The organism is Oceanobacillus jeddahensis, from assembly GCF_000750635.1.
In the GTDB taxonomy this organism is placed as follows: Bacteria; Bacillota; Bacilli; order Bacillales; family Amphibacillaceae; genus Oceanobacillus; species Oceanobacillus jeddahense.
In genome coordinates, this window is the sequence record NZ_CCDM010000003.1 from 668,165 (window position 1) to 721,185 (window position 53,021).

Annotated in this window: 41 protein-coding genes, 1 tRNA gene and 1 riboswitch (1 of these 43 cut by a window edge); of the genes, 4 read left to right on the plus strand and 38 right to left on the minus strand. The window is 37.3% G+C overall.

What is annotated here, in order from left to right; translation table 11 throughout:
- Positions 1–591 carry the final stretch of an MATE family efflux transporter gene (locus BN986_RS16465; RefSeq protein WP_040982043.1) on the plus strand. 777 nt of this gene lie to the left of the window's left edge, so 591 of the gene's 1,368 nt are visible here — the last part of the coding sequence; its start codon lies off the left edge, out of view; its stop codon occupies positions 589–591.
- A gap of 51 nt (positions 592–642) precedes the next feature.
- On the opposite strand, the gene BN986_RS16470 is transcribed toward BN986_RS16465, so the two are convergent.
- From BN986_RS16470 to BN986_RS16505, 8 genes are all read right to left on the minus strand, one after another.
- Positions 643–1,830 carry a NupC/NupG family nucleoside CNT transporter gene (locus tag BN986_RS16470; RefSeq protein WP_040982044.1) on the minus strand — a complete coding sequence of 396 codons (1,188 nt, stop codon included), beginning with the start codon at positions 1,828–1,830 and terminating at the stop codon, positions 643–645.
- A gap of 835 nt (positions 1,831–2,665) precedes the next feature.
- On the minus strand, positions 2,666–3,955 hold the full coding sequence (gene odhB / locus BN986_RS16475) for a 2-oxoglutarate dehydrogenase complex dihydrolipoyllysine-residue succinyltransferase (protein ID WP_040982045.1): 1,290 nt from the start codon (positions 3,953–3,955) through the stop codon (positions 2,666–2,668).
- A 1-nt stretch (position 3,956) separates the two neighbouring features.
- Positions 3,957–6,827, minus strand: coding sequence for a 2-oxoglutarate dehydrogenase E1 component (locus BN986_RS16480; RefSeq protein WP_148417147.1), 2,871 nt, complete (start codon positions 6,825–6,827; stop codon positions 3,957–3,959).
- Between the two features lie 1,375 nt (positions 6,828–8,202).
- The gene (locus tag BN986_RS16485) at positions 8,203–8,676 is read right to left on the minus strand and encodes a tRNA (cytidine(34)-2'-O)-methyltransferase (protein WP_040982047.1); all 474 of its coding nucleotides are present in this window, start codon (positions 8,674–8,676) and stop codon (positions 8,203–8,205) included.
- Positions 8,677–8,798: 122 nt separating this feature from the next.
- On the minus strand, positions 8,799–9,653 hold the full coding sequence (locus BN986_RS16490; RefSeq protein WP_040982048.1) for an amidase domain-containing protein: 855 nt from the start codon (positions 9,651–9,653) through the stop codon (positions 8,799–8,801).
- A 279-nt stretch (positions 9,654–9,932) separates the two neighbouring features.
- Positions 9,933–11,069, minus strand: coding sequence for a tRNA epoxyqueuosine(34) reductase QueG (gene queG, locus BN986_RS16495; RefSeq protein ID WP_040982050.1), 1,137 nt, complete (start codon positions 11,067–11,069; stop codon positions 9,933–9,935).
- A gap of 72 nt (positions 11,070–11,141) precedes the next feature.
- Positions 11,142–12,839, minus strand: coding sequence for an ABC-ATPase domain-containing protein (locus BN986_RS16500; RefSeq protein ID WP_040982051.1), 1,698 nt, complete (start codon positions 12,837–12,839; stop codon positions 11,142–11,144).
- 215 nt (positions 12,840–13,054) lie between these two features.
- Positions 13,055–13,128 (minus strand) — tRNA-Gly (locus BN986_RS16505).
- Positions 13,129–14,061: 933 nt separating this feature from the next.
- On the opposite strand from BN986_RS16505, the gene dat reads away from it, so the two are divergent.
- Entirely contained in the window at positions 14,062–14,934 is an 873-nt protein-coding gene (gene dat / locus BN986_RS16510) for a D-amino-acid transaminase (RefSeq protein ID WP_040982053.1), read from the plus strand.
- A 721-nt stretch (positions 14,935–15,655) separates the two neighbouring features.
- Here the strand turns inward: dat and BN986_RS16515 are convergent.
- Positions 15,656–16,663 carry an STM3941 family protein gene (locus BN986_RS16515; RefSeq protein WP_316244932.1) on the minus strand — a complete coding sequence of 336 codons (1,008 nt, stop codon included), beginning with the start codon at positions 16,661–16,663 and terminating at the stop codon, positions 15,656–15,658.
- A 292-nt stretch (positions 16,664–16,955) separates the two neighbouring features.
- Between BN986_RS16515 and BN986_RS16520 the strand changes: the two genes are divergently transcribed.
- Positions 16,956–18,962, plus strand: coding sequence for a S9 family peptidase (locus BN986_RS16520; RefSeq protein WP_040982057.1), 2,007 nt, complete (start codon positions 16,956–16,958; stop codon positions 18,960–18,962).
- A gap of 290 nt (positions 18,963–19,252) precedes the next feature.
- On the opposite strand, the gene carB is transcribed toward BN986_RS16520, so the two are convergent.
- From carB to BN986_RS16640, 24 genes are all read right to left on the minus strand, one after another.
- Entirely contained in the window at positions 19,253–22,480 is a 3,228-nt protein-coding gene (gene carB / locus BN986_RS16525) for a carbamoyl-phosphate synthase (glutamine-hydrolyzing) large subunit (RefSeq protein WP_040982060.1), read from the minus strand.
- 3 nt (positions 22,481–22,483) lie between these two features.
- Complete coding sequence (locus BN986_RS16530; protein WP_040982061.1) at positions 22,484–23,677, minus strand: aspartate aminotransferase family protein; 1,194 nt, start codon at positions 23,675–23,677, stop codon at positions 22,484–22,486.
- The gene (argB, locus tag BN986_RS16535) at positions 23,670–24,467 is read right to left on the minus strand and encodes an acetylglutamate kinase (RefSeq protein ID WP_040982063.1); all 798 of its coding nucleotides are present in this window, start codon (positions 24,465–24,467) and stop codon (positions 23,670–23,672) included. The genes BN986_RS16530 and argB overlap by 8 nt, the downstream gene beginning before the upstream one ends.
- Positions 24,468–24,476: 9 nt before the next feature.
- A complete protein-coding gene (argJ, locus tag BN986_RS16540) occupies positions 24,477–25,697 on the minus strand; it encodes a bifunctional ornithine acetyltransferase/N-acetylglutamate synthase (RefSeq protein WP_040982064.1) in 1,221 nt (406 codons plus the stop codon).
- An 18-nt stretch (positions 25,698–25,715) separates the two neighbouring features.
- On the minus strand, positions 25,716–26,753 hold the full coding sequence (gene argC, locus BN986_RS16545) for an N-acetyl-gamma-glutamyl-phosphate reductase (RefSeq protein WP_040982066.1): 1,038 nt from the start codon (positions 26,751–26,753) through the stop codon (positions 25,716–25,718).
- A 295-nt stretch (positions 26,754–27,048) separates the two neighbouring features.
- Positions 27,049–27,357, minus strand: coding sequence for a GyrI-like domain-containing protein (locus BN986_RS26750; protein WP_244445019.1), 309 nt, complete (start codon positions 27,355–27,357; stop codon positions 27,049–27,051).
- Positions 27,338–28,333, minus strand: a complete 996-nt coding sequence (locus tag BN986_RS16555; RefSeq protein ID WP_052400841.1) for an alpha/beta hydrolase — start codon at positions 28,331–28,333, stop codon at positions 27,338–27,340. Before BN986_RS16555 ends, BN986_RS26750 begins: the two co-directional genes overlap by 20 nt.
- A gap of 151 nt (positions 28,334–28,484) precedes the next feature.
- Entirely contained in the window at positions 28,485–29,597 is a 1,113-nt protein-coding gene (locus BN986_RS16560; protein ID WP_040982070.1) for an ABC transporter permease, read from the minus strand.
- Positions 29,594–30,850 (minus strand): ABC transporter permease, encoded by a 1,257-nt coding sequence (locus BN986_RS16565; protein ID WP_040982072.1) that lies wholly within the window; start codon positions 30,848–30,850, stop codon positions 29,594–29,596. The genes BN986_RS16560 and BN986_RS16565 overlap by 4 nt, the downstream gene beginning before the upstream one ends.
- A 12-nt stretch (positions 30,851–30,862) precedes the next feature.
- A complete protein-coding gene (locus BN986_RS16570; protein WP_040982074.1) occupies positions 30,863–31,795 on the minus strand; it encodes an ABC transporter ATP-binding protein in 933 nt (310 codons plus the stop codon).
- A gap of 318 nt (positions 31,796–32,113) precedes the next feature.
- Entirely contained in the window at positions 32,114–32,932 is an 819-nt protein-coding gene (locus BN986_RS16575; protein WP_040982076.1) for a cytochrome c oxidase assembly protein, read from the minus strand.
- A gap of 935 nt (positions 32,933–33,867) precedes the next feature.
- Complete coding sequence (locus tag BN986_RS16580) at positions 33,868–34,506, minus strand: response regulator transcription factor (RefSeq protein ID WP_040982078.1); 639 nt, start codon at positions 34,504–34,506, stop codon at positions 33,868–33,870.
- A 28-nt stretch (positions 34,507–34,534) separates the two neighbouring features.
- Positions 34,535–35,608, minus strand: coding sequence for a sensor histidine kinase (locus BN986_RS16585; RefSeq protein WP_040982080.1), 1,074 nt, complete (start codon positions 35,606–35,608; stop codon positions 34,535–34,537).
- Between the two features lie 15 nt (positions 35,609–35,623).
- Positions 35,624–36,139, minus strand: a complete 516-nt coding sequence (locus BN986_RS16590; RefSeq protein ID WP_316244933.1) for a DNA-deoxyinosine glycosylase — start codon at positions 36,137–36,139, stop codon at positions 35,624–35,626.
- 26 nt (positions 36,140–36,165) lie between these two features.
- Positions 36,166–36,726 carry a maltose acetyltransferase domain-containing protein gene (locus BN986_RS16595; RefSeq protein WP_040982085.1) on the minus strand — a complete coding sequence of 187 codons (561 nt, stop codon included), beginning with the start codon at positions 36,724–36,726 and terminating at the stop codon, positions 36,166–36,168.
- Positions 36,726–37,124, minus strand: a complete 399-nt coding sequence (locus BN986_RS16600) for a hypothetical protein (protein ID WP_040982087.1) — start codon at positions 37,122–37,124, stop codon at positions 36,726–36,728. The genes BN986_RS16595 and BN986_RS16600 overlap by 1 nt, the downstream gene beginning before the upstream one ends.
- Before the next feature lie 121 nt (positions 37,125–37,245).
- Complete coding sequence (locus BN986_RS16605; RefSeq protein ID WP_040982089.1) at positions 37,246–38,427, minus strand: MFS transporter; 1,182 nt, start codon at positions 38,425–38,427, stop codon at positions 37,246–37,248.
- A 25-nt stretch (positions 38,428–38,452) separates the two neighbouring features.
- Positions 38,453–39,520 carry an Ldh family oxidoreductase gene (locus tag BN986_RS16610; protein ID WP_040982091.1) on the minus strand — a complete coding sequence of 356 codons (1,068 nt, stop codon included), beginning with the start codon at positions 39,518–39,520 and terminating at the stop codon, positions 38,453–38,455.
- Between the two features lie 57 nt (positions 39,521–39,577).
- Positions 39,578–40,432: a MurR/RpiR family transcriptional regulator gene (locus tag BN986_RS16615; RefSeq protein ID WP_040982093.1), complete on the minus strand. Its 855-nt coding sequence runs from the start codon at positions 40,430–40,432 to the stop codon at positions 39,578–39,580.
- Between the two features lie 152 nt (positions 40,433–40,584).
- On the minus strand, positions 40,585–42,051 hold the full coding sequence (locus BN986_RS16620; protein WP_040982095.1) for a tripartite tricarboxylate transporter permease: 1,467 nt from the start codon (positions 42,049–42,051) through the stop codon (positions 40,585–40,587).
- Between the two features lie 108 nt (positions 42,052–42,159).
- Positions 42,160–42,630, minus strand: a complete 471-nt coding sequence (locus BN986_RS16625; protein WP_040982097.1) for a tripartite tricarboxylate transporter TctB family protein — start codon at positions 42,628–42,630, stop codon at positions 42,160–42,162.
- Positions 42,631–43,247: 617 nt separating this feature from the next.
- Entirely contained in the window at positions 43,248–44,231 is a 984-nt protein-coding gene (locus tag BN986_RS16630) for a tripartite tricarboxylate transporter substrate binding protein (protein WP_040982099.1), read from the minus strand.
- Positions 44,232–44,246: 15 nt separating this feature from the next.
- Entirely contained in the window at positions 44,247–45,119 is an 873-nt protein-coding gene (locus BN986_RS16635) for a prephenate dehydrogenase/arogenate dehydrogenase family protein (protein WP_040982101.1), read from the minus strand.
- Between the two features lie 49 nt (positions 45,120–45,168).
- The gene (locus BN986_RS16640) at positions 45,169–45,846 is read right to left on the minus strand and encodes an RraA family protein (protein ID WP_040982103.1); all 678 of its coding nucleotides are present in this window, start codon (positions 45,844–45,846) and stop codon (positions 45,169–45,171) included.
- Positions 45,847–46,135: 289 nt separating this feature from the next.
- On the opposite strand from BN986_RS16640, the gene BN986_RS16645 reads away from it, so the two are divergent.
- The gene (locus BN986_RS16645; protein ID WP_040982106.1) at positions 46,136–47,404 is read left to right on the plus strand and encodes an aminotransferase class V-fold PLP-dependent enzyme; all 1,269 of its coding nucleotides are present in this window, start codon (positions 46,136–46,138) and stop codon (positions 47,402–47,404) included.
- Positions 47,405–47,622: 218 nt separating this feature from the next.
- Here BN986_RS16645 and BN986_RS16650 read toward each other — a convergent pair whose 3' ends face one another.
- From BN986_RS16650 to BN986_RS16670, 5 genes are all read right to left on the minus strand, one after another.
- Positions 47,623–48,927 (minus strand): nucleobase:cation symporter-2 family protein, encoded by a 1,305-nt coding sequence (locus tag BN986_RS16650; RefSeq protein ID WP_040982108.1) that lies wholly within the window; start codon positions 48,925–48,927, stop codon positions 47,623–47,625.
- A complete protein-coding gene (locus BN986_RS16655; protein ID WP_040982110.1) occupies positions 48,924–49,511 on the minus strand; it encodes a xanthine phosphoribosyltransferase in 588 nt (195 codons plus the stop codon). Before BN986_RS16655 ends, BN986_RS16650 begins: the two co-directional genes overlap by 4 nt.
- Positions 49,512–49,624: 113 nt before the next feature.
- A riboswitch (purine riboswitch) is annotated at positions 49,625–49,726 on the minus strand.
- 106 nt (positions 49,727–49,832) lie between these two features.
- Entirely contained in the window at positions 49,833–50,207 is a 375-nt protein-coding gene (locus BN986_RS16660) for a VOC family protein (protein WP_040982112.1), read from the minus strand.
- 421 nt (positions 50,208–50,628) lie between these two features.
- The gene (locus BN986_RS16665) at positions 50,629–51,378 is read right to left on the minus strand and encodes an SDR family NAD(P)-dependent oxidoreductase (RefSeq protein ID WP_040982114.1); all 750 of its coding nucleotides are present in this window, start codon (positions 51,376–51,378) and stop codon (positions 50,629–50,631) included.
- 742 nt (positions 51,379–52,120) lie between these two features.
- A partial coding sequence (locus tag BN986_RS16670; RefSeq protein ID WP_040982247.1) for an IS110 family RNA-guided transposase occupies positions 52,121–53,021 on the minus strand: 901 nt, incomplete at its 5' end.

Genomic DNA, 53,021 nt, shown 5'->3' on the forward strand with positions numbered 1-53,021 from the left:
TCTGCAGTTACTATCATGATGAGTGTTTATGATACTAATACCATTGCCGCTCATCAAGCAGCTATGAACTTTGCCGGACTATTATATATGCTTCCTTTAAGTGTCGGGATGGCCCTCACCATCGCTGTCGGATTTGAAATTGGAGCTAAACGTTTTCAAGATGCACGCACGTACACGTATCTGGGAATGACAGGCGGGATTATCATTGCCGTATTTACCGGCGTTATTTTATTTGTATTTGATGACGCAGTTGCAGGGTTATATCATAATAATTCAGAAGTCATTGCATTAACTAAACAATTTATTCTGTTTGCGATATTTTATCAGCTTGCAGATGCAATTGGCGCTCCTATCCAAGGGGCTTTAAGAGGTTATAAAGATGTGAATATTACCCTTCTTCTCGCGTTGATTTCTTACTGGCTTATCGGTCTCCCGGTTGGTTTTTTATTTGCAAACTATACAAGCTTTGATGCCTTTGGCTACTGGATTGGGATTATTGTCGGTTTAAGTGCAGGTGCCATTGCTCTGCTTTTCCGTTTACTATACATTCAACGTAAGGTAAAGCAAGATTATCAAATCAAGAACAGATAAGCTTAGATAAGAAAAAGCACCGTGGATCGTCCACGGTGCTTTAATATTGTTTTATAAGAATAGCCCAACTATTGTTGCCGATAGAATAGATACTAATATCGACCCGGCCAAAAGCTTCATTCCAAATTTAGAAACTAAAACGGCCTTCGCATTATCGATTCCCTTCACTGTACCAGCAATAATTCCGATAGAAGAGAAGTTGGCAAAGCTTGTTAAAAATACCGTTACGATACCTACTGTTTTTTCGGATAGTTGATTTAATAATGGTTGTAATTCAAGCATTGCTACAAATTCATTCGTTACTATTTTTGTACCCATAATTGATCCGGCTTGGACAACTTCACTAGACGAAATTCCCATTAATACGCCAAGAGGGGAAATAATGTAACCAAGAATTTCCTGCAGGGTAGTTCCGGCAAATACAGCTTGAATAATCCAGTTCACCAACTCTAATGACGCGATAAAAGCAATTAACATTGCAGCAACAATTAATGCTATTTTTCCGCCTTCCAAAGCACCATTTCCCATTGCTTCAAAAATGCTTTTATCCTGGGTGACATCCGAAATATCTACTTTGTCTTCTTCTTTTGGTACCTTTACAGGAGCAATGATGGAAGCGATCATCAAACAACTGAGCATATTCAAAGGTAAAGCTACCAAAACATATTCTGGCGGCAACATTTGAATATACGCCCCAACAATAGAAGCAGACACCGAACTCATCGCCGAAGCACAGACAATAAATAAACGGTTTTCATTTAAATGATGAAACTGCGAACGTATTGCAATTAATGCTTCAGATTGACCAAAAAAAACACTATTAACGCCATTAAATGATTCAATTCGAGGTAATCCAGTTATTTTGGATATAACAGCCCCAATATATTTAATAATAATTGGAAGAACTTTTAAATAAGTAAGAACGGAGAGAATTGTTGCAAAAAAGATAATTAAGAGAAGTACATTGAAGAAGAACACACCGTCCTCTTCCAACACAAATCCACCTAACACAAATCCAATACCTTCTTGTCCAAATTCAATTAACTTATTGAAAAGGTTAGAAATCCATTTAATAATATTTTCACCAATAGTTGTTGAAAACATAAACCATGTAATAAGTAATTGTATAACCAACATAATACCGATGGCATAGAAGTTAATTCTTTTCTTATCATTTGACATTAAAAATGCTAAGCCTAGTGTAATGATAATTGCCAAAATACCTAACAAAATATCCATAATACCGCCTCCTCCACAATATATCTGTAAACGCTTTATCATATAAAAAGTTCACAGGAAAACTTTGAGTTTAAATGCTAAATATACATTAGACAAACTCAGTAAAGATTGGACTATACTCACACAAGGACGTGGGGAATGTAGTCGAAGTTCCTTTAAATTCATCGTTTTTTCTTTCATCGACTAAGGTCAGTCACGTAGTTTGACTAACGTCGATACTAGGACGTCTTGTCCTTTATACTTTCCTGTCGCGCAAAAAAATACATTAAAATTCTTAAAAAATAAGCTAATTTACTGAAGAACTCCAATTCAATTACTATCATATTAGTAATTGAAAATAATTTCAATGCTTGGAAAAGAGAATTAATAATTAAAAAAATTTGAAATAAATAGTAATAATTAGGAAAAATACTCTATTTATGCCATATTAGAGGGGGATATATATAACATTTCCTAATGATACTAAAAAATGTACTTTCGACTTTTTCTGCACCTGTCTGTATTTGCAATCATTCATTTTCTTTATAATGTCCTAAGCTAAGAACCTGCATGAGTTGAATTGCTGGATATTCGAAGCTGGACATGGCTACGCTAAAAAATATTCGCCTGAATTTTATATTTATAGTGGAAAATAAACTTAGAATTTACTAAAGGAGGATTAAATGCTTATCTATTCTTAAAAGTGTCCTAAACTCAAGCATATAAGCTTTTGGAAAATATATTAGTTGAGATTAAGGATAGGTGCTACGATTACTCATTTACCGGTATTATTTTATAATATCCTAGACGTAAAAAAGTCTTGATACGAACAGTTCGTATCAAGACTTTTTTCCTTTTAACCTTCTAGTAATAAATCATATGGATCTTCAAGCATTTCTTTAATTCGAACCAGGAATTGAACTGCTTCTTTTCCATCAACAATTCGGTGATCATAGGATAATGCAATATACATCATCGGACGTACTTCAATGGAATCATCCGGCATAGCGATTGGACGCTTTATAATATTATGCATTCCTAAAATGCCAACCTGTGGCGCATTTAAAATTGGTGTAGACATCATGGACCCAAAAGTACCACCATTCGTAATTGTAAAGGAACCACCTTGCAAATCGTTTAAGGACAATTTATTATCACGTGCTTTTTTACCTAAGTCAAGGATATCTTGTTCGATTCCTGCAAAATCTTTATGATCTGCGTCGCGAACAACTGGAACAACAAGACCGTCATCTGTTGAAACGGCAATACCAATATCATAGAATTTCTTAATGACTAATTCATTTCCTTGAATTTCTGCATTAAGAAGCGGGAACTCTTTTAATGCGCCAACAACAGCCTTTGCAAAGAATGACATAAATCCTAGCTTCACACCATTTTTTTCTAAGAATTTATCCTTTCGCTGCTTACGAAGCTCCATAACTGCTGTCATATCAACTTCGTTAAATGTTGTTAACATTGCTGTATTATGTTGTACTTCTACAAGATTTTTAGCAATTGTTTGACGGCGGCGTGTCATTTTAATACGTTCTACCGGTTTATCAAACTCTGTTTTCTCTGATTTAGGTTCTTCTTTTTTCTCCGGTTTTGATGGTGCAGACTCTTTCTTTGGAGCCTTATTATGAGCTTCCACATCGTCTGGACGAACTCTTCCCAGAGGGTCCCGTGTCTGTACTTCGCTTAAGTCGATCCCTAATTCGCGGGCGCGTTTTCTTGCTGCAGGAGAAGCGATCACATCTCCATTATTTTGTTCAGATGCAGATTCTTGTTTACTTTCTTGAGAAGTTTCTTCTTTAGATTCTTCTTTTGGTGCTTGTTTAGGCGCTTCCTCTTCTTTTGCTTCCGATTTCTCTTGTTCACTTTCTTCTTTATCAGAAGATGCTCCAGCTTCCCCGTTCTCATCTAACTTACCGATTACGTCCCCGACAGAAACATCCTCACCTTCGCCACTTGTAATTTCAGCGATAACACCAGCAAATTCTGAGTTGACTTCCACATTAACTTTATCCGTCTCCAACTCTACAATGGCATCGCCTTTTTCTACTTTATCGCCTTCTTTTACAAGCCATTCTGCTATTGTTCCCTCTGTGATAGATTCCGCTAGTTCAGGTATTTTAATTTCTTGCACTTTATTTTCCTCCTTCAAATCCGTTCAATGCTTGGTCAATAATATATTGATGCGCTGTTTTATGCACAGTAGGTATGCCTCCAGCTGGTGCTGCACGCTTCGGTCTGCTGATAACGTGTAATTCTTGATCCTCTTCAAGAAGCTCTCTTAAGTAGTCATCTACAAAATCCCATGAACCCATATTTTTCGGTTCTTCTTGTACCCAAACTATTTCTTTTAAGTTAGGAAGTTTTTTGATTTCTTCTTGAATTGCTTTTTGCGGGAAAGGATAGATTTGCTCTACTCGTAAAGCCCGAATCCAATCACAGCTTTGTTCCGCTTCTTCCATTTCGCCTTCAATATCGATCATAATTTTTCCGCTACCTAATAAAAGACGGGTTGTTTTTTTAGGATCTGTATCAAAATAAGGTTGTTCACGTAGCGTTTTAAAACCGCCACTTGAAAACTCTTCGGCACTGGAAGCCATCTTAGGATCCCTGATAAGACTGCTTTTCGGTGTCATCAAAATCAATGGTCGTGCCTCTGGACGAGAACGCATTGCTGCCTGACGTCGAAGCAGATGGAATAACTGTGCAGAAGAAGTGACATTTGCGATAATCCAGTTATTCTCTGCAGCCATTTGCAGGTAACGTTCTAAACGTGCACTTGAATGTTCTGGCCCCTGTCCTTCATATCCATGTGGCAGCAGTAATACCATATTTGATTTTTCATCCCATTTTGCTCTTGCTGAAGCAATAAATTGATCAATAATCACCTGACCGGCATTGGCAAAATCGCCAAACTGTGCTTCCCAGATAACGAGCGTGCTTGGCGAGTAAACACTATAGCCATACTCAAAGCCTAAAACACCAGTTTCTGATAATGGGCTGTTACGAACATCAAAGGAAGCTTTCACATCAGATAATCCATGCATCGGACTATATTTTTCACCTGTCTCTACATCATGCAGAACAACATGGCGATGAGCAAAAGTTCCCCGCTCTGTATCCTGTCCTGTTAAACGGATCGGTGTGCCGTCTTTTAATATAGAGGCAAAGGCTAACGCTTCCCCTGTTCCCCAATCTGCTTTATTACCTTCTTCTAATGCATCTTCTCTGCGTTTTAAGATTCTTTCAGTTTTCTTAAAGCCTTTAAAACCTTCCGGGCGTTCCAGCAACTCTTTATTAATTTGCTTTAAAGTCTCTAAATCTACTGCTGTTTCAAATTGATCTAATCTATTAGATAACACTTCCGGCATTGATTTTGGCTGAGGGTCGCCAATTTCACTTTCTGTCATGCCTTTATAAATATCAGAAAGTTTTGTATCTACCTCATTTTTAATCTCGTCAAATTCACCGGATTCCAATAGATTTCTTTCCTCCATTGCACGTGCAAATAGCGTAGATACGGATGGATGATTATCGATTTCACTGTATAATTGCGGTTGTGTCGTTCTTGGCTCATCCATTTCATTATGGCCATAACGGCGATAACCTACTAAATCAATCAAAATATCTTTATGAAATTTTTTACGATATTCACAAGCAATTTTCACCGCAGAAATACAAGAAATCGGATCGTCTGCGCTGACACGGACAATTGGAATTTCAAAACCTTTTGCCAAATCACTTGCATAGCGCGTAGAGCGTCCATCCACGCGGTCTGTTGTATAGCCGAGCTGGTTATTGGCGATAAGATGTACTGTCCCGCCAGTTGTATACCCCGGCAAACCACTTAAATTAAGTGTTTCGGCAACAACTCCTTCTCCAATAAAAGCTGCATCTCCATGAATAATTAACGGCATTGCTTTATTCGTATCTCTCGCAGGATAACCGCTTACATCACGTTCATCTTGTGCTGCCCGGGCAAACCCTTCCACAACAGGGTTGACAAATTCAAGATGTGACGGATTGTGCGCTAATGTTATTTTTGTGTTCACTTTACTGCCGTGGATCACTTCTTTTTCTGCACCGAAATGGTATTTTACGTCTCCAGTCCAGCCATAGTTAATTGCTTTTGAACCTTCTGACGGCATCAATTCCTTATCTCTTGTATAATTAAACTCGGAAAAAATCTTATCATACGGCTTTTTCAATACATTTGCCAATACAGCTAAACGTCCGCGATGCGCCATTCCCATCATCACATGTTCAATGTTATCTTCATTTGCATATTTCACAAGGTAGTCGATCATTGGAACCATTGATTCTAAGCCTTCGATAGAAAAACGCTTTTGACCGACGAATGTTTTATGAAGAAATTTTTCAAAACCTTCTACTTCGTATAAACGCTTTAGAATATCCTTCCTGCCCTCTTGATCCGGATCAAACCTTGCATTACCTTCTTCAATCAAATCAAACAGCCAAGTACGTTCTTCATCATTATTTACATGATCGTATTCAAACGTAATGGTGCCTGTATAGTATTTTTTCAACAGGTTAATAACATCTAAACCTGTTTCAACGCCTTCTTTTTGACGTTCCCAGATCCAAGATGCCCGGATTTTTTTTAAATCATCTTCTGTTAACCCATAATGCTTTAAATCCAGCATTTTAGACGGGGCACTTTTATACCCGCCAACGGAATAAATATCCGCATCCGTATGACCGTAACGTCGAATAGCCTCAACAAATTTGATTGCTGAGGTTAATTTAGTCACATCAAAATTTTCTGATACATTTACATTAGAAGGTGCTTGTTCACTTGAAGAGACAAAAGCTGTTTCTCCCTTTAACCAAGCAGGTGCTCCATGTGTATCAAACAATGATTTAATAGAAGATTCAACTTGTTCTGGATCTTCTTTGTACAATTCATACTGTTGTTCTATATACCCCGCATTTTGTCCGTGAAACTGTCCCCAAAACTTTTCTGCAGACTCTTCATTTCCTGGCACGACTGATACCCCCATTGCATTACTAATCCGTTATGAAAACGGTTCAATTTTGTTATAATGATCCTATTTACTTTACATTAATTAATATACATGATTTTTAGTGCGGTTACAAGGAATCGGAACTGATTCCTTGGGAGAATTCGACATTTTTTATCAAAACGGAGAAGGCGGGTCCAAGGGGGAGTCTTTTCTTATTTTTCTGATAATAAAACAGGAGTTTTTTATTGATTTATTCATAATGATCTCTAAGAATTAAGTACTCAACTTTCACACATTAAAAAGAGACTTCATTTCCATAGAAACAAGGGTTGATCGTTCCTTCGATAAAAAGAAGGTGAAGTGTAAAGCACCGCTGCGGCGTATCGTTTTGCTTTCGACGTACAACGGTTTTTGATGGGGCGAGTAATCGCAGTCCCAACCCCAGGACGTTGCGACCTTAGCCTGCCTAGGGGCACGCTCTTCAGCTAGTAAGGTGTTCTATACGTGGAAAACAACTTACCAAATAGATGTCTGATCAGGTAGGACATATTTTTCATGCTGCATGGTAAAATGTTCCGCCAAGAATACTTTCTGTGCATAAAAGCTATTCCTGATGTTAATTATCCACGCTTTCATGATTGGTTGTCCAGGCAAAAACTACTATTTTCGACCAACTTATCAAAATGTTATTTCTTTCATTCGCTGTAGAACCCCATCAGAGCGGAATGGTTGACCGGAGCGGAACTATGCACAATCATCAATTCCAAAATGGCCGGATATTTAATCAAAAAGCAAGCATGGTAATGGAGAATATTTTCATCCTGAAATAGCAAGATATATATGCTTATTCTTAGACGCGAAAGTTAAATTAAATATAAGAATAGTTCACAATATCGGATTTTTCCGTTATAATAAGGACAAAACTTCATGCTGACAGACAATAATATTTCCTGTCAGATGTAAAATCAGATGCCTCATAATGGAAGCTGATTAATTGGGGCAAACTGAAGTCACCTGCCTGTTTCTAACCATCATAGGAATGAGCTGTGAATTCATCATGCCTTAAAATGTTTTCTAACGTACCAAAAATGGGTATCATTACTACATAGAAGGAGGAATCCGTTTATGAATTTAGCATTAATCATGGGAGTAACTGTTACTTTTCTTGTTTCTTGCTTCACGTCTGGCTACGCATCAAAACCAGGAGTTCCAAAAGAAGATCAACGTACTTGCTAACATGAAAGAAACTTTATCAAAGGTCGTAATTAAAAAGATGCCTCCTGTCCCGGAGACATCTTTTTTACAGTTTATAAAGGGAAATGCAATCATAGTTGCAGGTCTCAATCAACAAAGAGTAACATCTAAATGCTTCGTTTACCAGATTGAACATTCGTTATTAATGTAAATCAGGAAATCCCTGCTGTCTTAAGGCCTCGTAAATAATAATAGAAGCTGTATTCGACAGGTTTAACGAACGGACCTGGTCATTCATATGAACCCGTAAGCATTTGTCTGCTTTACCTTCCAGCAATTCACGGGGGATTCCCGTTGATTCTTTTCCAAATACAAAAAATTGGTCTGTATCCACAGGTGAAAAATCAAAATCGGTGTAATACTTCGTTCCAAAATTTTCAATATAATAAAAGCTTCCTTCTGGATAGGTTTGATACAATTCTTCCATAGAATCATATTCTCTTACATCAACATTTTCCCAATAATCCAGACCGGCACGCCGGACCATTTTGCTATCTGTTGAAAAACCAAGCGGATGGATAAGGTGTAAAGTTGTTCCAGTCGCTAAACATGTTCTTCCAATATTCCCCGTGTTTGCCGGGATTTCTGGTTCAAATAATACAACGTGTAAACTCACCGTTCATTCTCCTTCAATTTTAAATTCTAAAAGTCTAGTTCTGTCATTTCTATATCTATTAAAGTTTTGACAATCCCGATTTGTTGGGGAGGTTGAATTAAAAAACTTCACTTTATTATACACTAACTTATTTCAATGCGAAAAAACTTATATTTTATTTCTGGCGTCCAGGCAGTTGAGTCCTCATAGGACCAATAACGGTTACGGCTATTGTCTGTATGTGCATTAACGAGCGGCATATTTTCAGCATCCTTTCGAACCACAATAGTTGTATGATTCCATGCTCCGTCACCATTAAAATCATAGCAAATCACATCACCTGGATTTAATTCTTCCGGTGTTTCAACCTCTATTCCTCTTATACCACGTTCAGAGCCGCTTAAATACCACCTGAACGAATGGGCTACAGACCAGCTGAAACTCCATGAATCGTTTCCGTACCACCAGCCCCGTTCCCGAACTGGTTCTCCCCACATGGGGCCGCCTCCAGCCCGTAAACATTGGGAAATATAGTTCGTGCAATCATCTTCAAAGCGAAGATATTCCGGATTATAACTATTCCACCAACGTTCTGCATATTTTACTGCTTCCAGCCGATTATATTCTGTTTCACGATGATTATCCTTATTGTTTTCTTGTTTAAAAACAGGAATCAGATTGTTGCCACTTTCCACTGAAGGCTTTTCGATATATTGATGCCTATTTTCTTCGTTCGATTTTTTCACAAGCTGATAGGGGATGACCTGTTCTTCCGTATAAAAAAGATCCCCATGTTTCATTAAATATACAAAGTGTACCGCATATTTCATGCTTCTGATGGTGTCATAGGATTGTTTGCTTAAGACGAGGCCTCTCCCTTTTACCTTTACAATTTGCGCCTCTCTCCTCTTACAAAGCTCCTTCTTTTTATGCCACCAATCTTGATTTTCTTTAGTTCCTCTGAAAAAATGCTGCCAGTACGTTTGGATATCTCCCATAAAAAAATCGCCTCCTCGTCAAAGCTTATGCATAAAACGAAACTTCATTCAGCAGGAGTTTTTCTTTTCTCCTGCTGAATGATTAGTTGATTGATTCAGGGAGTTAGTGCCCGTTATCTCCCGCCTGAATAAATTTATTCTGCCTCTTTATTTGGAGGCGGGAATTTTACGGGCACTTCTCCGTGATAAAACGAAACTTCATTCCGCGTGAGTTTTATGGACGATATTCTGTGTAGAGGAGACAATTGAATGGCAAAAAATTGTATACATGCCTTTCTTTTAATTAGCAGTCATTGCAAACAGAGCATTTTCCATTTCATATTGCACTTGTTCATCATCTTCTTTTTCTAACGCATGAGATAGCGCTTCTTTCGCTACATCTGTTCCTATTTTCCCTAACGACCATGCAGCACTGCCACGGATAACTGGCCGGGGATCATTTTTCATAATAGCTATTAAATCTTCAACAGCAGTAACCTCTTTATAATGACCCAACGCTAAAATAACATTTCGTTGAATCGGTTTTTTCCCTCTCCAAGAACCTGACATATGTCCGAATTTTTCCTTAAACTCTCGATTAGATAAATGAAGCATTGGTTTGAGTCTCGGTTTAACTAACTCCGGTTCCGGCTCTAATTCTTTATGGAAATGAGAGTCTTTTCCTCGATTCCAAGGGCATACCTGCTGACATGTATCACATCCGTATAACCGATTTCCTATTTTCGTACGAAATTCTTCTGGTAAAAAATCTTTTGTCTGTGTTAAAAATGCGATACAGCGCTGTGCATTTAACTGTCCGCCCTGGACAATGGCTCCGGTAGGGCAAGCGTCTAAGCAAATCGTACAATCTCCGCAACCATCCTCTATCGGCGAATCAGGGATAAACGGAATATTGGTCAGCATTTCTCCTAAATAAACAAACGAACCATACTCCTTTGTAATTATGGAAGTGTTCTTGCCGCTGAACCCGACACCTGCACGTTCAGCCACAGCCCGGTCGCTTAATTCTCCTGTATCTACCATAGACTTAATAACGGCGTCGGGTACTCTTTTTTTTATATACTCCCCGAGTTTATCTAGTCGTTCCCGTAAAGCTACGTGATAATCTATGCCCCATGAGGCACGTGCAAAAATGCCGCGTCTATCTCCTTTTGTCCCTCTCGGTGTTTTCTCCATTCGTGAAGGATAAGCGACGGCAATGGAAATAATAGACTTAGATTCCGGAAGTAACCTTTGAGGTTCCGTCCTTTCCTCAATACTTCCTTTTTCAAAACCGGATTGATACTGCAGCTCTTGCTGACGCCGTAACCGTTCCTTCATCTCTGTAAAAATATCAGCCGTTGTAAAACCAATCTTATCGATACCGATTGTTTTCGCATAGGCTTGAATATCTTTTTGCAGCTCTTCTATTTTCATCCTGCCGCCTCCCTTCGATTCATTTTTATCATTGTGCATCCACTTCATTATTTCAGATAGAGATAACTGTATTTACTTCATTGAGAATTTTGCTTTACGCATTCGATTCAATACCGCAGCAATTTCATTTTTCCTTGGTCTCGCTAAATCCCCAGGGTGTTTCTCATTACTTTTAGTCAGTTTTTCCAGTCCCTGGTCCATTTTTTCATCAATATGCTGTATTAAAGCTTCAAACGAAGAAAAATTACTTCCTTCATTCCGATAAAGATACTGAATGATTTCCGCAATCATTCTTGTTTGAGAAGCATCTACCAGCTGCTCTGTATAAGCAAAGGTGATCGGTTCTTTTCCAAATAAAATTTGAAATTGCCCTTTTGCCTGGATTTTAAATCTTTTATCCGTCTGTTTAGGAAATGTAGAAGCTAACAGCTGTCGGTTTTGCAAGCTCGTAAAATCCGCCGGCTCTACATTACTATTTGCAATAGGATCTTCCTTTATAATTTCTTTTGCTCTTTGTGTTACATTTTTCGGCTTGTATTCCTTCATAAGAATAACGGTATCTGCCACAGCAAAATAATCTCCGGAACCACCCGTTACTAAAACAACTGATTTATCTGTTTCATCCACCAGCTGTCTGATTCGATGTATAAATGGGGTAATCGGCTCATTTTCAGGGTCAATCAGCTTTTGCATACGGCTGTCGCGGATCATAAAATTGGTGGCGCTGGTATCCTCATCAATCAGCAATGTTTCTGCTCCGACCTCTAAAGCTTCCATTACATTCGCTGCCTGTGAAGTACTTCCACTAGCGTTCATTGTTGAAAAAGACGTCGTATCTTTTCCATGAGGAAGATTAGAAATAAAAGGAGAAATATTTACAGATGATATTTCTCTGCCATCCTCTGCCCGAATTTTGACAGCACTCGGATCCGTACAAATAAATTCACGTCCATCTCCTTGGCAATGCGGATAAATGCCACGTTCTATCGCTTGAAGGAGTGTGCTTTTCCCATGATAACCACCGCCGGTAATGAGGGTGACACCTTGCTTAACTGCCATTCCTTTTACTATTTTGCCATGAGGAAGGGTTAATTCTACTTCATCTTCCGGCGGACTTTGAAAGGCAATTGCTCCTCCAGCAGGCAAATCACTCACGCCGCTTTTTCTTGGCAAAATAGAACCGTTGGCAATAAAACTTACCCAGTTATTTTCTTTCATTGCTTGCCATATCGCTTCTTGCTGATCAGCTAATTGGACTGCTTGCTGAATGTCTTTATCTAAAATTTTAAAAGTTGAATTCTCCAATAGATCTGGAATAGCTTGGTTAAATAATTTGATTGCTTCTTTTCCGTTAATGGAACGTCCATTAGCAGGTAAACCAACAGATAAGCAAACCGCTATCTCTTGTTTTGCAATGTTTACAGCTGTCCGTTCCAATATTTCCTGACCCGGTCCATCAAAAGCAATCATACCACTTTTTCCGGAACCATTTATGGACACTTTATTTTGCTTTACTGCTTTATCAACCGCTCGTGCAAAAGCATCTTCCACTGCAACACGGCGGGATTTAGTTTCCAACCACTCAGACGCTATATGACGTTCCTTTTCCGGAATCACTATCCTTATTTTTGAAGGACTGGCAAATGGATCTCCTTGTACATAGTCAATATGGAGTGTATAACGTGGATACGTATAGCTTCCTGCAATTTGCTTATAAGCTTTGTAACTTTTCCGATCGATTTGTAATAAGTTATTTTTAAGACGATTCATTATCGCCCCTCCATTCTGTTTGGATTCTTTTATAAACAGCGTACATGTTTAAAGGAAGATGAACAAATATTTAATAACGAAAACTTGGCATTCACGAATGCCTTAGTTGGCGTTGTAGCTATCTATCTCTAACAAATATAATATTTTATAAAGCACAAAATAAAAACGCAACGCTTCGTAGACTGAGTACGAAACACTGCGTTATCACATATGTATGGAGCGGGTGAAGGGAATCGAACCCTCGTCATCAGCTTGGAAGGCTGAGGTTTTACCATTAAACTACACCCGCATGATTTGTATTTGTTTTTCAACGACAAGATTTATTATAGCAACGTATTCGATAAAAATCAACAATAAATTTAATTTTTTTCATGAAACAGAAATCGAAAATTAATATTTAGTATCTCAACCTTCGTATATAAAAAAAGAAACTTCATTTCCATAGACACAAGAGTTGATCGTTCCTTCAATAAAAAGAATAGAAGGTGAAGTGTAAAGCACCGCTGTGGCGGACCCGTTTTGCTTTCCGACGTACAATGGTTTTGATGGGGCGAGTAATCGCAGTCCCAGCCCCAACTCCAGGACGTTGCGTTCTTAGTCTGCCTAGGGGCATGCTCTTCAGCTAACTTTTGCCAAGAAGAGCACTTGGCAAAAGGGCATCTTCAGACGGTGCTGATCCCACAGGAGTCAAAACGGTCCGCCTCCGCTAGTAAGGTGTTCTATACGCGGAAAACAACTCACCAAATAGATGTTTAATCAGATGGAACATATTTTTATGCTGTATGGTAAAATGTTCTGTCAAGTTTACATTCTGTGCATGGAAGCTATTCCTGATGTTAACTATCCAAGCTGTCATGATTGGTTGTCCAGGCGAAAACTGCTATTTTCGACCAACTTATCAAAATGTTATTTCTTTCATTCGCTGTAGAACCCCATCAGAGCGGAGCTATGCACAATCACCAATTCCAAAATGGCCGGATATATAACTAAATAACAAGATATATATGCTTATTCTTAGGTGCGAAAATTGAGTGAGTATGATTAGGCAGCTGGAATAATTTAAAACTCCAATTCATATACTTCTACGATGCCTCAAGTTTATCACGGAGAACCGTCCGTAAAACTCCCACTGAATGAAGTTTCATTTTATCTTGTTATCTATTTACAATCGTCTGGTTGCGTAATAAACTATTATTATGCTTCACGAGAGGAGAATTTAAAAATGTCAGTATATTCAACTATTCTTACCCAGTCAGAATTTGTTGATAAGGATAGTCTCAGTTACCCGTTTGAAGAAAGAGGATTGCAGTTTGGCGATGGCATTTATGAGGTCATTCGTATTTATAACGGAGGATACTATCTCTTGACAGAACATGTCGACCGCTTGTATCGTTCAGCCGAAGCCATTAAAATCAACATTCCTTATAATAAAGAGAAGATGATTGAATTACTACATCAATTAATTGAAAAAAATCAAATGAAAAATGACGGTAAGGTGTATATGCAGATCACGCGAGGTTCTGCTCCAAGAGACCATGCATTTCCACAAGAAGTAACACCAAATATTTATGCTTATCTCCAGGATTTACCTAGAAATGAAAAGTTTTTGGAAAATGGCGTAAAGACGATTTCCCAACGTGATATCCGCTGGGAAAACTGTTATATCAAAAGTTTGAATTTGCTTCCAAACGTTTTGGCAAAACAAACAGCAAAAGAAAACAATTGCTATGAAGCTGTCCTGCATCGTGATGGAGTAGTAACCGAATGTAGCTCCTCCAATATCTACTTAGTAAAAGATGGAAAAGTATACACACACCCGGCTACGAATAATATTCTGCACGGATGTGTACGTATGGCAGTCGAACGTTTCTTGAAGGATGAAAATATTCCTCTGATTGAAGAAGCTTTTTATATTGAAGATGTCCAGCACGCAGATGAAATGTTTTTATCCAGCAGCACATCGGAAGTATTGCCTGTTAACCAGCTTGATAATGTTGTCGTCGGCAACGGAGAGCCTGGAAAAATCACCCGCACCCTGCAAAAAGCATATGAGCAAGATGCGAAAATTACCGACAAATTAATTAAAAATTTGTAATGTGAAACAGCCATCATAATTGCGGTGGCTGTTTTTTTATATAATAACTCAACTTTCGCACCTTAAAAAGAAACTTCATTTCCAGAGAAACAGGAGTTGGTCGTTCCTTCGATAACTCCCTTGACAAAGAATAAAAGGTGAGGTGTGAAGTGTAAGACACCGCTGCGGCGGACCGTTTTGCTTTCCTAGGGGCACGCTCTTCAGCTAACTTTTGCCAAGAAGAGCACTTGGCAAAAGTGGATCTTCAGATGGTGCTGATCCCTCAGGAGTCAAAACGGTCCGCCTCCGCTAGTAAGGTGTTCTATACGTGGAATAGCTGAACAAATAAAAAGTAGACCAGACTGAAGAGATTTTTTGTGGTGCATGGTAAAAATGTTTCGTAATCACTCTTTTCTGTGCGTAAAAGCTATTCCTGATGTTATCTATCCATGCTGTCATGATTCGAACTGCTAAGCAACCATTTGTAATAACGGAATGATCTTGTCATCAAGGGATAGAGATATTATTTCGTCCACCCCAACAGGATGTTATTTCATTCATTCGCTGTAGAATCCTAATTAAGCGGAGTGGTTGGCTGGAGCGGGAGCTATACACTATCATTCGTTCAAAAAAAGCTGATTTAACTAAAAAGCAAGCACAATAAAGAAGAACTTGATAATCCTGAAACAGCAAGATATATATGCTTATTTTTAGGTGAGATAGTTGATTAATAATATATTATTTACTGTTTTAAAAGACGGCGGACGACCGCTCTTACCAACAAATAGACAGCTCCAACGGGAATGACAATAAAACTCAATATGTAAAGAATGAAAACATGAATAATTAATTCCAGTTTTTCAAGATGAGGCGTCGCACTTTCTTTTATCTTAAAACTAAGTTTGAATCCCCCGGCAATATCATAAATGATCCTTGCAATTGGATATAAAATAAACCAGACAATCATTATCGGCATGGATTCATTATAAAAGTTATCTCCCTCAGTTTGATACAGAAAGAAAGAGATACCAACCGTTATAATGAAACTGATTGCTGTAATCTTCAAAATGTATTTCCGGTTTATTTGACTATATTGTTCTAATTGCACTACTTCTTCTTTTTTTTGATCAAAAAGCTTCTTTGGCGAAAATCTGTCCGCTATCTCTTCTCCGTATAGTTGCCTGTTCTTTTCTTTTTCACGTATCAGCTCCTCTTCTTTTGTACGGAATGTACGCCAATCAAGTTCTTTCAGCAGTTTTGGCCGATCTTTCCGTTTAATCAGTCCTAACGTAAAATTGGCTTTTATAATAGGAGAAATATCATCTATTTGCAGACGCTTCATAAAGCGATTTCTTACAAATAATTGCTTGTGTAACCCTTTATATTCCCCTTTGTCGGCCAAATAAATATCGATCGAATGGGTAAGATTAGCCTTCCACATCTCATACTTTTCAATATCCTGCCACTTAAGATGAATCGCACGCTTTAATGGATGTTTAATAATCAGAGTCTCTTTCGTCAAAGTCAGATACGGTTTAACATCAATAAGCATTTTAAACACCAATAACGATGACACACCAAAAGCTAAGGGTAAAATAGCCACGCTGAAGCCTTCTATTATACTCCCTTCCTTAAAAAAATAAATACATGGCGTCAGCCACAGCATAAAAAAAGTAAAAGAAAAAATAAAAGCTGCGAAAATCTTTCCTTTTTGAGTGTAAAAATAGATTTCCTGTGTATCCAATATCATAACCTCCAAAACTTTTCATCACACAATGCATTCTTTGTTTTTCTTATACGTTTATTCCCCGAAAAAAGTTTGCTATTCCCCAATCCTGCTGTCTAAAACTGATTCATGCCAGGTTTTTTTCTCCCTAAACATCTTCCAATATATTACCATATTATATTGGATATTTATTTAGAAAATACTAATAAGCTCTATCAGAATTCACCCGTATCCATCCAGCCATTATTGATTCGCAAATCGAAATAGTTTAAACTGAAATACAGATAGAATGAATTATTTAACAAGGAGGAATTGGATGTCTACATCACAAGAAAAAAGAGCATTAACTGCAACAGATTTTCAGAATATTAAGGTTGTTAGTGAACCAGAATTCATTTCAGAAGATACGTATAGTTATGTGATCACATCTGTAAACGCCGATAAGGAATACGAATCACAGGTTTTTGTGCATCATCTAACGGATAATGTACACAAGCAATGGACTACAGGTAATCATCGCAATTATACTTTTCGCGTATCTCCCAATAAGGAAAAAGCATTCTTCCTGTCTGACCGCAGCGGCGCTTCACAAATTTGGTTAACAGATTTTAACGGCGGGGAGGCCAAGAAGATAACTACCTTTCCGAATGGGGTCTTTTCTCCCGTCTGGTCAAACGATGGGAAATCCATTTTATTCTGCTCTTTTCTTGAAAAAGATGATGATATTATTTCTTTAAAAGAATTAAGCAAAGAAGAAAAACAAGCAAAGCAGAAAGAACAACAAACGAAACCGCTTGTGGTTGATCGTCTAAAGTATAAGTCAGACGCCGGAGGCTTCCACGATCATTCCAAAGCACAAATTATACAATATGATGTGACAGCCGATACATTCCATCAGTTAACATCCAAAGATTCGGATCATCACTTGGTTGACTTAGCCCCTGACAATAAACACCTTATTTTCGCAGCCAATTTGGAAGAAGACGCTGATGCTTCGTTGGTCTCTGACTTGTATTTACTGGAACTGCAGTCCAAAGAGATTACGAAATTAACAGATAGTAAAGGGAGCTATCATAACGCTAAATTCTCCAGAGATAGCAAACAAATTGTTGTTTATGGACATGAATTTGAATATGCAGGAGCAACCTTAACTAAGCTTTTCCTATATGATTTGAAAAGCAAAGAAAGAAAGCTTCTATCCGGGGATTGGAGCATACAGCCCGGTGATACCATGGTTGGAGATATGCGTCTTGGCAATTCAGAAACCGGTCCTGTCTGGTCCAGCGACAACGAATCTATTTATTTTATTGGATCAGATTACGGAGCTGTCCATTTATATGAAACTGATTTAGAAGGTAATTTAAAAACACGTTACAGCAATCATAACCATCTATTCGGCTTCTCCTATCACCCTGAAACAGAGAGCTTTATATTAGGCATCAGTCATCCGACAGATCCTTGTAATTTTTATAAACTGTCTGTAGATAATACGTTGGAGCAGTTAACAGATGTAAATAAATCCTTTATCAATGACGTCGCTTTAAGTGAGCCGGAGGAAATTACATTTACATCAAGCGACGGCTTAGACATCCAGGGCTGGCTTCTGCGTCCTTACGGGTTTCAAGAAGGAAAGAAATATCCTTTTGTACTGGAGGTTCACGGCGGTCCGCATGCCATGTATGGACAAACCTTCTTCCATGAATTACAGTTGCTTGCAGCAAAAGGGTATGTTGTTCTTTATACAAATCCCCGCGGCAGTCACGGTTATGGACAGGATTTTGTCAATGGTGTCCGGGAAAATTACGGTAAAGGAGATTATCAAGACTTGATGGAGGCTGTCGATTATTGCATAGAACAGTTCTCCTTTATTGATGAGACCCGCTTAGGGGTAACTGGCGGCAGCTATGGCGGGTTTATGACAAACTGGATTGTCGGCCATACAAACCGGTTCAAAGCAGCGGTTACCCAAAGATCGATTTCCAATTGGCTAAGCTTTTATGGTGTCAGCGATATTGGCTTTTTCTTTACGAAATGGGAGCATGGCGTAAATTTAATGGAAGACCCGACAGAGCTCTGGGACATATCCCCTCTGAAATATGCAGAAAACGTAGAAACACCGCTTCTTATTCTCCATGGAGAAAAAGATTATCGCTGCCCAATCGAACAAGGCGAACAATTATTTATCACGTTAAAGCATTTAAACAAAGAAGTTGAATTCATCCGCTTCCCAAATGCTAATCACGAACTAAGCCGAAGCGGAAATCCAACTTTACGAGTAGCCCGGTTGGAAAATATTTGCCGCTGGTTTGAAAAGTATCTATAAAACGAATCTTCATTCAGTGGGAGTTTTTCGACGCACAACTCTTTACGATGGGACGAGTAATCGCAGTCCCAGTCCCAGCCCCAATCTTAGGACGTCGCGAACTTAGTCTGCTTCCTTCATTCTCCCACTGAATTAGCCTTAGTGATTCAGGGAGGTAGCGCCCGTTATCTCCCGCCTAAATAAATTCATTTTCGCTCTTTATTTTGAGGCGGGAGTTTTACGGGCGGTTCTCCGTGATAAAACCATTAAAATAGAGGCGACATTTCTGTCAGCCTCTATTTTTTATTTCTTTATGAAGGAACACTACCAACTTTATACAATGTCTTTAAATACTCCTGTAAAGATTGAATATCTGCATTCTCCAAGTGCTGGTATTGCCATACGAGTTTTGCTGTTTCCAAGCTGGTAAAATAAGGAACATTCAATTGAATACAAAGCTCTCTAAGCTGAAAACCAAACCGTTCTTTATCTCTGCCAATACTGGGTACATTAATCACGTAAGCAGGCGGATCTTGTAAGAACAGCTTTTTGAGATGAGCTATTTCACGATTCACCGCGGTAGAAGAAATGTGCTTTTTATTCAGATAAGCACTTGTTCCTTGAGTAGCAATTATTTCTGCTTTTTCAGCAATTTCCTGGATAAATGGAATACTTTCTTCTTTATGATGATCACTTATCGATACAAACCATTTATTTGTGTTATTCAAACGATTCTGCGAAGGTATAATTGCTTTTCTTATTGCCTTTTCCAGTGTCACGTCCATCCCGATGGCTTCACCGGTTGACTTCATTTCCGGACCTAAAATATGATCGACACCTTTTAATTTATTTTTAGAAAAGACAGGTGCTTTTACGGTATAATAATCCGGCTCCTGATACGCAGCAAATTCCTCCATAAAGGCTTGCAGAGATCCACCTAATTGCGCATTCACGGCTAAAGAAACCAGTGGTATTCCTGTTACTTTACTAACTACCGGCACCGTACGGGAGGATCTGGGGTTTACTTCCAGAACATACACTTCTTCTTGGTAAAGTACAAACTGGATATTCATCATCCCGATAATCGGGAGTTCTGTAGCAATCTTTTTCGAAATTTGATAGACTTTCGCCTTTTGCTGCTCTGTTAATGTGATAGCAGGAAATACACTTGTACTGTCCCCAGAGTGAACACCTGCTTTTTCAATATGTTCAAAGATTCCTGGAGTAACCACATTTTTCCCATCACTCACAACATCTACTTCACATTCTAATCCAGGCATATAGGAATCCATCAATAATGGCCAGCATTGATCATACGTATCCACCTGTACTCTTTGTACATTACTGAGTAATTCTTCTTTATTGTAACAAACAAACATCGACTGTCCGCCAATTACATAAGACGGGCGGATCAAAACAGGGTATCCGAGCTGATGCGCAGCTTTTTTCGTTTCTTCCACATCATGCACAATTTCTCCATGGATATGGGCAATATTTAATTGCTCCAAAAATGTATAGAACTGTTCCCGATCTTCCATTTTATCCATATTTTCGGGTCTCGTTCCTAAAACAGAAACGCCTGCTTCTTTTAAGTCCTCCATCAGATTAATAGCTGTCTGTCCCCCAAATTGAACAAGGACATCCTGAATATTTTCTTTTTCCATAACATTCAGTACATCTTCCAAAGCAAGCGGCTCAAAATAAAGACGATCTGCCACTGTATAGTCCGTACTTACCGTTTCTGGATTATTATTGATCATAACCGCTTCATAACCAGCTTTCTGCAACGCCTGCACTGCATGCACGGAACAATAGTCAAATTCAACTCCCTGCCCAATACGGATAGGGCCTGAACCGATAACCAGCGCTTTTTTCTTATCCGATACCGGGTGGACTTGGTTGGGGCCTGACCAGGTTGAATAAAAATAAGTTGAGTTTTTCCCCGAAGTACCCGGGCACGTATCGACATAACGATAATGAGGCGCGAGTCCACGGTTTTTATAAAATTGGCGAAGAACAGCCGGCTCTATATCGAAAAGTTTAGCTAACTGGACATCACTGATATTATATTGCTTTGCCTGTAAAATTTTTTCTTCCGTTATATTCTCCCAGCTCTCCGCTGCCAATTCTTTTTCTAAATGGATAATGGCTGCTATTTTTTCTAAGAAATAAGGCTGGATCAACGTCCGCTCAGCAATTTCCGCAACAGAAAATTGGCGCCAGAAAGCTTCTGCGATAGCAAATAAACGCAAATCATTCGGCTCCTCAAGCAAGGCCCCCAACGCTTCATCCGTTTTTTCTGCAAAGGCCGGCCAACGCAAGGATTGAATATTCATTTCCATCGAGCGAACTGCTTTATTTAAAGCACCTTCGAAGGTTTTATCTAAGGACATAACCTCACCAGTTGCCTTCATTTGTGTACCGAGAGTACGATCTGCTTCGGAGAACTTATCAAATGGGAAACGTGGAATTTTGACAACCGTATAATCCAAATCAGGCGTAAAATGAAGATAAGTTGCTCCACTTACAGGATCTACTAATTCACTCAAATGATAGCCTACTGCACATTTGGCTGCCACTCGTGCAATCGGATAGCCTGTTGCTTTAGAAGCCAAAGCGGACGAACGACTTACGCGGGGGTTTACTTCGATAATACAATATTCATTTGTTTCCGGATGCAGCGCAAATTGAATATTACAGCCACCAACGACTTCCAGTGCACGGATAATTTTTATGGATGCATCACGCAAAAGTTTATTTTGTTCTGCTGATAATGTCTGTGTTGGAGCAGTTACTATCGAATCACCAGTATGAACACCAACGGCATCGACATTCTCCATATCACAAATAATTTGGCAGGCATCACTTTCATCACGCATCACTTCATATTCAATTTCTTTCCATCCTTTAATGCTGCGCTCCACAAGCACCTGGGTAATCGGGCTTAGGTGAAGACCCTTAGCTAATAACTCACAAAATTCTTCTTTATTTTTCGCAAATCCACCGCCTTCTCCACCGAGTGTGTAGGCTGGACGAAGAATAACAGGATAACCGATTGTCTCAGCGAAAATCAAACCGTCTTCAATATTTGTCACAATTTGTGATTCAGAAATAGGCTCCTGAATGGAAATCATTAAATCTCTGAATTTCTCTCTGTCTTCTCCCTTTTGTATAGAAGCAATGGAGGTTCCGAGTAATGTCACCCCATGCTTCTCCAGAATCCCTTTACCATCAAGCTCCAGGGATAGATTTAACCCCGTTTGCCCGCCCAAGGTTCCAATTAAACCATCCGGCTTTTCCTTTTCAATGATTTTTTCAACCACCTCTACTTCCAATGGTTCTAAATAAACTTGGTCTGCGATGGTTTCATCTGTCATAATAGTTGCGGGATTATTATTGATAAGAATTACTTCGAGTCCCTCTTCTTTTAAAGCAAGACAAGCTTGTGTCCCAGCATAATCAAACTCTGCTGCCTGACCGATAACAATTGGTCCTGAACCTAAAACAAGTACTTTTTTTATCCCTGGATGTATTGGCATACACTATTCCTCCTTCTCCTCTATATCTGCTGCAATAGCCGTTATTACTTCGATAAAAGTGAATAACTCTTCTTTCTCTGTTGTTAATGGAGGCAAAATACGTACGACGTGCTCTCCTGCTGTTAAAACAAGAATCTGCTTTTCTCTTAATTTTTCAACCCATGTACCCGCTTTATTTTCTACTTCCATCCCGATAAGAAATCCTTTTCCCCGTACCTCTTTAACGAGTGTATTATTTTCCGCCAGCTCTGTTAATGCTTCTGTTAAAAGAAAGTACTTCTCTTTTAGGCCGTTAAAAAATACAGGATCTGAAATTTGTTCTAAAGTAGCAAGCCCTGCTGTTGCTGCTAGTGGGTTTCCGCCAAAGGTGCTGCCATGAGTTCCTGGTGAAAAGCTGTCTGCTGCTTTGTTTTTTGCTAATAATGCTCCAATCGGAAAACCGGAACCTAATCCTTTCGCCAACGTAATCACATCCGGTTCTATATCATATTGCTCATATACAAAGAGTGAGCCCGTTCTACCGATTCCAGTCTGAATTTCATCGACCATAAACAGAATGTCTTCTTGCTTACAATAATCATATAGAGCTTTTACCCATTGGATGTCTGCCGGATGAACACCGCCTTCTCCCTGAACAAGCTCCAATAACACGCCTGCAGTTTTATTCGTATCTATCTGCTCAATTACTTCCGGCTGATTAAATGGCAAATAGGTAAAACCAGGTGTCAATGGTGTAAAACCGTTATGAATTTTTGTTTGTGCTGTTGCCGCCATGGTAGAACCTGTTCTTCCATGAAAAGAATTGGAAAAAGTAACGATTTCCGTTCTTTCCGGCTTTTGATGGTCTTTGGCATATTTTTTAGCCAATTTAATAGCTGCTTCATTTGCTTCGGCACCGCTATTACAGAAAAATACTTGATCGAAACAGCTTAGAGAAGCTAATTTTTCAGCTAGTGCCTCTTGCACAGGAATTTGATATAAATTAGAGCAGTGCCATAAATTCTCTAATTGCTCTGATAATTTTGCTTGCACCTGATCTGGCACATGCCCTAAGTTACAGGTTGCAATGCCAGATGTATAATCTAGATATTTTATATCCTGATCATCCCATACGTAACTTCCCTTCCCTTTTACAATGCGAAGCGGCAAACGTTGATAGGTTTTCATTAATGCTGATGTTGTCGTTGTACTAGACATGCTCAAACTCCTTTTCACTTAAAATTGTTCCTACTTTTTCTCCATCTAAATATTTCAAAATGTCATTCGGCTCCAAGCCGTTTAAAATAACTGACTCTTCTACGCCCCCCTGTAAACTTGCTAATGCAGAACGCACTTTAGGGATCATTCCGCCATAAATTACGCCAGCATCAATCAATGCTTCTACATCTTTTTTCGTTAAATGATGGTGAATGACTTCTTTTTGATCGACCGTTTCCATTACTCCCGGAATATTACTGATTAAAACAAGCTTACAACCTAATGCTTCTGCTACAGCACCAGCTGCTGTATCACCGTTAATATTCAAGCAAGTTTCTCCTTCACCTGCTGCAATTGGAGAAATAACAGGAATGCCGCCCTCTTTCAGTATCATGTCTATCCAGTATGTTTCCACTTTGGTAACTTCTCCAACGAAGCCCAGTTTTCCATCCAGAATCGGTTCAGCCTGCAGCAGCCTGCCATCTACTCCACTTAATCCGATTGCTTTTCCATTTTGATTTTGAAATGAACGAACGATCCGCTTATTGATTGTTCCACTCATTACCATTTGTGCAACTTCTAACACTTCTTTTGTGGTAACACGCAGTCCATCAATAAATGTACTTTCAATTTTCATTTTTTCCAGCGCCTGATTGATTTCTGGACCGCCGCCATGGACAATAACCGGATCGCAAATCTTTTTTTCTTTTAAATCAATCAAGAGTTCATAAAAAGCTTTCGGCAGTTCCTGCAGGATACTCCCGCCAACTTTAAATACTACTTTTGTCATTAGAACACCTCACGTTCGATAGGATGCATTAATTTGCACATAATCATAGGTTAAATCGCAGCCCCATACAGTTGCTTTTTCGGAACCTTCCTTTAGACTGATAAAAAGATGAACCGTATCCTTAACCAATTCTTTGACACAATTTGGTTCATGAAAGGATAGCAATTCCCCATCCTGAATAATCTGTTCTGGACCAATCGCAAGCGATAATCCATGCTTATCAAAAGGTATGCCACTTGCACCAAGTGCACTGATGATTCTCCCCCAATTGGCATCTTCTCCGTAAATGGCTGTTTTGACAAGACTGGAACCAACCACTGCTTTCGCCATTCCGGCTGCTTCCTGCTCCGATTTAGCTCCTTCAACCGTTACTTCAATCAGTTTTGTTGCTCCCTCTCCATCTTTAGCTATCATTTTTGCAAGCTCCCGGCTGACGAATTGCCATGCCTCTATAAATCGATGCCATTCCGGATGTTGTGGATGCAGCGTCTCATTATTTTGCATGCCATTAGCTAAGACAAGCACCATATCATTTGTACTGCAATCTCCGTCTACTGTAATCCGGTTAAAAGACTGGTCCGTGGTTTGTCTTAATCCTTGCTGAAGGCTGTCAGCTTCGATCTTTGCATCTGTTGTAATAAAGGAAAGCATCGTTGCCATATTGGGGTGAATCATTCCAGATCCTTTAGCAGCACCAGCAATCGTAATGGGTTTTCCATCTATTTCTACCTCTACAGCAATATGCTTCGTTTTCAAATCCGTTGTTAAAATCGCATGTTCAAAATCAGCTGCAGCTTCACTTTCTCCAATACGTGCGATGGCACCTTTTATCAAATCCATTGGCAACATCTCGCCAATTACACCTGTGGAGGATACTGCAACCAGCGAAGGATCGATCCCCATTTTTTCTGCAGTCAATTGCTGCATTTGGATCGCATCCTGATACCCTTGTTCTCCTGTATAAGAATTGGCATTCGCTGAATTCACAACGACTGCTTGGAGTTGGCTGGAATGCTTTAATGCTTCCTGTGTTACCTCAAGTGGTGCAGCCTGGAATGTATTCTGCGTATATACAGCTGCTGCACTTGCCGGAACCTCAGAATAAATCCATCCAAAATCAAGCTTTGATTTACGTAAACCAGCGTGTATACCCCCTGCGATAAACCCCTTAGGCTGGTCAATATGTGCATTTTCTAAAATATTAAATGACTTTGATAATGTATGTTCCACCCATTCTCCTCCTTTTAATTATGGAAATACCGGAATAAACTCCAATCCCATGGTTTCTTCCCAGCCGTTCATTAAATTGGCATTGTGAATTGCCTGACCAGCCGCTCCTTTTACTAAATTATCAATTGCCGATGCAATCACAATACTATTTGTCCGTTCGTCTACATATGCTCCAATATCACAGTAATTACTGCCTGTTACCCCTTTAGTTGTCGGGAAATGACCTTCTGGTAACACACGGATAAAGGATTTTCCCTGATAATATTCCTGCAAATATTCTAAAATAGAAGCTGTGGTTTCTTGCGTTTTCATATCCGCATATATGGTACATAGCAGTCCTCTTGTCATTGGAATTAAATGTGTAGTAAAGGATATCTTCACATCTTTATCGGTGAATTTAGACGCATAGCGCTCTATTTCCGGAATATGCTGATGCTGCCCAATTTTATAGGGAACCACATTTTCATTTGCTGAAGAAAAATGGGTTTTTTCACTTAAGCCTTTTCCAGCTCCAGAGATTCCTGTCTTTGCATCAATGCGAATACCTTCTGTCTGAATTTTACCTCCATCGATGAGAGGGATTAATGCAGATAAAGCAGCGGTTGGGAAACAGCCTGGATTAGAAATAATCGATGCGGATTTAATTTCCTCTGTAAAAATATCACTGAGTCCAAACACGGCTTTTTCCAATACAACAGCAGAAGCAGGCTCTTTTCCATACCATTTGCTATACTCTTCCTGATTTAATCGAAAATCACCAGATAAGTCGATACATTGAACAGCAGTATCCTGAAAAGATGGTATAATATCTTTAGCGACGCCGGCCGGGGTTGCCAGAAATAATATATCAATCTCTTTTTCTAGTTCCTCTGTATTCAGGGATACCATCTCCTCCGTGATAATATTTGTTAAATGCGGATACGTTGCCGCTAACTCCTCTCCCGCCTGTGATTGTGATATAATTTTAGTAATCTCGATCTCTTTATGTGATTGGAGAAGCCGGATAAGTTCAATCGCCCCATATCCGGTTCCGCCAATAATTGCCGCTTTCTTCAAAAATACTCTCTCCCTTGTCTGAAAAATGAATTATTCATTATTATAAATATTTATGCATGTTTATGCAAGGGAATTTATAAATATTAATTAAATTTCTTCAGATTATTTGTCTATTTGTATAATATATGAATAAAAAAGACATGGATCATGCGTTATGATCCATGTCTTTTTTACAATTTAAGAAAGTATTAAGAATTTAAGGAATAAAGTATAAGGGATACTAAAAAAGCAAAATATGCTTTGAAGTCTCTCTTTAACGAATGCCAGGTTTTCTTTATCCTTCAATACATGTGTCTTATTTGACCGGTATCCAAATCTCAGAATAGTAATCTTCTTTTGTGGCATCCCCATCCAAATAGACTTCTAATTCAGGTGTGCCGGCATGTTCATAGCTGCTGGAAGGAAACCACTCCGAAAATATTTGCTGCCATGCCTTTTGAATAGCGTCCGGCATTGCACCGCGTACTTCAAATATTGCCCATTTAGATGCCGGGATTTCGGTCGCTTCCAATTGATCAGGGGTTTCATTTTGATAAGCTGTTCCAAGCTCCCATGTGACAGATTTTAGATGATAGTAAATCGTATCAGTCAGTCTTCTGTACAAACCGTTCCAGAAAACCATCCAATGTTTCCTTATATAATTCCTCATCCTTCACAAAGGACTCTCCGTGACTTGCCTCATCCACAAGCAGAAGCTCCTTTTCACTTTTAGTATTTTCATAGAGTTCCTCTGTCATCTCAGTGGGTACAAAGACATCCTCTTTTCCATGTATATATAAAATAGGCACTTCCGCTTTTGCAACTTGATCTAAAGCAGAGGCTTCCTTCAGCCCGTAGCCGGCACGAATTTGCGTGACAAGACTGGTAGATGGAATAAACGGAAAGGAAGGCAGATGGAACATCCGGTCAATTTGATAAGAGAATAAATCATTAACATCTGTATAAGATGCATCTGCTACAACAGCTTTTACATTTGGCGGGAGTTCTTCTCCACTCGCCATTAAAACAGAGGATCCTCCCATGGAAACCCCATGTAACACAATTTCAGCATCCTCACCGACACGTTCAATGATTTTATCCACCCAATCGAGCAAGTCTAAACGATCATGCCAGCCGAAACCGATATAATCCCCCTCACTCTCTCCATGTCCGCGCATATCTGCCGTAAAAATGTTATATCCTAAATCCTCATAATAATGCTGTCCGTATAAAGCCATATCTTTCCCGTGGCCCAAATAGCCATGGGCAAAGATAACCACTTTATTCGTAGGCTGTTCTGCTTCCAGATAATACCCTTGTAAATCAAAATTATCATAAGAAGTCTGATGCCATGTTTCAAACGGCTGTTCATCCGACCAGTCCCGCCAATCACCTTCTAATAAAATATCCAGTGTCTCTGCTTCCACTTCCAGGTCATCATTATCGTTTAGAAAATCTTTTACATTGCGTTCAATAGCAAGATTATAAAAGAAAAACGCAGCAGCAAAATTTATAATAAGGAGTATCAGCACCACTCCGGAAATAATCCAAATCCATTTCTTCTTTTTCTTCACACTTTGACCCTCTTTTCTATCTAACATTCTAACTACCTATTATACTAGAAATTCCCTAAAGTATATAATCCAAGTTATGGGAGTATGTCAGGAAATTTATTTAACCGTACATACACAAATAAACGTATAAGGCTTTGCCAGCGCACAAAGCCTTATACGTTTTACACATGCTGTTTGATTAAATATGTCGTCTTTCCATTAAATGAATGCCGAGGCCGGTAAATAAGACCGTCATCAAAGTTAAAATACTGATCGGCTGCAGGAGCTCTGTAAAGGAATAGCCGTAAACTGCTGCTCCCTGAATAATATCTAAACCGTATTTGATTGGATTCAAATCCGCTAAAAACAGCAGGACAGGATTGCTGACAATTTCTAACGGCCAAAATGCACCGCCAATCATGGCTAAACTTACTGTAATAATACTGATTGCTGCATTAAACTGCTCTACATTTTTAACAAGTGCTGTAATCAAAATAGACATGGCAACAATAGCTAAAACATATGGAATCAGCATCAGTAAAATCTCAATCATTCGATCATTAAACGTAATTCCCCGCCAGAAATAGAAGAAACTAAAAATAATGATAAGCTGCAGGTATCCTTCTATAAAGCTATATAACAGGTTAGCAATATACATTTCTGATTTCTTAATCGGCGATAAAATCATCCTGTCCCAGACACCCATTCTTTTTTCTGTCAGGATCTTTACCACGCCATACGCAATGGTATAAATAGCGAAAAATAATGCAAATCCGCCAACACGATGTACATTATCATCATATTGCCAGGATTCTTCTCCTGCAAAACTGTTTACCGATAAATCAAAGGTTCCTTCAGAAACGGCTTCTTGGTAGGTGGAAACGGCTTGATCGGCTTCCATTCCCTCAGCCTCTGCCGCTTCTCCAATTAGCGCTTCCTGAATATCTGTCGTATATACTTCCTGAACCGTCTGCTGAATCAGGCCAGTATTGGGGGACTCTACACCTACTAAAATATCAAAACGATCTTCTGATAAGATTACTCCCGTATCTGCTTCTCCTTCCCTCAGCTCTTTTTCCAATGTTTCTTTATCTACTTCATAAAATTGAAAAGCTTCCTGCTGCTCTAAAGAATGCTGGTAATTACTTGCACCCTCTTCTGCATGTACAGGCACTGGAAGTCCGCCGCCTTCTTCACCTACATTCAAAGAAGAAGTTACCCAAGCAAACACAATAGACATTCCTGTAAAAAGGAGGAAAGTAAATGGATTACGAATCAACTCCCGTATTCGTGCTAATAGTATTCCTTTCATCGTGTCGACCCCCTCTTTGGAAAGCTTATTGCAGCAACAACAATCATTAGAATACCGAAACCGATCATATAGATAAGATAATTCGAAATATCGTCTACGCCATTCCCCTGAAGTAACTGGATGTAAGCACTTAACCCAGATCCGTTCGGCGTCATATCACCTATAAACTGAATCGTTTCCGATAATTCTCCAATCGGGAAAAAGCTCCCTCCAATAAATGCAAAAATTGAAGTGACGACCCCTGAGAAAAATCCAACAATCGCATCTGATTTAAAACGATAGCTAATAGCTGTTAATAGTACGGTAATTCCGCCTACAGCAACAGCATAGGAAAAGGTAGTTACCAAAAATGCCGGCACATCATGAAACGTAACTTGGAAAACAAAATAAGAGAAACCAAAAATCAGCAATAACTGGATAAAGGCAATGATCATACCAGAAATTAAAATACTGAAGAAGTACATCCATCTCGGCATATCGCCAACAATAATACGATCAAACACCTGAATCTGTCTTTCTCTGGTTGCAAAAAATCCAATGGTAGAAGCAACATATAATCCGGTATAAACTGCCATGGCTACCGTATAATAATCACGAGAGGAAATAGGGTCCATCTGTTCGACTTGTGTCTGCTCGCCGACATTTGAGGCAGCCTGCATTTCATCCATATCTATCGCCAAATCATTTTGCTGCAGAAAAGCCTGCGCTGTCAGATTCTCATCAAATTGCTCCAGAATTTGCGATAAGACGGATGAATAGATCCCATCCTCCTGGTTGACATGCAGTGATAAATCTGGTTTTGCCGTACCTTGCCCTGAAATAGCCTGCAGCATATCATAGGTGAAATTTTCTGGTACTTCGATTAAACCGGAATAGGAATCATCCGCAAGTACATCTGCTTTTTCATCTTCTTGGATGATTTCTAATTCAATCATTTCCTCCAGATCTTCTCCTTGAAAAACATCTTCCCGGAGCATCCTAATCATTTGCAAGTCTTCACTGTCACCAAAAGCCTCTGCTGGTGCACCTAGTGCTTCCATTTCATTGATAAATTGCTCGACCTGCTCTGCTTCATCCTCATGCTCCAGCCAGGCTACTTTTAATTCAAGCTGCGGGCTGCCGCTTTCCATAAACCCTGCTAACGCAAAGCTTAAAATAACGATTAGAATGATTGGCAACCCCAACAGTAAGAAGATTTGAACTGGATTACGCCATAGCAGGAGCAATTGTTTTTTAACTAATTGAAATATCATAGCAATCCCCCTCTAATCGCGTAAGGCTCTTCCGGTTAAGTGCAAGAACACATCCTCAAGTGTCGGGGACTTAACATGCAGTGAGCGTAAAGTAATATCATATTTTTCCGTCATCGAAATAATTTCAGAAAACAAATTGACTTCCTTTGGCGTAATTAATGTAATCTCCTTTTCTTCCACATGCACATTTGTCACCAATTCATGTTCCTTCAACTGAGCAATAAATGCTTCACTCCATCGGTCAGACTGGATTGAAATCGTATTTTCAGAAGATAGAATCTGCTTGATTTCTTCTTTTGTCCCAGAAGCGATTAAATTACCCTGGTCCATAATATAAATACGATCGCACAAATAATCGACTTCTTCCATATAGTGGCTTGTATAGACGACCGTCATTTGATTTTCTTTGTTTAAACGTTTGACAGTCTCTAAAATATAACTTCTTGACTGCGGATCAATTCCGACAGTCGGTTCATCCATAATCAAAATTTTCGGGTTATGAAGCATAGCCACCCCAATATTCAATCGTCTTTTCATTCCTCCTGAAAAAGACTCTACCAATGCTTTTCGCTTCTCCGTTAAACCAATTTGCTCTAAAATTTCATTAACCCGCTGTTTTAAATTCGAGCCCTTTAAACGATAAATTCTTCCAAAGAAAAGCAGATTTTCTTCTGCCGATAACTGCGGATAGAGTGCAATTTCCTGTGGTACGACACCAATGGCTTTTCGTAAGGGGGATGGCTTTTTAAGGACAGACTTTTTTAAAAAACGGACATCTCCCTCTGTTGGTTCAATTAATGTGGAAAGTATTGAAATAGCTGTTGACTTTCCAGCTCCATTCGGGCCAAGTAGACCAACAATCTCCCCCTGCTCAATAAACATGTTTAACGATTTCACTGCTTCTGTTTTTTTAAAACGCTTTGAAATATCAATTAATTCCAGCATGACAGCCCCTCCCATCGAATCTTTTTTTATTTTATCGTCTCTTGATACAAAGCGACACTCCCTTCCGTCATAAATTGTAATGAAAAAAAGTGACTCCAGTCATTTTTCTTAAAAAAACAAGATAGGAAACCACATATCTCATGCCTCTTATCTATCATGAAAAATTAAGGTTTTTGGCGTTCCAATATTTAAAGTCCTGCCTGATTCAGATAAGTTAAGTACGTACAACGACGATATTTTGGTACAGAAATTGATTCTTTCTAGCACGTAAAACAGCAGAACTGAATTTCCAGTTCTGCTGTTTTTGCGTGTCTATATCTATAATACTTTTTCATTTTTAAACTGTCTTTGTGACCAAACTAACGTAATGACAGAAACCAGTGCAATACTGAACAGAAAAATTAAAATTCCCATTTGCTGCTCATAAACTGGATCAAAAGGTAAAAAGCCAATATAAAATTCATCCGGCATCTGTAAATCAACAGGGATACAAACGCGTAATGATTCTAAAAAGACCGCCGGGTCATTATATGTTTGATAAATACCTGAACCTGCTAAAAGACCATAAAAGCAATATGGTAAGAAAGCAGATATTTGAATAGCCATCGCATACCATCTAACACGATTATTTGGCCAATAAAAGAAAAATGCCGACCAGAAATTTAATGCGGCCAAAAACAAACACAACATAAAGAAATGATTCCAATACAGCTCTATACGGGCAATATCAAACATAAATGGCAGATGATAACCATAGAAGAAGACAGTCAGTAAGATGATGGCTACTACCGGTTTCCGGATAAAAAGAAGCGTCCTTTTTATCCAGTAAATTTTTTGACTGATCCAGGATTTTGGTTTCCAGCCAATAACAAGTAATGGAGAAGCAACAAATAATAAACCGACAATTTGATACATATGCGCCTGAAGGGTAAGCCTGCCAATAATATTTAATGGGCTTCCAACAGCTAAAAATAAAACAATCATACCCAGGAGGAAAGAGGTGATATGTAACATACTACTCTTACCTTTGGAAGGGATCATAAAAAAATAACAAACAATCATAAATGCACAAAACAAAAAAATGCCACCATTCCATAGGGTTGAAAAATGAAATTCATCTAAAAATATTGCAATCATATCTTCTTCACCAAACTTTTATTAGGGTTACTTCTATTTTAAAATACGTAACGTCTGACTTCAGCAAGGAATTGGTACAATTTCTTGACATTCGCTTTTTGGATATTTCTTTGAAGCAGACGCTCTAAGATTTTTCTGTTTTATATTCATTGACTCAACTTTCGCACCTTAAAAAGAAACTTCCTTTCCATAGAAACAGGAGTGATTGTTCTTTTGTTAACTTCCTTGACAAAGAAAGAATAGAAGGTGAGGTGTAAAATACCGCTGCGGCGGACCGTTTTGCTTTCCTAGGGGCACGCTCTTCAGCTAACTTTTGCCAAGAAGATCGCTTGGCAAAAGTGGATCTTCAGATGGTGCTGATCCCTCAGGAGTCAAAACGGTCCACCTCCGCTAATTAGGTGTTCTATATATGAAATAGCTGAACAAATAAAAGGTGGTTCAGACAGAAGAGATTTTCGTGGTACGTGGTAAAGATATTCAGCAATCATTCTTTTCTGTGCATGAAAGTTATTCTTGACGTTAACTATCCACGCTGTTATGATTCGAACTGCTAAACCATCCATTTGAAATAACGGAATGATCTTGTCATCAAGCGATAGAGATACTATTTCGTCCACTCCAACAGGATGTTATTTCATTCATTCGCTGTAGAATCCTAATTAAGCGGAGTCCAACCACGCAGACTCCTATGGGAACAGGGCGAGCTGAAGATCCACTTGAAAAGCGGTCTTCTTTTCAAGTTAGCTGAAGCCGTCCCCATGGAAAGCGGAGTGGTTGGACGGAGCGGAAGCTATACACTATTATTAGTTCAAAAAAAGCTGATTTAACTAAAAAGCAAGCACAATAAAAAAGAACTTGATAATCCTAAAACAGCAAGAAATATTTGCTTATTCTTAGGTGCGATAGTTGAGTCATTGACAGTCCCGCCCCTCTTATCATGAAATATCATGGGTGACTGCATAAATAGCAAGCTGCGTCCGATCACGTAAATTCGTTTTTTGCAAAATAACAGAAATGTGATTTTTTATTGTTCCGATAGACAGATAGAGCTCTGCAGCAATTTCTTTATTTGTTTTTCCCTGCCCAATTCTTTTTGTAATCGCTCGTTCTCTTTCCGTAAGGTCAACCTCCACATTGGCAGCTGTTTTTTTAGATTGCTTTAATAATTTCGGCATTACTTTTGCGGTTACTTCATCATGTAATACCAAGCCACCCTTCATGACACTGTAAACTGCTTCAATAAGCTTTTTACCATCAGAAGTTTTCAATAAAAAACCGCTTGCCCCTTCATTCAATGCTTCCAGCGCGTATCCATCATCATTAAAAGTGGTTAGAATTAAAATTGGCACATCTGGCCACAGTTCTTTTATTTTTCTTGTCGCCTCAATTCCATTCATATCCGGCATTCGGATATCCATAAAAATAACATCGACACGATGCGCAGTCATCTTCTCCATGGCCTCGTATCCATTACTTGCTTCACAGCTTACACGTATCTGTTCATCCTGTTCCAAAATCATACGTAATCCTTGCCTTACAATTTCTTGATCTTCTACAAGCATAACGTGGAACATAAAGTATCATCTCCTCCCGCCACTTGTATTAGCCGGGAATTCTGCCTGATAAAACAAACTTATCAGGCAATTGAAGAACCTCTAATTTGCCATCCAATTCTTCAACACGGCTCTTCATATTTGTCAGTCCAAATCCCGGTTCATAGGCTTTTACTTGATGTATTTTATTACTGATTTCAAATTGGATTGCTTGATCTGCAGATTTACTTAATGTTACGAAAACTTCACGACTGTTGGCATGACGCATTGCATTGGTAATCCCTTCTTGGATCACTCGATAAAGAATAACGCTTTTAGCATTGGATATTGGCACAGATAAAACCCCATTCTTCATCGTGAAATGCACATTCAGATGGCTCTCACTTTCTAATTTCCGAATCAGATAGACAACCGTGGCAATTCCTTCTGATTCTTCCACTTTTAATGCTTTGACAGCATCTCTCGTTTCCTGCAAACTTTTGTTTGCTAATTCCTTCATCTGCCCTAAATCCAAATCAGGATATTTAAGAGATAACATCTCTATTTGCATAATTAAAGCCGTCAATTGATGTCCCACAGAGTCATGCATATCTCTGGCGATACGTGTTCGTTCCTCCATCTTCGCATTTTCCTCTGCCTTCACATGCAGCCGCTTTAACTGACGATAAGAATCACTTATTTCGTCATATAAATGCTTATAATATTGATCATTTATCCATTGTATATGTAAAAGAAAACCAACTGCTCCCATAAAAACACTCCCAAGAAGCAGTTCATAAGAAATGGGTTCCAGGATAGATAATAGCACGGATACTGCTATGATAACGGCTGATAGTAAGTAGTAGGCATATGCTTGTAATTGCTTAGCAGCTAATAATAGTAAAAACCACATTAAACCTAACGAAAATAAGATATTTTCTGAGAACAAGAAGCTGGCGCATAAAACAATGATCACATTCCCCAGAAATAAATATAACTGCTTCACGCGGAACGATAATAAAAAGAATAAAGCTAAGCTTAATGCAAACAAAAAGAAATGAAGAGGGATAAACGTGCTTTCAAATACAAGTAATCCAATCCATAGTATGGAAAAAAGTAAAAATTGTAACCAAAATTGTTTCATCCTATCCCCTCTTATTTAAGATTTTATATCATTTAAATAGCTTGTAACCACACGCCACGCTTCGATTTTTTCTTCAAAAGTTTTATTATATTTTCCGGGAATAGGACTTGTAGAAGGGAGCTTGATCACATCAATTTCCTGCTGCATCCGGGGAGAAATAAACTTTTGAAACATTTGATATGCTTTTGTCCCATTACAAGCAACCAACTGTATGGACGGATATTTTTTTAAAAGCCCGGGAATATCATTAGGCTCTTCTTCTTCAATATGCATATCCAGACTTCCTTCCCGGTAACAATATCCGATCGTATCCCATAATGCCAGATGATGCTTTTTGATAATATGTATTTTTTCAGAATACGTTTCAACGGCATTTTCATTTAAAATATGATACATAATTGACCAGAAATGGTTTCTGGGATTTCCGTAGTATTCTTGCTCTTCCAATGATTTTTTACCAGGCATGGAACCGACAATAAGAACTTTAGGCTTATTGCCGATAACCGGCGCAAATGACTGAAGCTTATCCATCATGTTCCTCCTCACTGAACAACCCCTTACAGCTCTACCGTTTTAATAAATTTAGCCGGGTTCCCTCCATATACAACGTTTGCTGGTACTTCTTTTGTTACGACGGAACCTGAAGCAATCACGGCATTATCTCCTATGATAACACCAGGATTAATAATCGCTCCCCCACCAATCCATACATTATTACCAATGGTCACAGCTTTACCTAATTCTTTTCCTGAATTTCGCTCATCCGGATGAATTGGATGCGTTGCGGTGTAAATATGTACTCCAGGAGCTAACATGCAATTGTCGCCAATTCGTATCGGGCAGACATCCAGCATGACACAATTAAAATTTGCATAAAAATTCTCTCCAACATGGATATTGTACCCATAATCACAATGAAAATCGGGTTCAATAAATAGTGATTCTCCTGTTGATCCAAATACTTCTTTCAGACAGCTTGTGCGTCTAACCGTATCGTCCTCTGTTAATCCATTATAATAACGCATCATTCTCCTGACATGCAGACGATCCTTTACTAATTCACTATCTCCCGGATTATAAATTTCTCCCGTTTGCATTTTCTCCCGTTCTAATGACATTAAATCTCCTCTTTCATTTTATTTTTATTTTGTTTCTGCCTTCGATTGTTAAACCATTGAATGATTCTCTTTATCTTAGGAGCCATAAATTCAACAAGTCGTTTGAACTCTGGACCAAATAAGATCCAAAAAAAGATATACAGATGTCCTAATAAAAGAAACACACCGATCCCGTTTCTACCTCTTGCCTGCTGCCATAGATAAGCTATTTCATTCATACCTTCCGGACGGTTAATACTATATAAAAAGCCTACTAGCGGTAATAATAGAGATAAAATAATAGCTAAAACTGCTAACACTTCAAACCGTCTTCTTACCCATTGAATAATACCAATAAATAACGCAGCTACGATGATAAGACCATAGATAAGGAGCGTGCCGTTTGATAAATCCGTCACCCTTTAACGCCTCCTTCCATTTTATACGAAAAAGATATACTTTGATTTTAGCGTACCATGCGGCTGAATGCTAGTAATCTCTGAAACTGCAGAAAAAAACTGCCACCGAAGTGACAGTTTTTTATTTCTTATTCGCTCTTTCCTCAAATTCTGTTTCAGAAATTGTCGTTCTAAAAGCACCAAAAGCATATATAAAGCCAGTTAAATAAAAAAGACTGGCAATACTCAAAGATTGTGCAATAAAACCAAAAAGTAATGGAGAAGTTATTTGGACGAATCTATTTACAGTAATCCTTAACCCTAGTCCCTGACTCATATAAGCTTTTGGAAGAGAATAAAGAGTAACCGAAATGGATAATGGTTGTCCCAAGCCAAGAAACAGCCCCAAAAGAAAAGACAAAATCCAAATTATAGTAGTTGGCTCACTAAATGGTAATACGAAAAATAAAATACCTGAAAAGAAAATAGAACCAGTAACCACTTGATTCATAGAAAATTTATCTAAAAGAAATGGCATTGCCCAACGAATAAGAATACCAGCCAAAGCATTTATAGAAATAATCATTCCAATGGCCGAACTTGACATACCCATCTGTAATCCTAGTAAAGGGAAGAAAGACGTAAATGTATCCTTACCAGTTAATATAAGCGTACTTATTAACATAGCACGTCTAAAATTCTTTATCTTAAATAAGGTTAAAATATGTGCTTGATTAAATTCGAAAACAGGACTTTTATCTACCTTTTCATTCTCCTCTTGTATGAAAAAAGTGAAATAGATTGCACATAAGCTTAAAAAACTCAATATTAAAAAGGCGAAACTAGTCGCTGTGTAATCTGCTATAAAACCTCCAATTGTTGGTCCTACAAAAGCTCCTAGGGCCATCCCCATACTGAATTTCATAACATTCTTATCCCTTTTACTGGAACCAGAATTTTTCCCTATATAGCTTTGAGCAGATATAATAAAAAAGGTGTAACTAACTCCAGCAACTATTTGTGAGAGCACTATGCCGTATACATTAACCAATAAAAAAGGAAGAGATAATGAAAACGCTCCAAATAAGGCACTAAATAAAAGTGGAATTCTACTTCCTACTTTACTAATAATTACACCTGCATGTATGGATAAGAAAAAAGGTAGCAATGGAAATAGTGAAACAATAGCTCCTATAATAAAAGTACTATTCCCTAATTCCCCTGTTAAAATAGGAACTAAAGGTCTTGTTCCCATAACTCCGATCATAAAAAAAAAGGTTGAAACTGCAAGTAAACTACTACTTTTATTATTGATCGATAACACTTTAAAACATTCCCCTTTTAATCAATCAGTCCATGTGGGTTAATTGATAATTAATACCTAATCTTCCTCCAATAATATTTAATTCTTCAGAAATTTTAGAAGTCAATGTAATACCTTTGATTTGATTATTTTCTTTATTAAGAAATTCCATTTCTCCTGGAAGATAAATTTTATCAAAACCTTCTGCTAATGAAATTTGTTTAATTTCTTTTATCATCTTCTCTATTCTTGCAAAAAATTTATCTATCGTTTGAAATAAATCTGCTTGCATTACTAAGAAAAAATGCCCAACACCTTGCGGGCGATCCAAATCCCTTAAAAGACTTCCCACATGTGGACCGTAAGCTGCTCCTGTAAAGATACTTGATAAAATTTCAACAAAAAACGCCAACCCATAACCTTTAGCCCCCCCCACCGGAAGAACCAATCCATCTATAGCTTCGCTGGGGTCTGTAGTTGATTTGCCTTCTTTAGATAACGCCCATCCAATTGGTATTTTCTGGTTATTCTTCTTTGCATAAGTAATTTTTCCACGAGCTACTACACTACTAGCCATATCGAATATAATAGGAAAATTTGTAGGTGTAGGAATACCATAAGCCAAGGGATTGGTCCCAAAAAACTTTTCTTTTCCTCCCCATGGCGCCATATTGGATGGAGCATTGGTAGTTCCAAAAGCTATACAATTTTTCTGTGTAGCATATTCAATATAATCCGCCAACATTCCACAATGGTTGGAATTATAAATCCCAACCATACCAATACCATTTTCTTCAGCTTTCTTCACCGCAAGTTTTATTCCATCATTAGCATTTAAAATACCAAATCGGTTATTTCCATTAATAAGAGCGGTTGAATTTGTTTCTTTTTCGATTACAGGTGAAGCTTTCTTTTCTATTAAATCTTTTTTAAGCCTTTCTGTATAAATATTCACTCTACTAACGCCATGTGAACTTATACCTCGCAGCTCAGCAGATACAAGGTGTTTTGAAATAATTGTGGCTTCTTCATCTGCTAAACCAGCTACTTTAAAAATATCTTCAACATATTTTTTTAAATTTTTTTCTGTAATAGTAACTTTTTGTAAACTCATCTATAACATCCTTTCACTATGTAATAATATTCTAATTAAAAAAATTACATTACACAGCTATTTACTATTATAATGATAATCAAATTGTGTCATTACTGAATTCACCTTATTCAATCTCTCTTTAGTCTTTTCAGGGTTGTTAATTGCTATTGCACTAATTAAATAATCAGCAACAATTAAAGCTGATATCGGGGAATTATGGAAAGCTAAGCTATCTGAGTTACAAGGCAACACAATATCTGAATAGTCTACAATTGGCGCACGATAGTTATCCGTAAACGATATCACTTTAACATTTTTTTCCCTTTTGACTACAGAAACTAAATTCACAAGATTTTTCACATATCTTGGGAAACTAGTAGCGATAATAATATCATTTGAATGTATACTATTAAATTCATCTATTAAATTATCAGTAGACATTAGACTACAATTACCCAAAGTACGATTTAAACCGTAAGACAAGTACTGACTTACAGGTACGCCACTTCTCACTCCTAAACAATAAATATGATTTGCATTTGTAATAATACTTACTACTTCATTTAACATTTCTGTATCTATAACTTCAAATAAAGCTTCAATTTTATCAATATTAAAATTAACACAATTAGACCACAGGTTGTTTTGATCAATTTCCTGGAGATTTTTTTCAAGACGCTTTTGAGGCTCATCTTCATTTATAATTAATGACTTTAGCCCCTGCTGTAATTCACTGTAACCTGAATAACCAAGGTTAGCAGTTAATCTCATTATTGTTGTTGTACTAGTACCTACTTGTTCAGAAAGTTGGTTAATTGTCATAAACACCACTTCTGATGGGTGTTGTATTATATAATCTCCAATTTGTTTTTGTGCATTAGTAAGGTTTTTTAAATTTTTTTTAATTACTTCTAACGGATTATTTTTCATCAGCTATTCTCCTTTAAATAAAATGATTACAAAACAACGGAAATTCATATTTATAATAATACTCTATTATACACCTCTCAAGTACCACCTAATATTTTTATTTCTTTGTGAACTTTAATCTGTTTTATCATAAATGAACGATTCAGTAACCACTACTTCTTTTTTCTTCTTAAACTAAATAACATAATTATTATAATTAAAACAACGATTGCTAAAGAAAAGGGTCTTGTTAGGAAAATTGAAAGATCCCCTCCTGATACCATCATAGACTGTCTAAAATTAGATTCAATAATATTTCCTAATACAAATGCAAGAACAAAAGCTGGTAGTGAATAATTCAACGTTCTCATAAAGAACGCAATAACACCAACAATTAAAGCAATCCAAATTTCAAAAAATAAATAATTTGCAGCAAATACTCCAATAATTGAAACTAATAAAACAACAGGAATCAGCAAATCTATTGGTGTTCTTAAAACTCGAGAAAATAAAGGAGTAAATAGTCTACCTGAGAAATACATTGCTATAGATGTTAATAAGAAACCGAACAATATACCATATGTTAATTCAGGATTTTCTGAGAAAATATGCGGACCTGGGATAACCCCATGAATGATAAAGGCTCCCATAATGATTGCAATAGTTGGTGAACCCGGAACCCCAAGCGTTAATAACGGAAGTACTGCCCCTCCTACAGCTGCATTATTAGCTGATTCAGCACCTGCTAACCCTTCAGGATTACCTTTTCCAAATGTTTTAGGGTTTTTCGACACTTTTTTTGAAACACTATAACCGAACCAAGATGCAGTACCAGACCCCGTACCTGGAAAAATCCCAACGATTGACCCAATCAATGAAGATATTCCTATTGGCTTCATAACAGATTTGTATTCTTTTGGTGTTAAGCCTGTTTTAACAGATATTTTCTCTTTACTTTTCTTATCTTTAAGATTATCTCGAATCATTATAACAACTTCAGTAAAAGCAAACATACCTATAATGATCGGAATCATTTCAAAACCATCCATTAATTCCATTCTGCCAAAAGTAAATCTTTGATCTCCAGTGAGTAAATCTATACCAACAGTACCTGCCATTAGCCCAAGTACAGCTGAAATGATACTTTTTATCATATCTGTTGAACTAATTGCTGCAACTGCTAATATACCTAATAGTGCTACCAGAAAGTATTCTGGGTAACTAAGTGTTAAAGCAAAACTTGCCACTGGCTTAGCAAGAAACACCAGTACCAAACCACCAACAAGGCCACCAATTGTACTAGCAAAAAGAGAAAAACCTAATGCTTTACCTGGATTTCCCTTCTTAGCTAAAGGATGTCCGTCAAGTATAGTTGCAACATTTGATGAAGTTCCTGGTATCCCTAGAATAATACTTGAAATAGAACCACCATATTCACTTGATTGATAAATGGATAGCAGCAGTAATATAGCGGGTAAAGGGGGTAACAGGAAGGATACTGGCAGCATTAATACAACTGTTACCATCGCTCCAAGGCCCGGTATCGCTCCAAAAAGTAAGCCTATTAATGATCCTACAATTATGACTAATAAATTGGTTAAAGTAAATAAAGTAGAGAAATCAAAATCCAAAAAGCCCATTTCATTAACTACCTCTTTTCTCTATAGATTTAAAAATAAATTTAGATTTCCCAGCGAAATAACCTACGCTAGAGATTATCTATATTTATTTTAATTACAAATATTGGTTTAGAACCTAATTGAAAATAAAAGGTCAAATATTAGAAAGATTATAATGGTTACAACTAGAGATACGATTGCATTTCTAAGCAAAGTTTTTAATGTAGCAATCTTTCTTGCATAAGAGTATAAAGTTGCAAGTGATAAGAAAAATAAAAAAGTGAATATATAAAATAGGTCTCTAATTGTATACCATAATAAAACATAAGCTATTGTTATAAGAATTGTCAGAAGTATATATTTTAAATTTTCTACTTTAAAATACACCTCCTTATTTTCTTTGTCTTTCTTTACAATCGTCTGTATCAATTTAAAAATAGACAAGATTAAAACAATTGATGCTAAAATCATTGGATAAAAACCTGGATTTGAAATAAAACCATCTCCTGCAGTTATAAACCCAATGGACTGGATTAAATAAAGAGAAGTTAAGATGAGTAGAAAAAGCGAAAACAAAATATTAACCATTTTATAACTCATTAGAAATATACCTCCTTATATAGTTATTATAGATTTTCGACATTTGCCAAATCAGATGGATCAAGTTTTTACTTGACCTATCACTTTTTATTTTCTTCTAGTTTTTATAAAATATTTTTATTTCAAAATAATTCAATTAGAAAATAATCCACTATATTACTTATAAAAATAGATTGGAAAGTACTGGCCTTTTCAGAAATGCCCTGTAAATCATAATTGAAAAGTTTTCCCTATATGAATCATGATTTGAGATGTAGAAAAACTGTTTCTATCTCTCATAATCTTTGAATGACGAAATTACCTTTCGTTTCAATGTTGCTTAAACTGCTCTATGGCAAAAGATATTCTTTCAAGTGACCTAATATCATGACATTATGATGCATTATAATGTCATGATATTATCACCAATAATAGGAACATAATTATCTGAAAATTCATTTTTAAATTATAGTCTAATTGATTTTTTAAATACGATCTTTGGGTTTCTTTGGCATTTCTTATTTTTAAACTCCTTAAAAATAAATCATGACTATCCTAATCAAAGTGTATTTCCAGCGATTTTATGGAAATCAGACCATTTTCACTCTGAAAATTATATAAGTTAATTTTTTATATTTTTAATCCGCAAATTGTTCATAATTCTCATAAGTTAAATCTATGATCTTCTGAAACTCTTCTGGACTTGCATAGTCAATATCCAGCCCGAGATTTTCCATAGAATCTTTGAATTCTTCTGTTTCCATAGCTTCTTTAAAAGAATCATGAAGATATTCAATAATTTCCGGATCAGTACCTTCAGGTGCAGCTACCCCCCTCCATGAGGAGTAATCAACATCATAACCAAGTTCAAGAGCAGTTGGAACGTCAGATGTCCTTGGATTTCTTTCCTCTCCAGCAAAATTTAAGATAGGAGTTAACTCTCCGCTTTGCATTTGACCTTGAAACTCATTATAGGATGCTACGACAGCATCAATATGGTTACCTTGTAAAGCTACAATTGAATCAGCAGTTCCATCATGCGGTAAGGTTACGATATCTAAACCAAGTTCATCAGCTAATTCCCTACTTGCAAACGCATTGGTTGTCTGAGCACCGGAAACTCCAATAGTAACTTCACCCGGATTTTCTTCAGCATATGCTATAAATGATTCCATATCATCAAAAGGGGCATCTGTATTTATTACAAGGTATTGTGGGTCATCATTAATTAAAATAACTGGTTCGAATGATTCATGTGTATATGGCAAATCATTAAACAGTGGATTACTTACAATAGAAGCAGTTACAAGTGTAAGAGTATAACCATCAGGGTCAGCTGATGCACCAGCAGATTGACCTACACTACCACTTCCGCCTTCTTGATTCTCTACAATAATGGATTCCCCAATAATATCTTCCGAAGATTCCGCTAACATTCTTGCTATACTATCGTTAGAACCGCCAGCAGAAAAGGCTACAATAATGTCGATAGAATCTTCTGGAAAATTAGAAGCTTCGTCTCCATTGCTACCAGAATTACTACCACAAGCATATAAAAATAAAATCATTAAAGAAATAATACCTAAAATAAACAATTTATTTAACATACTCTTTTTATTCATATCAAAACCTCCATTTTATTTTGTTAAAGATGTGATCACTTCTATCCAAGAATCTGGTTTTTTACCTTTAAAATTTTCTTTTATATCCGTTTTTGCAATTGTTTCTAGTTTTTCTTTTGCAGCTTTTGACATTGTAGAATTAAGATTATAAGTTGTCAGCATTTCTATTGTACCGTCTAATTCTTTTGATCTTCTTTCTGCATGAATTGCGGTACCTGTTACTAACCTGTTCATCGTTTCTTCAAAACTTTTACTATCTAGAGTCTCACCTATTGAATGAATAACTAATTCTTCCACTTCAAACCTGTTAGCGGCTTCTAGCATTTCAACTAATATAGCAGAGATACCCTTCATATATATACTTCTAATTAACTTGATTGCTGAAGCATTACCTGGTATTTTACTCACTTCCGTAATATTCATTCCGAAGTTATTTAGATATTTCTTCAGCGTATCACTGCATTTCCCGCTTACAAGAATGGGTACTTTATGTCCATACACTACCACTGGACCCATAATTGCCGCATCAATAAATTTTACTCCTTTTTCTTCTAAACTTTCAGAAATTTTTTGTTTAATACTAGGATTAGATGCTGTTAAATCTACGTAAATAGTATCTTTTTTCAAATATTTTTTTATTGATTCGTGTACTTCATATGTTTTATTTGCTGGTACAGCAACAATGATAATATTTGAAAATTTCAGAAGTTCTTCTGGTGAATCTAGAAGTTCTACTTTTGCTTTTTTTACTCTATCTTTTATTAACTCACCATAGACTGAATGTTCATGTTGTGCATCGTATGCTTTAATTTTTTCCATTCCAGCTTGCTTTAGCCCTGATGATAATTCATAAGCCGCTTCTCCAAAACCTATAAATCCAAGATTCATATTAAATAACATCCTCCAATAAAATAATTAAAATGCTAAATTTATTATTCTAGTGAATTTTACACCCCATTTTAATTAGGAGTTCATCACTAACAAAACTCTCTGTTACCTCTCCATCGGATATTAACTGTAATTTTTTTTCTTCTGTTTCAATTTTCTTTAAGGCTTCCTGTAAAATTGTATTTGTTTGATCGATAGGAACACTTACTACCCCATCTTCATCTCCAATAATTAAATCACCAGGATTAACAATTAAGCCACCTATCGAAACAGTCGTGTTAATTTCCCCAGGTCCTGTTTTATATGGACCCTTATGTGTTACTCCCCTAGCGTAAACGGGAAAATTATCTTCTCGAAAGGCTGTAACATCTCTAATACAACCATCGACCACTAATCCCGCTATCCCTCTTGTTTGACAAGTTCTTAACATAATTTCTCCAAAAAGTGCTCTTGACATATCCCCATCGCCATCTACTATTAAGACATCACCTGGCTCTGCCATATTTATCGCTTTGTGAATCATTAAATTATCACCAGGTCTTGTTCTTACTGTGAGAGCAGATCCAAGCAATTTTCCGCCACGATGATATGGTATTATATTTGCTGATGTTCCATGAATTCTATTCATATTATCGCTAATATGAGAAGTAGGAATATTCCTATAATTTTCTATCACTTCTTGACTAACTCTACGATTAAGCGGATATACATTAAAACCTATTGTCATTTTTCTCCCTCCCTTTAAAAGTAATAAATTTTACTTTTTTAAAATAATAAGTAAAATTTATTATCGCTATATTACCATCTGATTCATATAATGTAAACGCTTTTTTAAGATTATTTTCTTTTGCAATCGACCTAATATTCAGTTAATTATTGTTATAAACTTATTATCTAAAGAAAATAATTTACTTGAAAAAAATTCAGTGTTCGATTACTCTAAATGGTGTGAATATTTTATACGATTTAGAGTTTCTTTTTAAAAGGAATAAATAATTTATAAAGGAGATATGTAAATGACAGTAGAAAGTATTTTTTCAGATGATTTATTTAAGTTTATTCGTTCTTCTTTTTCCTACTTAGAAAATGATCCATTTACAAATGAAAGATTGTACTTCGAGAATTCTGGCGGTTCTCTAAGACTAAAGGAAGTTGTTGCTGAGGCTGTAAAATATGCAGCTTTTCCTGATAGCTCAGCACGGAAGAATAAAAGTGCAAAGCTTTTAAAATCAAAAGCTTTAAAAGGTATTGAAGATATAAGGCTGTTTCTTAATGCGCAAGAAGGTACAATCGCACCTTTTCATACAGCTTCTAAAGCTAATTTTGAAATAATAAGAGTGATTAATGATAATACAGATGGAAGCAATATTGTTACCACCGCACTAGAACATCCTTCCTCTTTTGATGCATGTCAAATCTATGGAGACACTACAAAAAAAGAAGTTCGAATTGCTGCACCTAATCCAGAAACTGGAAAAGTTGAGGTAAGTACCATCTTAAACTTAGTCGATTCAGAAACCTCTTTATTAAGCGTAATCCTTACTTCAAACCTTACTGGTGCTATTCATGATATTAAAGAAATAATACATGAAGTCAGAAAAATAAATCCAGAAATGTATATTTTTGTAGATGCTGTTCAATATGCGCCTCATGGGATTATTGATATTGAATCTTGGCCGGTTGATGCTTTAACAATAGCTCCTTACAAAATGTTTGGAAATCGTGGTATAGGCTTTGCATATTTATCTCCAAGACTTGCTTCTTTACCGCATAATAAACTTATTGATAAAGACATTGATGATTGGACAATTGGCAGTCTATCTCCTTCAATTTATGCTAGTTTTAGTAAAATAATTGACTACATTACCACAATAGGATCATATTATACTAATTCCAATGACCGTAGGGCATTAATTGTTGAAGGAATGAAGCGTATTTATCTTTATGAAAGAGAATTGATAAAACGATTACTTTATGGGTCTGATGAAGCAAAAGGCTTGAAAGATATTGACGGCGTAACAGTTCATTTCACAAAGCAGCCTATTGAGAATAGAGACCCTATTATTGTACTTTCATTTGATCATCTAACCGCTGAAGAAGCAGTTTCTAAATATGAACAAGAAAATATTATTGTTTGTGAGAGGTCAAAAGATAGTCCGCTATCTTTAAGGATTCTACAAAGTGTAGGTTTAGGCAGTGTGGTTAGAGTGTCACCTCTCCATTGCCACACCTTTGAAGAAATTGATGAATTTTTACATGTTACAAAAAGAATAGTCTCTTTTTAGTGTGTATTCAAAAGGAGTTAAATTAAAAGCAAGAAGGTTAATGCAACGTATCTTTTACGAATGGAGCATATGATTTAAAATAAATGAGGAGTATCGAAAAAAGTTAACGCACTTCTACAGAATCTGATAACTTCTACTTTGCCCACATGAAGTGGGCGATTTTAGTAGAAGATCATTAGAGCGTCATTTATCAATTGAGAACTTCTGGATATGCTATTTTACAGTACTTCTTTCGCAAGTTCTCCAGCCTCCGCTACTTGCTTTTCCGTTTTGCGTCTCGGCGTCATATTAAAAATAATATTTAATACAATTGCGGTAACACTTCCTGCAACAATGCCATTACTCGTTAAAATCTGCAATGAATTTGGGAGTATTTCAAATAATTCTGGCACGACAGTCACACCAAGACCCATTCCTACTGAACATGCAATAATCATGGAATTCTCTGGTGATTCTGAAACAACGGAACCAAGCATTTTAATTCCTTGGGCAACGACCATTCCGAACATCGCTAACATTGCTCCGCCTAGAACCGAAGTAGGGATAATGGTTGTAACGGCAGCAATCTTAGGAACAAATCCCAATACTACCAGCATAACCCCTGTAATTACAATGACACGTCTTTTTTTCACACCTGTCATCTGCATCAAGCCGACATTTTGAGAAAAGGCCGTATACTGAAATGCGTTAAAGATTCCTCCAAGGAAGATCGCTAATCCTTCTGCACGATACCCTCTGGATAAATCTTTTTCTTTTAATTCTTTGTCAGTAATATCTCCTAAAGCAAAATAAACACCAGTAGATTCTACCAGAGACACCATCGCTACTAATATCATCGTAATAATCGCGGACCATTCAAAGGTTGGTGTTCCAAAATAAAACGGATGGACCATATGAAAATAAGAAGCATCTGCAACAGCTGAAAAATCAACTCTTCCCATAAACCCGGCAGCAATCGTTCCTGCACCTAAACCGATTAAAATAGCTATCGATTTTAAAAACCCTGTTGTAAATCGATACATTAAAATAATAAATAATAATGTCCCAAAACCAAGCGCGATATGAGCAGTTGATCCGAAATCAGCAGCTCCTTCTCCACCGCCTAAATTATTAATGGCTACAGGAATCAAAGTAATCCCGATAATCGTTACAACTGAACCTGTGACAACTGGAGGGAAAAAGCGGACAAGCTTTCCAAAAAAGCCGCTTACGACAACAACAAATAATCCAGATACAATAATCGCGCCATAAATAGCAGTGATGCCATACTGTCCACCAATGGCAATCATTGGTGCTACAGCAGTAAAGGTACACCCTAATACAACCGGCAGCCCAATACCGATAAATTTACTATTTAACACTTGCAGCAGAGTAGCCACGCCACACATTAAAATATCAATCGCTACTAAATACGTTAATTGTTCCGTCGTCAGCCCTAAAGCATCGCCAACAATAAGGGGTACTAATATGGCTCCGGCATACATCGCTAGCAGGTGCTGGAAACCTAATGCTGCCATTTTCATTGTTGGCAAGCCTCCTCTTTGAAAGCCACCTGATTATTTTCCAAAGAGTCAATAATAGCTAATGACTCTACCCTGATTCCTTTGTCCCGAAGAGCTTGTCCCCCTTCTTGAAATCCTTTTTCAATGACGATTCCAATACCCGCAACGCTTGCTTTTGCCTGCTCTGCAATATCCATTAACCCAAGAGCCGCTTGACCATTCGCCAAGAAATCATCAATAACCAGCAAATTATCGTCTGCTTTAATAAAATCATGCGAAACAGAAACTTTGCTTGTTGTCTGTTTGGTAAAAGAATAAACCTCTGCAGTTAAAAGATTATCTGTTAAAGTCAATGATTGGCGTTTTCTTGCAAAAATAACCGGAACACCAAGATCCAGTCCTGCCATCGTTGCAGGCGCAATTCCTGAAGACTCTAACGTAAGAATTTTAGTTATGTTTTTATCACGGAATCGATTCGCGAATTCCTTCCCAATTTCTTGCATCAATACAGGGTCAACCTGATGATTTAAAAAGGCATCTACTTTTAACACTGTATCTGATAAAACTTTTCCCTCTGTTCTAATTTTTTCTTTTAGTAAATCCATGAATGATTCCTCCTAAAGTATAAAAAAGCCCGAAAATCTACTCATGGAAAAGTAGATTTTCGAACTTTTTGTCGAATAATCAAGAAAACATGTATTGTTTTCAGACACAATACAAGCTTTTTATCCTTTTCCATAGTCAGTTTATTTACGGTAAACCGGTAGAAACTTGCAGGCCATATCCCCACGATTATATGAAAAATATTCATTTTTGGGTTGAGTTAAAAATTAAAGAATGCCTATAGTATAGCACGTACACGCACAAAAACAAGTATTAGAAAAAAATTAAAATCTTTCAAATAATTCCGATTAAAAAAGAACTTTTTATTTACCCTGCCATTCTAAAAATTCCAGCCTGTTACCGAATGGATCTCTCACATAAAACCTTCTTGCATTTGGTAATTTGTTATCCGATTTTGTCGAAACACCCGCTTTTTCCAAATATATTTGTAACGCATCGATTCCTGATACATCAAATGCAGGATGCGCTTTTTTCAACGGTTCAAAAGGCTCTTCAATTCCAATATGAATAGCAATTTCACCTTTTCTGAACCAGACACCTCCATTTGGTTTTAATGTCTTCGGCTTTTCTTCTTCCATAAATCCTAAAATATCTTTGTAAAACTCCCTTGCAGTCTTCTCAGAACCCTTTGGTGCAGATAGTTGAATATGATCCAATCTTTCCAATTGAAATGTCATTATAGCCTCTCCTTCTTTTACAGAAAACTTATATCAAGCATAGCAAGAAGAAGTGAAATAGAAAAATCGTATTTTTTTATCAGCTTTTATTTGGTTTACTTATTACTCAACTTTCGCACCCAAGAATAATCATATATATCTTTCCATTCCAGAGTTATCATGTTCTTCATTATTGTGCTTGCTATTGGTTAAATTCCCTTTTTTCGAACTAATGATAGTGTATAGCTCCCCCTCCAGCGGTGATCTTACACTTTACCTTCTTTATGCTTTGGCAAGAAATATATAGAAGGCATAATCAACACTTGTTCCTATTGATATGAATTAATTTTTTAAAGTGCGAAAGTTGAGTTATTACGTTTACGAAAGCTCATCTTATCTATTTAATAAAAATCTCCCAGCATTAGGAGATTTTTTATATGCATTATACACTTGTATATCCGCCATCCACCAATAAACTTGATCCAGTAATAAAAGAAGCTTCATCACTTGCTAAAAATAACACTGCATTTGCAACTTCCTCTGGTTTTCCAAGTCTACCAATTGGATGAAGGTCTATGAGTTCTTGTTTTACATCATTTGGAGCATCTTTCAATAATGGTGTATCAATGTAACCAGGATTAACATTATTGATACGAATGCCTTTCGCTGCATATTCTGCTGTTGCTGTTTGTGTTAACAGCTTTACACCACCTTTTGCAGCAGCATAGGCACTGACACCAGCTTTGCCGACAAAACCATGAATCGAATCATTATTAACAATTGCACCACCATTTCCTTGCTTTAACATTTGATCAATTGCATATTTATTGGTTAAAAATACCCCTGTTAAATTTACATCAATCACCTTTTGCCAATCTTCTAACGGCAGTTCATGAAGAATGGTACTGTTACCGATACCTGCATTTGCAAACAATATATCCAGCTGACCATATTCAGCAACTGTTTCATCCACTAATTTTATGACATCTTCTTTCTTGGTTACATCCGTTTTGATAAAAACCGTTTTCAAACCCTTTTGATTAAGTTTTTCTGACAGCTCTTTCCCTTTATCAGACATATCTGATAGCACTACCTTAGCTCCCTGTTCAGCAAATTTTACAGCAGTTGCTGAACCAATACCGCTTGCTGCTCCTGTAACAATCACTACTTTTTCATCAAATCGACTTGACAAATTCCATACGCCCTTTCTTTTCTTCAACTAAAATTTATTAAGTAGTATTGTTACCAGGTTAGTAAAATTAAATATAAATTTATTAGTTCAAAATATTAAGATTATTAAATCCACGCTATTCAATTAAATTTGTTCTTAATTTTTTCTTTTATATCAGAAGAAAGCACTTCCCGGGACCTTTGTTCTATTTTCATAACAATTGATACACCAAAAAACAATCTCTTGTCAGCAGACGATTCATCTCCCCTTACCGCTTAAATGATATCCTTCATGCGCTTGAAAAAGGAGTTTTCTCGCCTGTTTTTTGTTAAAAAAGGGGGCCACATAAAACGAAACTTCACTCAGTGGGAGTTTTCGACGTACAGCTCTTTACGGTGGGGTAAGTAATCGCTACCCCAGGACGTGCTAGTGCAGACGTTGCGACAACGGTTATCGATGGGACGAGTAATCGCAGCAATGTTGTCAGGTTAATGATTTTTTTAATATTTTATTGGTTACAGATAGATAACAACAACTATCTAGCGGAGGAAAAATACGGAGACTCCTGTGGGAATGCGCAAATGTCTTCGGTGGGGCGAGTAATCGCAGTCCCAGTGGGAAGACCCCGCAGAAAAAAGTGCTCTTCTTTTTTTCGAGGAGTTAGTTTGAAAGAATAAAAAGATACACCTTAAATAAAAAAAGTGCATAACAAAATAAGCCTCAAATCCAAGGCTTTATTGGCATATATTGTAAAATATAATTACTAAGTTTTTACACCTTTATCAGTTACTTGATAGCCTAAAGTTTCCAAGTATCGAATAGCCATATCTTCTGTAATTTTTGGTGAATAAGTCTGTTTAGGCTGGGAATCGATTTGATATAATTCTTCGTTAAATGGCTCATTTTTATCAAGCATATGGTAAATGCAAATAAGCAGTTTATGGGCAATGGCGATAATTGCTTTTTTGTGACCGCGACGTTTTTTAATTTGATGATAACGAGTTTTGAAGTAAGGAAAGTCCTTACTCTTAATGGCAGCATTGGCACATTGAACCAATAAAGGTTTGATATAAACGCCAGCTCTTGAAACACGGACAGATTTTTTCTTTCCGGCACTCTCATCATTTTGAGGTGTTAATCCGGCCCAGGAGCTGATATGTTTCTGAGAAAGGAATGCAGACATATCGACACCTATCTCACCAAGAATGGCAATGGCTGTAAAAATATCTTTAATACCTGGCATGGATAAAAGTATTTCGATTTGTGGCAAGTAAGGCTGAGATAATTTCAAAACAACGGATTCAATATCCGCAATATGTTTCTTAATATTATCCATATGTTGAAGGGACACACGCATTTTATCAGCTTGTGATTTGGTTAAATTTCCTTGAATGGATTTGGTGATGATATCCGTTTTGTCTTTCATACTTCCGTGCAGCATCTCAGAAACATCAAAATTGGTATCATCCGGATCATCCAGAATATGATGAATGATTTTCATGGAACTTACACCAAACGTATCCGAAACCACACTGGAAATCATGATATTAGAGACAGTCAAGGAGTTTTGAACTCGATTTTTTTCGCTGGATTTGAAATTAATAAGTTTGAACCGATATCGCATCAAATCACGAATTTGGCGAATTTGTAATGGCGGTATAAAA

Coding starts and splice junctions, on each gene's coding strand:
- argB (WP_040982063.1), bottom strand. CDS start 24,467: ATGACAAAAGTAGTATTTAAAGTTGGCGGGAGTATCCTGCAGGAACTG.
- BN986_RS16560 (WP_040982070.1), bottom strand. CDS start 29,597: ATGAAAGGAATACTATTAGCACGAATACGGGAGTTGATTCGTAATCCA.
- BN986_RS16530 (WP_040982061.1), bottom strand. CDS start 23,677: ATGTCTAGTACAACGACAACATCAGCATTAATGAAAACCTATCAACGT.
- BN986_RS16635 (WP_040982101.1), bottom strand. CDS start 45,119: ATGAATCTTGGATTTATAGGTTTTGGAGAAGCGGCTTATGAATTATCA.
- BN986_RS16565 (WP_040982072.1), bottom strand. CDS start 30,850: ATGATATTTCAATTAGTTAAAAAACAATTGCTCCTGCTATGGCGTAAT.
- BN986_RS16500 (WP_040982051.1), bottom strand. CDS start 12,839: ATGAATCGTCTTAAAAATAACTTATTACAAATCGATCGGAAAAGTTAC.
- carB (WP_040982060.1), bottom strand. CDS start 22,480: ATGCCAATACATCCAGGGATAAAAAAAGTACTTGTTTTAGGTTCAGGA.
- BN986_RS16645 (WP_040982106.1), top strand. CDS start 46,136: ATGACAGTAGAAAGTATTTTTTCAGATGATTTATTTAAGTTTATTCGT.
- BN986_RS16640 (WP_040982103.1), bottom strand. CDS start 45,846: ATGACAATAGGTTTTAATGTATATCCGCTTAATCGTAGAGTTAGTCAA.
- BN986_RS16595 (WP_040982085.1), bottom strand. CDS start 36,726: ATGTCATTAGAACGGGAGAAAATGCAAACGGGAGAAATTTATAATCCG.
- queG (WP_040982050.1), bottom strand. CDS start 11,069: ATGAAAATAGAAGAGCTGCAAAAAGATATTCAAGCCTATGCGAAAACA.
- BN986_RS16520 (WP_040982057.1), top strand. CDS start 16,956: ATGTCTACATCACAAGAAAAAAGAGCATTAACTGCAACAGATTTTCAG.
- BN986_RS16625 (WP_040982097.1), bottom strand. CDS start 42,630: ATGAGTTATAAAATGGTTAATATTTTGTTTTCGCTTTTTCTACTCATC.
- BN986_RS16630 (WP_040982099.1), bottom strand. CDS start 44,231: ATGAATAAAAAGAGTATGTTAAATAAATTGTTTATTTTAGGTATTATT.
- BN986_RS16650 (WP_040982108.1), bottom strand. CDS start 48,927: ATGAAAATGGCAGCATTAGGTTTCCAGCACCTGCTAGCGATGTATGCC.
- BN986_RS16615 (WP_040982093.1), bottom strand. CDS start 40,432: ATGAAAAATAATCCGTTAGAAGTAATTAAAAAAAATTTAAAAAACCTT.
- BN986_RS16585 (WP_040982080.1), bottom strand. CDS start 35,608: ATGAAACAATTTTGGTTACAATTTTTACTTTTTTCCATACTATGGATT.
- BN986_RS16570 (WP_040982074.1), bottom strand. CDS start 31,795: ATGCTGGAATTAATTGATATTTCAAAGCGTTTTAAAAAAACAGAAGCA.
- BN986_RS16515 (WP_316244932.1), bottom strand. CDS start 16,663: ATGATATTGGATACACAGGAAATCTATTTTTACACTCAAAAAGGAAAG.
- BN986_RS16610 (WP_040982091.1), bottom strand. CDS start 39,520: ATGAGTTTACAAAAAGTTACTATTACAGAAAAAAATTTAAAAAAATAT.
- BN986_RS16490 (WP_040982048.1), bottom strand. CDS start 9,653: ATGGGAGATATCCAAACGTACTGGCAGCATTTTTTCAGAGGAACTAAA.
- BN986_RS16655 (WP_040982110.1), bottom strand. CDS start 49,511: ATGGATTTACTAAAAGAAAAAATTAGAACAGAGGGAAAAGTTTTATCA.
- BN986_RS16575 (WP_040982076.1), bottom strand. CDS start 32,932: ATGATTGCAATATTTTTAGATGAATTTCATTTTTCAACCCTATGGAAT.
- BN986_RS16660 (WP_040982112.1), bottom strand. CDS start 50,207: ATGACATTTCAATTGGAAAGATTGGATCATATTCAACTATCTGCACCA.
- BN986_RS16620 (WP_040982095.1), bottom strand. CDS start 42,051: ATGGGCTTTTTGGATTTTGATTTCTCTACTTTATTTACTTTAACCAAT.
- BN986_RS16555 (WP_052400841.1), bottom strand. CDS start 28,333: ATGTTAGATAGAAAAGAGGGTCAAAGTGTGAAGAAAAAGAAGAAATGG.
- BN986_RS16470 (WP_040982044.1), bottom strand. CDS start 1,830: ATGGATATTTTGTTAGGTATTTTGGCAATTATCATTACACTAGGCTTA.
- BN986_RS16590 (WP_316244933.1), bottom strand. CDS start 36,139: ATGGATAAGCTTCAGTCATTTGCGCCGGTTATCGGCAATAAGCCTAAA.
- dat (WP_040982053.1), top strand. CDS start 14,062: ATGTCAGTATATTCAACTATTCTTACCCAGTCAGAATTTGTTGATAAG.
- BN986_RS16580 (WP_040982078.1), bottom strand. CDS start 34,506: ATGTTCCACGTTATGCTTGTAGAAGATCAAGAAATTGTAAGGCAAGGA.